Origin of the sequence: Enterococcus sp. DIV1368d, from assembly GCF_050542975.1 — a bacterium.
In the GTDB taxonomy this organism is placed as follows: domain Bacteria; phylum Bacillota; class Bacilli; order Lactobacillales; family Enterococcaceae; genus Enterococcus_D; species Enterococcus_D casseliflavus.
Window position 1 is genome coordinate 1,268,772 of record NZ_CP172939.1, and the last position, 57,671, is coordinate 1,326,442.

36 protein-coding genes and 2 pseudogenes (2 of these 38 cut by a window edge) are annotated in these 57,671 nt (G+C 42.5%); 33 read left to right on the forward strand and 5 right to left on the reverse strand.

Annotated features, from left to right (window positions below; genetic code table 11):
- The 9 genes and pseudogenes from IGJ44_RS05915 to IGJ44_RS05955 all read left to right on the forward strand — a co-directional run.
- Positions 1–442, forward strand: partial view of an O-antigen ligase family protein gene (locus tag IGJ44_RS05915; protein WP_430606334.1) — the 3' end only. Its footprint begins 707 nt before the window's first position; 442 of the gene's 1,149 nt are visible here — the last part of the coding sequence; its start codon lies beyond the left edge, outside the window; the stop codon is at positions 440–442.
- Positions 411–1,286: a glycosyltransferase gene (locus IGJ44_RS05920; protein WP_429969768.1), complete on the forward strand. Its 876-nt coding sequence runs from the start codon at positions 411–413 to the stop codon at positions 1,284–1,286. Before IGJ44_RS05915 ends, IGJ44_RS05920 begins: the two co-directional genes overlap by 32 nt.
- 25 nt (positions 1,287–1,311) lie before the next feature.
- Positions 1,312–2,166, forward strand: a complete 855-nt coding sequence (locus IGJ44_RS05925) for a glycosyltransferase (RefSeq protein ID WP_430606336.1) — start codon at positions 1,312–1,314, stop codon at positions 2,164–2,166.
- Entirely contained in the window at positions 2,156–3,427 is a 1,272-nt protein-coding gene (locus tag IGJ44_RS05930; protein WP_429969770.1) for a flippase, read from the forward strand. The genes IGJ44_RS05925 and IGJ44_RS05930 overlap by 11 nt, the downstream gene beginning before the upstream one ends.
- Complete coding sequence (gene rfbA, locus IGJ44_RS05935) at positions 3,424–4,293, forward strand: glucose-1-phosphate thymidylyltransferase RfbA (protein ID WP_430606338.1); 870 nt, start codon at positions 3,424–3,426, stop codon at positions 4,291–4,293. The genes IGJ44_RS05930 and rfbA overlap by 4 nt, the downstream gene beginning before the upstream one ends.
- A 2-nt stretch (positions 4,294–4,295) precedes the next feature.
- Complete coding sequence (gene rfbC / locus IGJ44_RS05940; protein ID WP_430606340.1) at positions 4,296–4,883, forward strand: dTDP-4-dehydrorhamnose 3,5-epimerase; 588 nt, start codon at positions 4,296–4,298, stop codon at positions 4,881–4,883.
- A 13-nt stretch (positions 4,884–4,896) separates the two neighbouring features.
- On the forward strand, positions 4,897–5,925 hold the full coding sequence (rfbB, locus tag IGJ44_RS05945) for a dTDP-glucose 4,6-dehydratase (protein WP_430606343.1): 1,029 nt from the start codon (positions 4,897–4,899) through the stop codon (positions 5,923–5,925).
- A gap of 50 nt (positions 5,926–5,975) precedes the next feature.
- A pseudogene (gene rfbD, locus IGJ44_RS05950) lies at positions 5,976–6,815 on the forward strand (dTDP-4-dehydrorhamnose reductase).
- A gap of 42 nt (positions 6,816–6,857) precedes the next feature.
- The gene (locus IGJ44_RS05955) at positions 6,858–8,024 is read left to right on the forward strand and encodes a nucleotide sugar dehydrogenase (RefSeq protein ID WP_430606344.1); all 1,167 of its coding nucleotides are present in this window, start codon (positions 6,858–6,860) and stop codon (positions 8,022–8,024) included.
- A gap of 112 nt (positions 8,025–8,136) precedes the next feature.
- Here the strand turns inward: IGJ44_RS05955 and IGJ44_RS05960 are convergent, their stop codons facing one another.
- Positions 8,137–8,751, reverse strand: coding sequence for a helix-turn-helix domain-containing protein (locus tag IGJ44_RS05960; RefSeq protein WP_218212755.1), 615 nt, complete (start codon positions 8,749–8,751; stop codon positions 8,137–8,139).
- Between the two features lie 637 nt (positions 8,752–9,388).
- On the opposite strand from IGJ44_RS05960, the gene IGJ44_RS05965 reads away from it, so the two are divergent.
- A complete protein-coding gene (locus IGJ44_RS05965) occupies positions 9,389–12,535 on the forward strand; it encodes a MucBP domain-containing protein (RefSeq protein WP_430606346.1) in 3,147 nt (1,048 codons plus the stop codon).
- Positions 12,536–12,613: 78 nt separating this feature from the next.
- On the opposite strand, the gene IGJ44_RS05970 is transcribed toward IGJ44_RS05965, so the two are convergent.
- Positions 12,614–13,288 (reverse strand): CPBP family intramembrane glutamic endopeptidase, encoded by a 675-nt coding sequence (locus tag IGJ44_RS05970; RefSeq protein ID WP_142973059.1) that lies wholly within the window; start codon positions 13,286–13,288, stop codon positions 12,614–12,616.
- A gap of 234 nt (positions 13,289–13,522) precedes the next feature.
- Between IGJ44_RS05970 and IGJ44_RS05975 the strand changes: the two genes are divergently transcribed.
- Positions 13,523–15,085 (forward strand): polysaccharide deacetylase family protein, encoded by a 1,563-nt coding sequence (locus IGJ44_RS05975; protein ID WP_430606350.1) that lies wholly within the window; start codon positions 13,523–13,525, stop codon positions 15,083–15,085.
- A gap of 68 nt (positions 15,086–15,153) precedes the next feature.
- Here the strand turns inward: IGJ44_RS05975 and IGJ44_RS05980 are convergent, their stop codons facing one another.
- On the reverse strand, positions 15,154–16,038 hold the full coding sequence (locus IGJ44_RS05980) for a helix-turn-helix domain-containing protein (protein WP_430606352.1): 885 nt from the start codon (positions 16,036–16,038) through the stop codon (positions 15,154–15,156).
- A 1,159-nt stretch (positions 16,039–17,197) separates the two neighbouring features.
- Between IGJ44_RS05980 and IGJ44_RS05985 the strand changes: the two genes are divergently transcribed.
- The 19 genes and pseudogenes from IGJ44_RS05985 to IGJ44_RS06075 all read left to right on the forward strand — a co-directional run bounded on the left by IGJ44_RS05985 (position 17,198) and on the right by IGJ44_RS06075 (position 52,947).
- Entirely contained in the window at positions 17,198–26,569 is a 9,372-nt protein-coding gene (locus IGJ44_RS05985) for an Ig-like domain-containing protein (RefSeq protein WP_430606354.1), read from the forward strand.
- A 102-nt stretch (positions 26,570–26,671) separates the two neighbouring features.
- Positions 26,672–28,141 carry an adhesive domain-containing protein gene (locus tag IGJ44_RS05990; RefSeq protein WP_430606356.1) on the forward strand — a complete coding sequence of 490 codons (1,470 nt, stop codon included), beginning with the start codon at positions 26,672–26,674 and terminating at the stop codon, positions 28,139–28,141.
- A 14-nt stretch (positions 28,142–28,155) separates the two neighbouring features.
- The gene (locus IGJ44_RS05995; protein ID WP_430606358.1) at positions 28,156–28,464 is read left to right on the forward strand and encodes a hypothetical protein; all 309 of its coding nucleotides are present in this window, start codon (positions 28,156–28,158) and stop codon (positions 28,462–28,464) included.
- Positions 28,461–29,108: a WxL domain-containing protein gene (locus IGJ44_RS06000; RefSeq protein ID WP_074535099.1), complete on the forward strand. Its 648-nt coding sequence runs from the start codon at positions 28,461–28,463 to the stop codon at positions 29,106–29,108. Before IGJ44_RS05995 ends, IGJ44_RS06000 begins: the two co-directional genes overlap by 4 nt.
- Before the next feature lie 97 nt (positions 29,109–29,205).
- Positions 29,206–30,249: a DUF916 and DUF3324 domain-containing protein gene (locus tag IGJ44_RS06005; protein ID WP_430606361.1), complete on the forward strand. Its 1,044-nt coding sequence runs from the start codon at positions 29,206–29,208 to the stop codon at positions 30,247–30,249.
- A 656-nt stretch (positions 30,250–30,905) separates the two neighbouring features.
- Positions 30,906–31,634 (forward strand): LytTR family DNA-binding domain-containing protein, encoded by a 729-nt coding sequence (locus tag IGJ44_RS06010; RefSeq protein ID WP_005235024.1) that lies wholly within the window; start codon positions 30,906–30,908, stop codon positions 31,632–31,634.
- Between the two features lie 28 nt (positions 31,635–31,662).
- Positions 31,663–37,593: a bacterial Ig-like domain-containing protein gene (locus IGJ44_RS06015; protein WP_430606365.1), complete on the forward strand. Its 5,931-nt coding sequence runs from the start codon at positions 31,663–31,665 to the stop codon at positions 37,591–37,593.
- 265 nt (positions 37,594–37,858) lie between these two features.
- The gene (gene kdpA / locus IGJ44_RS06020; protein ID WP_218213106.1) at positions 37,859–39,535 is read left to right on the forward strand and encodes a potassium-transporting ATPase subunit KdpA; all 1,677 of its coding nucleotides are present in this window, start codon (positions 37,859–37,861) and stop codon (positions 39,533–39,535) included.
- A gap of 12 nt (positions 39,536–39,547) precedes the next feature.
- Positions 39,548–41,578 (forward strand): potassium-transporting ATPase subunit KdpB, encoded by a 2,031-nt coding sequence (kdpB, locus tag IGJ44_RS06025; protein ID WP_430606367.1) that lies wholly within the window; start codon positions 39,548–39,550, stop codon positions 41,576–41,578.
- Positions 41,579–41,619: 41 nt separating this feature from the next.
- Positions 41,620–42,156: a potassium-transporting ATPase subunit C gene (locus IGJ44_RS06030; RefSeq protein ID WP_430606369.1), complete on the forward strand. Its 537-nt coding sequence runs from the start codon at positions 41,620–41,622 to the stop codon at positions 42,154–42,156.
- A gap of 12 nt (positions 42,157–42,168) precedes the next feature.
- Entirely contained in the window at positions 42,169–44,769 is a 2,601-nt protein-coding gene (locus IGJ44_RS06035) for a DUF4118 domain-containing protein (RefSeq protein WP_430606371.1), read from the forward strand.
- An 11-nt stretch (positions 44,770–44,780) separates the two neighbouring features.
- Positions 44,781–45,473, forward strand: a complete 693-nt coding sequence (locus IGJ44_RS06040) for a response regulator transcription factor (RefSeq protein ID WP_430606373.1) — start codon at positions 44,781–44,783, stop codon at positions 45,471–45,473.
- 219 nt (positions 45,474–45,692) lie between these two features.
- Positions 45,693–46,715, forward strand: coding sequence for a LacI family DNA-binding transcriptional regulator (locus IGJ44_RS06045; protein WP_430606374.1), 1,023 nt, complete (start codon positions 45,693–45,695; stop codon positions 46,713–46,715).
- A gap of 150 nt (positions 46,716–46,865) precedes the next feature.
- Positions 46,866–46,967 (forward strand): annotated as a pseudogene (locus IGJ44_RS06050) (carbohydrate ABC transporter permease); the annotation flags it as partial.
- A gap of 19 nt (positions 46,968–46,986) precedes the next feature.
- Positions 46,987–48,297, forward strand: coding sequence for an alpha-glucosidase/alpha-galactosidase (locus tag IGJ44_RS06055; protein ID WP_430606377.1), 1,311 nt, complete (start codon positions 46,987–46,989; stop codon positions 48,295–48,297).
- A 230-nt stretch (positions 48,298–48,527) separates the two neighbouring features.
- A complete protein-coding gene (locus IGJ44_RS06060; protein WP_430606380.1) occupies positions 48,528–49,367 on the forward strand; it encodes a PRD domain-containing protein in 840 nt (279 codons plus the stop codon).
- 95 nt (positions 49,368–49,462) lie between these two features.
- A complete protein-coding gene (locus tag IGJ44_RS06065; protein WP_430606382.1) occupies positions 49,463–51,349 on the forward strand; it encodes a beta-glucoside-specific PTS transporter subunit IIABC in 1,887 nt (628 codons plus the stop codon).
- A 13-nt stretch (positions 51,350–51,362) separates the two neighbouring features.
- The gene (locus tag IGJ44_RS06070) at positions 51,363–52,769 is read left to right on the forward strand and encodes a glycoside hydrolase family 1 protein (RefSeq protein ID WP_430606383.1); all 1,407 of its coding nucleotides are present in this window, start codon (positions 51,363–51,365) and stop codon (positions 52,767–52,769) included.
- Positions 52,762–52,947, forward strand: coding sequence for a hypothetical protein (locus IGJ44_RS06075; protein ID WP_430606385.1), 186 nt, complete (start codon positions 52,762–52,764; stop codon positions 52,945–52,947). The genes IGJ44_RS06070 and IGJ44_RS06075 overlap by 8 nt, the downstream gene beginning before the upstream one ends.
- Here IGJ44_RS06075 and IGJ44_RS06080 read toward each other — a convergent pair.
- Complete coding sequence (locus IGJ44_RS06080) at positions 52,928–53,359, reverse strand: GNAT family N-acetyltransferase (protein ID WP_430606387.1); 432 nt, start codon at positions 53,357–53,359, stop codon at positions 52,928–52,930. The two genes, IGJ44_RS06075 and IGJ44_RS06080, sit on opposite strands and share 20 nt — an antisense overlap.
- Positions 53,360–53,642: 283 nt before the next feature.
- Here IGJ44_RS06080 and IGJ44_RS06085 point away from each other — a divergent pair, with 283 nt between their 5' ends.
- Positions 53,643–54,983: a peptidoglycan DD-metalloendopeptidase family protein gene (locus IGJ44_RS06085; protein WP_430606389.1), complete on the forward strand. Its 1,341-nt coding sequence runs from the start codon at positions 53,643–53,645 to the stop codon at positions 54,981–54,983.
- 76 nt (positions 54,984–55,059) lie between these two features.
- On the opposite strand, the gene IGJ44_RS06090 is transcribed toward IGJ44_RS06085, so the two are convergent.
- On the reverse strand, positions 55,060–55,428 hold the full coding sequence (locus tag IGJ44_RS06090; RefSeq protein ID WP_077454582.1) for an iron chaperone: 369 nt from the start codon (positions 55,426–55,428) through the stop codon (positions 55,060–55,062).
- A gap of 418 nt (positions 55,429–55,846) precedes the next feature.
- Between IGJ44_RS06090 and IGJ44_RS06095 the strand changes: the two genes are divergently transcribed.
- Together IGJ44_RS06095 and celB are read left to right on the forward strand one after the other, a co-directional pair.
- Positions 55,847–56,359: a hypothetical protein gene (locus IGJ44_RS06095; protein WP_430606393.1), complete on the forward strand. Its 513-nt coding sequence runs from the start codon at positions 55,847–55,849 to the stop codon at positions 56,357–56,359.
- On the forward strand, positions 56,343–57,671 hold the 5' portion of the coding sequence (gene celB, locus IGJ44_RS06100; protein WP_010747912.1) for a PTS cellobiose transporter subunit IIC. It continues 27 nt past the right edge of the window; 1,329 of the gene's 1,356 nt are visible here — the first part of the coding sequence; its start codon is at positions 56,343–56,345; its stop codon lies beyond the right edge, outside the window. Before IGJ44_RS06095 ends, celB begins: the two co-directional genes overlap by 17 nt.

A 57,671-nucleotide genomic window follows, 5' to 3' on the forward strand; every position in this document is an offset into this window, starting at 1 on the left:
GGGGTTAATCAAAACATCAATTGGCAATGTATTTTTGAATGCAACAATTTCATCTCTTTCTGATGGATACATTTCAGGAAGAGATATACTCATCATTAATTCTTTACAAGATATCTCTCAAAATATATTTGGCATGGGATACTCTATTAAAAACGATCCACATAATTTTATTCTGATTTCTCTGAGAAGCTTTGGTATTTTTGCAGGTATTATTTCAATCATGCTATATTTGTTTCCTGTATTGAAATTGTTAAATTCAAAAGGATACAAAGGGTCAAAAACCATTCAAGCTTTCTTTTTTGCTTATTGTGTATTAATGATTCACACATTATTTGAAATATTTTTTTATTTAAATGTTTCAACTATATGGTGGGGAATAACCGTATTTTTTCTCGAAAAGGAGTTACATGATGAACATAGTGGTAATATTAAATTACAATGATGCATTTAATACATTAAAGATAGTCAACTCGCTAGTTGAATTTAATCGGATCGATAGAATTATCGTTGTTGATAATAATTCTTCAGACGATTCAGAAAAGCACCTTCAATCTTTAAATAAAAAGCCCAAAATTGATCTAATCTTTAATAAGACGAACAATGGATATTCAGCTGGAAATAATCTAGGACTTCGTTATGCTGCAAAGAAATACAAAGTTAAAAACTATATTATTAGCAATCCTGATATTATTATAAGTGAAGAAGATTTTAACTTACTTGTTGATGATATCAAAACTGATGGAGCAAAAGCAATCAGTGGATTGGTTGCAGATAATAAAAATAAAATCGTAAGGAATTTTGCTTGGAAGTTTCCTACATATTATCATTTATTCAGTGAAACAACTTTTTTTACAACCAAAGTTTCTGAGGTTATAAATAAAAGTAGATTTTATAATTTTGAAAACTATGATAATAAAATTATGAAAGTTGATGTTTTATCCGGATGTTTTTTCATTATTGACGGGGCGCTGTTTGAATCAGTAGGCTTTTTTGATGAAACAACTTTTCTTTATGGCGAAGAAAATCTATTGTTTAAAAAAATATCTTTAGTCACAGAGAAGGTATTTGTTGATACTAGAGTTAAGATTACTCATATTGGTGGAACTTCAACAAAGAAAAGTATTGGTAGTTTTATAAACAGACAAAAAATTTTATTGGAGTCTCAGAAAGTTTATATTTTAAAATGGCTTAAAGCTTCAAAATTAATAATGCCATGGTATATATGTTGTTTTAAAATTGGAACATTCGAAAAATATATTATTTCAAAAATTAGGAATAAGTTTTAAATGAACTTAGAAAGAGGAATCTTATATGAATCCCAGTGAAATTTTGGTTGTTATAATAGCATATTATCCAGATGAAAATATTGTTAAATTGACAGATTATTTTTTGAATAGAGATTTAAGAATCTTAGTTGTTAATAATTCTGAAGGTAAAAATGAGTTTTTAAAGAAAATTGAACCTAGGGTCACTTTACTATCTGACAATCGTAACAAAGGCATTGCAGAGCCGTTAAATATTGCATTAAAATTTGCTTCAGATAGTAACTATAAATTTATTTTAACTCTAGATCAAGACAGTTTTCCAAGTGAAAACTATTTGATTGAAATGGAAAAAACTATGTTAAAATTTTTAGAAGATAAAAAGACATATCCGGCAATAATAGGCCCAAAGTATGTTTATGATGATAAAAATATCGTTTCCAAAGATAGATCTACTCATTACTCTATAGTAGAGACCATTATGACATCAGGAAATATATTGAATGTTAACTTGTTTATGCAAAATAATATATGGTTTAATGAGAATTATTTTATTGATCATGTGGATCATGAGATTTGTTTTCAATTGCAATCCAAAGATTTAGTAGTTATTCAATCAGCACATGCGGTGCTTCATCATGAATTGGGATATATTTCAACAAGAAAAGTTTTTGGCAAGAATATTTCAGTTTATAATCATTCTCCATTTCGCCAGTATTATATTTATAGAAATTATATTTGGTTGTATAAAATGTATAATAAAAAATATAAAAACTGGTTTCATGATTCTAATAGAAGATTATTAAAACGTTTCATAAAAATTATTTTTTTTGAAGAAAAAAAAGTTTTAAAAATAAAGGCGATTGCCAAGGGCTTGAAAGATGGGATGTTAAATGAAGGTTAAATCAAATAAATTAGTTGAGAATTTTTTTTCTTTAGCTAGTGTACAAATCATGAACTATATTTTACCTCTTATAACTTTACCATTTCTTACAAGAACTTTAGGCGTTGAAACTTATGGATTAATTAGTTTTTCACAAGCAATTATTCAATATTTTATACTTATAACTGAATTTGGATTTAATTTAACCGGTGCACGTGATGTTTCTCAGAGTAGAGGGAATAGAATCAAACAGTCGGAGATCCTATGGTCTATAATGATATTAAAATCTATATTATTAATTGCTTGCTTTGGAATTCTGATGGTACTCGTCAACATTTTACCTAAACTACAGGGATATACAAATTTGTATTTATACACATTTGGCATGGTGTTAGGCAATGTTTTATTTCCATCATTTTATTTTCAAGGTATTGAAGAAATGAAATTTACAGCAATTTTGAATTTTGTATCCAAATTAGTATTTACTATTGGTATATTTATCTTAGTAAAAACACCGAATGATTATTTATTAGTTCCAATCTTAAACACATTAGGTTCAATATTGTCTGGTATTTTAAGTCTAACAATAATTATTATTTCAAAAAAAGCTACCATCATAATTCCAAAACGACAATTACTAGTTAAACAACTAAAAGAAGCATTTCCACTATTTTTGTCTAATGTTTTTACCAGTTTTTATACAACTAGTAGCGTAGTTATTTTAGGTTTTTTTGCTGGTAATGTTTCTGTTGGCTACTATTCTGCAGCAGATAAAATTATTAAAGCCGTAACAAATATAACATCACCATTAGTTCAAGCCGTTTATCCTAATGTAAGTTTACTACTAAAACAAAATAAAAATAATGCAGTATTATTTGTTAGGAAAATAACTAAGTATTCGACTATCATAGTGGGTATGATTTGTTTTTTACTCTGTGTAGCATCTCCATTCGCTTTTCCTTATTTTTTTGGAAATTCTTACAATCGTTCAATAAGTTTAATAATGATTATGTCTTTTATTCCTTTGATAATTTTGTGGGCTAAAATATTTGGAACTTTAGTTCTGGTAAACATGGGGTGGCAGAATAAATTATCAAAAGTCTACTTTCTGACAGGGATACTGAGTCTGATATCTACTTTTATTTTGGTTCCTCTATTCAATGAAATTGGTACTGCAGTTAATACAGTATTTATTGAATCTGTGGCTTCTCTGCTTATTATCAGATGTGTATATAAAGATGAAGAAACACGATACTTTTTAGGAGGTAGTGTAGGTAAATGAAAGGAATCATATTAGCAGGAGGATCAGGCACACGCTTGTATCCACTTACAAAAGCAACATCGAAACAATTGATGCCAATTTATGACAAGCCAATGATCTATTACCCTATGTCTACGCTGATGCTGGCTGGCATTAAAGAGATCTTGATCATCTCTACACCACAGGACACCCCGCGATTCGAAGAGCTCTTTGGCGATGGACGAGAATTAGGACTTCAGATAGAATATGCTGTTCAACCAACACCAGATGGACTTGCCCAAGCTTTCATCATTGGAGAAGAATTTATCGGAAATGAGAGTGTCTGCCTGATTTTAGGAGACAATATCTACTATGGCGGTGGCTTATCTAAGATGTTACAAAAAGCTGCTCAAAAAGAAGAAGGTGCCACGGTATTTGGTTATCATGTCAACGATCCAGAACGTTTTGGTGTGGTAGAATTTGATGAGTCGATGCAAGCTGTTTCGATTGAAGAAAAACCTGCTCTGCCAAAATCTAGCTATGCCGTGACAGGTTTATACTTCTATGATAATAAAGTTGTTGAGATTGCTAAAAAAATTGTCCCTTCTGAACGAGGAGAATTGGAAATCACCGATATCAATCAAAAGTATCTTGAAAAAGGAAAACTCTCAGTAGAAGTGATGGGACGAGGATTTGCTTGGTTAGATACAGGTACACATGAGTCCTTACTAGAAGCATCCACGTTCATTGAAACCATTGAAAAGCGACAAAATCTTAAAGTTGCTTGTTTAGAAGAAATTGCTTATCGAATGGGTTATATCAATCAGGAACAATTGATCGCATTAGCACAACCTTTGAAAAAAAATCAATATGGTCAATATTTACTGAATCTGGCAAGCGAGGCATAAACATGGGAAAACTAACTGTAACAAAAACAAAATTGACAGATGTCTTGATTATAGAGCCCGCTGTATTTGGTGATCATCGCGGATTCTTCACCGAAAGCTATTCCCAGGCCGATTTTCAAGAAGCAGGAATCACACAAAACTTCGTACAGGACAATCATTCTTTGTCTGTCGAAGCAGGTGTTTTGCGAGGACTTCATTTCCAAAAAGGAAATGCCGCGCAAACCAAATTGATTCGTGTGGTGACGGGTGCCGTTTTAGATGTAATCGTTGATATCAGAAAAGGAAGTCCAACCTATGGAGAATGGGAAGGGTTTATTTTATCTGAAAGTAATCAGAGACAATTGTTGGTCCCTAAAGGATTTGCTCATGGGTTCATGACATTGACTTCAAATGTAAACTTTTTGTACAAGTGTGATAATTATTATGATGCTGATGCTGATGCTGATGCAGGTATTGCATTTGATGATCCTGATTTGGCAATCAATTGGCCCATTGCAAAAGAAAAAGCGATTCTTTCGGAAAAAGACCAACATCACCCAACTTTAAAAGCATTCGAAGAACAAAACCCGTTTATTTATGGCGAGATATAAGGAGCGAGTGGACATGAAAAAATTCATTGTAACCGGAGGGGCAGGCTTCATTGGGTCTAATTTCGTCCATTATGTCGTTAATCATCACCCAGAGATCCATGTCACTGTTTTAGATAAACTAACTTATGCTGGAAACAAAGAAAATCTAGCGGGTCTTCCAAAGGATCGCGTAGAGTTAGTGGTTGGCGATATTGCTGATAGCACATTAGTCGATCAGTTGGTTCAGCAAACGGATGCGGTGGTTCATTATGCTGCAGAATCACACAATGATAACTCATTGAAAGATCCATTTCCTTTTGTTCAGACAAATCTTATTGGTACCTATACATTGATTGAAGCTTGTCGAAAATACGATGTGCGTTATCACCACGTATCAACCGATGAAGTTTACGGAGATCTGCCGTTACGAAAAGATCTTCCAGGACATGGAGAAGGACCAGGGGAGAAGTTTACCGACCAAACACCCTATAACCCATCTAGTCCCTATTCTTCCACAAAGGCTGGCTCTGATTTATTAGTCAAAGCTTGGGTTCGTTCGTTTGGTTTGCGGGCAACACTTTCTAACTGTTCCAATAATTATGGTCCGTACCAACATATTGAAAAATTTATTCCACGCCAAATTACGAATATTCTGAGTGGCATTCGACCAAAATTATATGGTGAAGGAAAAAATGTTCGCGATTGGATCCATACAAATGATCATTCTTCAGCGGTATGGACAATCTTAACAAAAGGTCGAATTGGCGAGACTTACTTGATTGGTGCTGATGGAGAAGCAGACAACAAATCAGTCATTGAAACGATTTTAACATTGATGGGAGAGCCAAAAGATGCTTATGATCATGTGACTGATCGCCCCGGTCATGACTTGCGGTATGCCATTGATGCCTCAAAATTAAAAGAAGAATTGGGTTGGCAGCCGATGTTCACGGATTTTGAAGAAGGTCTAGCTGATACGATCGACTGGTATCGAAACAATCCTTCTTGGTGGCAAGATGAAAAAGCACAAGTAGAGAAAAGTTACGCAGAACAAGGACAATAAGGAATCAAAAGCAGGAGAGATCCTGCTTTTTTGAAAGGAAGCGATCATTTATGTACTTATTCACAGGAGGAAATGGCCAATTAGGCAGTGAATTACGTCATCTATTTGATGAAAAAGGTATTAACTACGTGTCTACAGATGCGAAAGAGATGGATATCACAGATGAAACGGTCACGATGGAGAAAGTAAAAGAAATCCGCCCATCAGTTATCTTTCATTGCGCTGCGTATACCGCAGTTGATAAGGCAGAAGAAGAAGGCAAAGAATTAGATGAGTTAATCAATGTCACTGGCACAAGAAATGTGGTCCTGGCTACAAAAGCTATAGGTGCAAAACTTGTTTATATCAGTACTGACTATGTTTTTGATGGAGAAAAGCAAGTTGGTGAATACCAAGTCGATGATCAAGTAAATCCCCAAAATGAATACGGAAGAACCAAATTATTAGGGGAACAAGCAGTCCAATAAATATTGGATGATTACTATATTATTCGTACTTCTTGGGTCTTTGGACGGTACGGACACAATTTTGTCTATACCATGCAGCGATTAGCTAAGGAACATAAGACTTTAACAGTAGTAAATGATCAATATGGGCGCCCAACTTGGACACGAACATTAGCAGAATTTATGCTTTATGTTATCGAAAAGCAAGCACCGACGGGAATTTATCATCTTTCGAATGATAACAGCTGCTCATGGCATGAATTTGCGTGCGAAATACTAAAAGATTCAGATGTAGTTGTCAAGCCGATTCCTTCTGCCGAGTTCCCACAAAAGGCGAAGCGACCACAATATTCAGTGATGAATCTTTCAAAAGCAAAAGAGTTGGGATTTGAAATCCCAACATGGCAAGAAGCGTTAGGAATGATGGTGCAATCTAGTAAGTAATTAGAGATGTATTAAAAAAAAATTGTATTGGTGGAATAAAAAATGAACATTTCTGTTTTTGGATTAGGCTATGTCGGACTAGCAAACGCGTTATTATTATCTCAAACTGAACATGTTAAAGCGTATGATATTGTAAATGAAAAAGTTAATCTTTTACGTCAAAGGAAATCACCTTTAGAAGACAAAGAAATACACGAATTTTTGAAACGTGATGACTTGAATATTGAGTTCACGAACGATTTTGAAGAAGCTGTAAACTTTGCAGATTATCTAATTATTGCTACACCAACTGATTATGATGAAGTGAAGAACTATTTTAATACATCTACAGTTGAAGACGTTATAGAAAAAGCATTGGCAATACGCCCAGATGCAACCTTCATAATTAAATCGACTGTACCAGTTGGATATACGTTAGATGTAAAGGCAAGATTTAATACTGAGAATATTATCTTTTCTCCTGAATTTTTGAGAGAAGGCAAAGCTTTATATGACAATTTGTATCCTTCCAGAATTGTTGTAGGTGAGGTTTCTGATCGGGGAAAAGAAATTGCTGCTATGTTCAAAGATAGCTGTATTAAAGAAGAAGTGCCGGTTTTACTCACTCATTCTACTGAAGCAGAGGCAATAAAACTTTTTTCAAATACGTATCTTGCCCTAAGAGTAGCGTATTTCAATGAGTTAGACACTTATGCAGAGTCACGTGGTTTAGATAGTAGACAAATAATTGAAGGTGTAGGATTAGATCCACGTATAGGCTCACATTATAATAATCCTTCTTTTGGTTATGGTGGATATTGCTTACCGAAGGATACAAAGCAGTTAAGAGCAAACTATGAAGATGTCCCTAGTAATATTATTGGTGCTATTGTAGAAGCGAATACTACCCGAAAGGATTTTATTGCTGATCAAATTATTGCAAAAAAACCTAAAGTGGTTGGTATCTATCGTCTGACTATGAAGGCAAACTCAGATAATTTCAGATACTCTTCCATCCAGGGAATTATGAAACGTATTAAAGCAAAAGGTATAGAAGTTGTTGTCTATGAACCAACTTTAGATGCAGCTGAATTTTATCATTCAAGAGTAATAAAAGATTTTGATGATTTTAAAGATTTGTCTGATGTAATAGTTACCAATCGTTTTGAAGAAATTTTGAAGGATGTTGAGAATAAGGTATATACAAGAGATATCTTTGGAGACAACTAACTTCGTTTTGTTAAATAAAATTATTATTCTTAAATCCTAATGCAGTTGAGAACAATCAAATCAATTATTTTTATCAACTGCATTCTTGATTTTAAATTTGAAATTGGAGTCCTTACATCTCAAACTTCCGCCAATCAAACAAATAAATCACCCCAATTGCTTTAAACGTCAAATAGATAAAATGACCATAATTATGGCCAATCAGATGTAACGCATCAGCGGAAGCTCTTTTATTCGACCAAAGAGTAAAACCTAATATTATGGCTAAGATCAACAGACCTTTTCCTAATGCAAAGACAATTGTTTTTGCAGGGAGGGGTCTTTTTTTTGTGAGGAAAAAGCCGAATAAAAGGACAAAGTTAACTAGTAACAAAAAATGTGAAGCAGCTGTCCATAGGGTTATTGTTCCTGTAGGTGTGAAGAAGTCGGTGAAAACGCAAGCGACGACTGCAGTCAAATTTAGCAAGTATAGAGGAAGGCGGAAGGTTGGTTTCTTTTCTTCACTCTTTATTTCTGGTTCTTCTGCTAATTGTTCTGGTTTTAGTAGTGACTCTAAATCGATTTGATAGAGATCACTTAATTTGATCAAGGTGTCGATGTCTGGGGTACTTCGATTGTTTTCCCAATTTGAGATCGTTTGTCTAGTAACAAATAATTTTTCGGAAACTTCTTGTTGGGTGAGCCCTAATTTCAAGCGACTCTCTTTTATTTTTTCAGCTATAGTCATTTCAATGCTCCTTCTGACCTATCCTATCATAAAGCGGTTCAAAGAAACAATTGTAAAGCTCGATTTAACGAAAAAATGCACAAGTTCTTTTCTTTGTTCTTAAAAGATTAAATTTAAATGAGCTTATGTCAGATATTCCTAAAAAATTTCCTGAAAGTGTTCGGTTTTTTTCAGTGAATCCTTCACCTGTAATAAGTAACAATTGTCATATATGAAGTAATAAATGTTCAAAGATAGCACATATTGAGAGTAGAAGATAGACTTGATCGAATCATTCAAAAATAGAATGCCACGATCAAGTAAAAAATAGTCTCCTTTTTTGAAAATGAAATCATTGATAAAACAAGGATGCAAAGAAGATTTGCGCTGATTTGCACTGGATTTGCTTGAAGGCAAGGGCGCTTGAATTATAAAATTCTGAAGAGGTGATGCAGTGCGATGACAAGTGAATTAAGTATAAATACGCTCAATGGTATTTCATGTGTCCGCATAAAAAATTTTTGAGAGGAGTGGATGATACGCTAAATAAAAAATTGTTTGTAAATTAAAAATTAATAAATTATAATGATTTTTAGGCGTAAAAAAAGTTTGGATAAAAAGGTTTTAATTTTGAAAAAGAAGGTTAAGGTGAAAGTTTGTGAAAAAGAAGTTTAAATATGTTCTATCTTTAGTAATCTTATTAAGTGCTGCGGTGGTAACGCCAGCATTTCAGGTAGTGGCGGAAAGCCAAGTGTTTTCAGAATCTCCGCAGGTGGATCAGGAAGAAGTGAAAACTGTACAATCTGATGATACGAATGCTTCTGCGGATGCTGGACAAGCTACCTCTCAAGTAGAAAATCCTACGCTAACAACAGCGACCTCAGCGCGCGTGGATGCTGAGAACGAACAAACACAAGCAAGTAGTGACAGTAAAGAAGCCATCAGCGGATCAGAAAATAAAGAAGAACCTGCTGCAAGCCCTGTAAATAATGTCCCTTCTTCTGTTGATCCGTCGTCTGCAAGAGCTGCCAATGCGCAACTGACGGTTCAAGTTTTAGATAGTAATTCAAACCAGCCAATCCAAGGCGCTTATTTCACATTGACCTCCTCGACATCTGGTGAAGTGACGTTGTTAGTCACGGACAGTTCAGGAAAGGTAACGATTCAGGTTCCTTCAGGGGGCTACTTTATTAAGCAAGTGGGTACAACGAATCAAAGATTGAACTACGCATTTACATCGATTGGAAATTCTATCACTTTGCAAGCAGGAGAAACGAAAACATTGGCACTTTATGAGCGTCTAATTGTGGGCGAGTATGCTTTTAGAGATAGTCCAGATACGATTCATATTCCTGTAAACAGTACCTTCGAATTCTCAACTCAGGCATTAGAGATTGAAGCGTTTAAGTTAAATTTTAGCGGCAACATAGAAAAAAGTATTTCTGACTCGCAGATCTTTCCGTACTACACAAATGTTGATCCAAGTAAACCGGGGACTTACGTAGCAATTTTTATGGCTAGACAAGCCTCCTATAGTGTATATACAACCCATGTAGTCAATGTCATTGTTGATCCGGAGCAGGTGGGAGAGGTAACTGTCAGATATCTTGATAATCAAGGGCAAGAAATCCATGAAACGAAGACTTTATCTGGTACCATAGGTGCTTCATATGATGCTAATACGAATGAGTATAAGTTATCAATTGACGGTTACACCCTAGACGAAAGCCAATTACCAGAAAACAGTAAAGGCGTATTTAGTGAAACAGCACAAGCCATCATCTACATTTACACAAAAAATCCTGTACAAGCAGCGGATGTCACGATTGAGTATGTAGATTTAGAAGGAAAAGAAATACACTCCTCTCAAACGATTAGCGGGAATGTGGATGACTCTTTCGACGTTAGCACAGATCAATATAAACTATCGATCGATGGCTATACACTAGACGAAAGCCAATTGCCAGAAAATAGTAAAGGTGTATTTGGCGAAACGGCGCAAACCGTCACCTATATCTACACAGAAAATCCGATACCAGCAGCGGATGTCACGATTGAGTATGTAGATTTAGAAGGCAACGAAATCCACGCTAGCCAAACGATTAGCGGGAATGTGGGTGACTCTTTCGATGCAAGCGCAGATCAGTATAAACTATCGATCGATGGCTATACACTAGACGAAAGTCAATTGCCAAAAAACAGTAAAGGTGTGTTTAGTGAAACAGCACAAACCATCACTTACATCTATACAAAAAATCCGATACCAGCAGCGGATGTCACGATCGAGTATGTAGATAGAGAAGGCAACGAAGTCCACGCTAGCCAAACGATCAGTGGAAACGTAGGCGACTCTTACGATGCCAGCACAGAAAAATACCAACTAACAATCGAAGACTACACTTTAGACGAAAGCCGGTTGCCAGAAAATCTTAAAGGTGTATTTGGCGAAACGGCGCAAACCGTCACCTATATCTACACAGAAAATCCGATACCAGCAGCGGATGTCACAGTGGAGTACGTGGATACAGAAGGCAACGAAATTCACGCTTCTCAAACGATTAATGGAAACGTAGGCGACTCTTACGATGCTAGTACAGAAAAATATCAACTAGCAATCGAAGATTACACATTGGATGAAAGCCAATTGCCAGAAAATCTTAAAGGTGTCTTTAGTGAAACAGCACAAACCGTCACCTATGTGTATACAAAGAATCCGATACCAGCAGCGGATGTAACGGTCGAGTATGTGGACACAGAAGGCAACGAAATTCACGCTTCACAAACGATTAGCGGGAATGTAGGCGACTCTTTCGATGTAAGCACAGATCAATATAAACTATCGATCGATGGCTATACACTAGATGAAAGCCAATTGCCAGAAAATCTTAAAGGTGTCTTTAGTGAAACAGCGCAAACCATCATCTATGTGTATACAAAGAATCCGATACCAGCAGCGGATGTAACGGTCGAGTATGTGGGTACAGAAGGCAACGAAATTCACGCTGCTGAAAAAATTAGCGGTAATGTAGGTGATACATACGATGCCAGCACAGATCAATATAAACTATCGATCGATGGATACACTTTAGACGAAAGACAATTACCAGAAAATCATAAAGGTGTGTTTAGTGAAACAGCGCAAACAGTCACCTACATTTACACAAAAAATCCTGTACCAGCAGCGGATGTAACTGTTGAATATGTGGATACAGAAGGCAAAGAAATACACTCCTCTCAAACGATTAGCGGGAATGTGGGCGACTCTTTCGATGCAAGTACAGATCAATATAAACTATCGATCGAAGGCTACACTCTAGACGAAAGCCAATTACCAGAAAACAGTAAGGGTGTATTTGGCGAAACAGCGCAAACAGTCACCTACATCTACAAAAAAAATCCGATACCCGCAGCGGATATAACGGTCGAATACGTAGATACAGAAGACAACGAAATTCATCCTTCACAAACGATCAGTGGAAACGTGGGCGAGTCTTACGATGCCGGCACAAAAAAATATCAGCTAACAATCGAAGGCTACATAGTAGACGAAAGTCGACTGCCGCAAAATGCCAAAGGTACATTCGGTAAGGAAGAGGCAACTGTGACGTATGTTTATACAAAAGAAAACGCAGCAACCGTCATTATTTCTGATAAAAAAGAACCAACGGCGACTGTTGTTTCGAAAAAAAGCGCTTCTGCACAAAGATTGCCGCAGACCGATGAACAGGGGACGTTGTTCCCGTTTGTTGTTGGTTTGTTCTTTATCGCCACGGCAAGCTGGCTTTATTTCAGAAAGCGTAAATAGCGATTAAGTAAGCCCTTGGGGAAAGGCGTTACTAACTATCAAAAAGGACAGCTAGGCTTCAGCTGTCCTTTTTGTTGCTTATTTACCTAAAAATGAAATGAATCCCAGAGAGTCATAAAGAAAATGGCAGATCCAGCTGACCCATACGCTATTGGATTTTTTCCAAACGTAGTTGAGTGCCAATCTGGCAGGCATCAAGGTGATCAATAATTGGGCTGGATGAAAGCCGTACGCTGGGATGTGCCATAAAGCGAATAGCACACTGCAAATGATGGATGACCAGGCAAATGAAAGGCCTCTTTTCTGCAACGCCAACAAGAGGTTGGTACTCAGCAATTCTTCTCCCATCAGCATAAAGGGAACTTGCAAAAAGACCATTTGGACAGTGATGGTTTCGCTGATCGAGTTGGTTGTTGGTTGTCCAAAAATAGCGGCATAAATAAAGGAAAAGAACACGCCAGTCAAAATGACGAAAGGGACACCCCACAATAAAACGGTGAACCGAAAATGTTTGAACTGCTCCAAAAAGGTCGTTCGTAAGAGAAAATACCCTGCACTAAATGCGAAGACCAGATTCCAGATGGTACCGACGATCGATAACACGGAATCGTTTAGTGGGGTATAAGGAAGTAATTGATAGGTTAATCCTATGATTAAGGTAAGAACGAATAAATAAACTGCTGATTTGTGTTTCATTTTGAACACATCCTTCATAGTAATTGCCACATGCTGAATTATAAACAGAAAAAACATCAAAGTACAAAAAGATATCTCTCATTATTTTTAAACAAAAAGAAAAAGCAGTGAACACGATATCATACTTGGCAGAATTGGTTTTCTTAAAAGCAGAATAAAGGATTTCTAAGAGCAATTCTCAAAATTTGTGAACAAAAAGAGAAGTTTATAAGAATCACTGTAACACTGTTGAAATATTATTACGCTTATGTTACATTTTGTTTACGTTATTATGTTTGAGGGAGAATGTTTATGAAGAAATCAAGCAATGATTCAAATAATTCACAACATAGAGAAGCGACTTCTGAAAAACAAGCACCTATTTCGAGGGTCGAATCACATCAAAAGCAAACAACGGGAACGACAAGACGCACGCCAACTGCCAATCGTCAAGTTTCTAAAAAGAAGCCAACCCATCGCAAATATCTCTTCTCATTGATGACGCTGCTGACAATTGTCATTATCGCCACTGGGGGCTATATCGCTTTTACTTTGAAGCAGCAAGAAGCATTGGCACGCGAAAAATATGAAGCTGCCGCGCAAAAGCTATTAGCATCGATCCAAGAAGAACAAGCCAAAGAGGGAATTCCCGCAAAACTTGAAACATTGTCTGATGGCGACAAAAAAGAATTGATTTTCCGCCCAAAAGAAGAAAATGCCATCCCTGTAAAGGATGCAAGTAAGAAATTATCGACCATGGCGAACCAGCTATGCAAAAAACACGCCGACAAAGAGACCGTTACGATCGCCCGGATTCAAGCACAAGCAGTTGCATCAAAAGTGTCAACCTATTCCTTAAAAGCGGACAGCTATGTTTGGAATCGGGAGACTGGGCGGTTTGAAGATGCGGATAGCGTGGTTGCCGATCCAATTTTTATTTCCGAGAAAACTGGCAATGAACTATCCTTGAAGGAATTAGTACCCGATGAAGGCAGCTTGTTAGGGATCCAGCAAGTCATTCAACAAAAGCTTTTGGATCAAGCCAAAGAACCGGCTAAAATCCTTGATGCGGTTCTGGGGATGGACCGAATTACCTATGACTCGAAATTTACTTATGATCCTGAAAAAATAACGCTCCAGTTGCCGCAAAATCAAACAGGCGTATCCGAGATCACTTTGGCTTACAAAGAGATTGCGCTGTTTATTGATCCAGAGCTTGTCAATGCAGATCAATTGAAAGAGCAACAAGCGATGTTAGACGAAAACAAAAAATATGTTGCGTTGACTTTCGATGATGGACCAAACGATACCTCGACATTGGATCTCTTAAAAATCTTGAAAGACAATGATGTGAAGGCAACGTTCTTTGAATTAGGCCAAATGGTGGATCGATATCCTGAAGTCGCGAAAAAAGTCCATGAGGAAGGGCATGAAATTGCCAGTCACTCCTATTCACATCCCCAATTAAACACGCTATCGCCAGAGGAGGTCAAAGCGGAAATAACCAAAACGGACAAAGCAATCTATCAGGCGACAGGGGTCTTACCGAAGAATTTGCGCCCGCCATATGGGGCGATTGATCAACAAAGCGCCCAAGCGGCAGGAAAATCGATCATTCAATGGAGTGTTGATACCGAGGATTGGAAGCTGAAAGACCCGAACAAAATTTTGAAAGTCGTTCAAAACAACGTCTATGATGGGTCGATTATTTTACTTCATGATATTCATCCAAAGTCCGTTCAAGCCGTACCAGGTATTATTCAAACGCTGAAAGCGCAAGGCTATGAATTTGTGACGGTGGATCAATTGCTCAATGGCAACCAAAAACCAATGTATCAATACTTTGGTGCGACAGACGAACGCAGTGTTAGCTAATAGCTGAAAAAGGAAGGGATGGCAATCATCACTTCCTTTTTTTAACGAACACTGCAGTTGCCGTTTTATCACTCGGAGGAGGCAAATGCTCGGAGGTAGTCATCATCCAGCAGCAAAGCAAAATCATCGGCAAGGGCACCTTGATCCAATTCTCGCATGATAGCTAGCATCTTTTGCGTGATCGTTTCACCAGCTTTATGATCACCGGTTCGTAAGAGTAACACGCCTTGGAAAAATTTGCAGACGGTTTGGTGGAAAAATTCTTTGTAGTCTGTCGCCAAAAGTTTCAATTGGACGACGAGAACTTCCGTCGCATCGTATTGCTGGTGTTTTAGTGTATATTCGATCAAATTGATCAGTAGCGCGCAATAAATTTCCCGACCTTTTTCCATATCGATGTAGTACTCGAGCATCTTGGATACTTTTTTGAAAAAGAGGAAATTATGGTCGTTGTCCAAAAGATCGATGGTGTTGCCAAATAGTTGGATTTCTTGTAACGTCCAGCTCTCAACATCAACGAGATAAGAGATAATCGTTTGACGATCACATTCCAAAACAGCACGTTTCCGATAGACGCCATGTTCTGCCAAGCATTGCAGCATGCGAATCCGTGAGCGAACCTCTGCAATACGGACCTTGTTCAGTCGGCTAGAGGTTTGCTGCAGCTCCTGTAATAGAATTTGTAACTGGTTGATATCGTGCTTGTTTGAATATTGCGTGTACCGATGGTTGTAGCTGTTTTGCTCATCCAGCCGATAGCCATTCGCGATATAGAGAAATTCATCGATATCCATTGATAGATTTTCTAAGATTTGCAACAGCAGGTTGGCAGCAATATGATGCTTGCCTTTTTCAAATTCGATGGCATAAGACTTTGAAATAATCGTGCCATAGACTTCTTTTTGGGTGAAGCCTTTTTTCAATCGGATTTGTCTGATCGTTTCGCCATACATAAGAAAGCCTCCGCTCTCGTTGAATTAATGAGATCTTGTATCCCCATTATAGTAAAATAAGTCCAGTGTAGGAATTAAAAAGATCTTATATTTCAGACCGCTTCTGATTTGCTGGAAGGATGTTTCGCGGTAATGTGCACCCAGAGAGGGCGTGAAATAATAAGAAAGCGTGAGAACGATTCGTTCTCACGCTTTTTTTTCAGACAAAACTAAGACATATCAATACAAGAATCATTACTAACCAATCCATCTTCTCATGCTCCTTATGTGGTATTAGAAGAAGACGATTGGGCAGCTGCGTTTCCTTCTTACCAGCAAGTATAAACAAAAAGAAGCGAATGAATGCTTATGTCCAAAATATAAGACCAAATAGCTGCTGAAGAATTTCGTTGAAAGAAAAAGTAAATGGCGATTGAAGAAATTTCATTTCATGATTGCTCACGCTCGATTTTAATAGGAGATTTTCATTCCTTTTTTCACAGAACGTTCTGGGAGCTTTTCGAGCCCATTTTTTTCGTCGGTAAGAGTTATTTTAGACAATATCGTGAAAAACGCCTGAATTATTTTTGTTTTTTTATTTTCTTAGGTAAAAAACGGGGATGAAGACAAGAAAAAACAACATCATCGTTTTTCTCTCTTCTTGAGTATAAAGAAACAAATGTAATCGTATTCATTGTATTGATTAATTATAAGGAGTAAGGTGCTTTTTTTGATAAAAAATGATAACTTTTTATCGTTATGCACCTGTTTATAAGATAAATATAAATAATCTGTGCTTGTTTATAAAATAAATGTTTTATGTTTTGTAACGTTAATTTCAGTGTTTTTTTAATTATTTATCGTGTTTATAATTTGTTGGAAAGAAATAAATTTGCTAGAATTTTGTTAAACAGTGTGTTCGATTAGTTATTTTATCTCTCGGTTTTCACAAGCGCATTCTAATGTGCTGTGAAACTATTTGAACAAAAATCACTGGGTTTTTCAGAAAGCAGGCGAAAAAATCTTCGCTGAGCTATCGGTAACTTTTGTTTTCTCTCTATGCCTTTGGGTGTTGGGTTGAAATAGATTTTCATCTGGTTTTAAAGGGGGCAGGAAACATTCCAGAGATCATCAGTTTTATCTTTTGTCGGTTAAATTATTTCGAACAGGAGGAGAATGAATGAAAGGCATAAATTACAAAAAGCTCATGGATTCAAAGAAAAACACACGCGTTCGAACAAAGAAAAATATTATTGCGAATTTAACTGTCAGTGGGATGTTGTTGACGAGTACGGTGGTCGTGCCAGCAAGTTTATTATGGGCACCAACGACGGTTGAAGCTGCTTTGGTTTCAGCTGAACTTTTCTCAGATATCACAGCGTCTAATAACTCAGGCACGAGTGCGTCTGCACCTTATGCAACGCCTGGTGCAACGAACCAAGTCAATTTCTCGATTTCTGGATCGAATGCAGTAACGGTTGATGTCTTGAACGGGGATAAAGTCGCAATTGTTGGGGTTCCTCAAGGACTTACTGGTTTGGTTCAACCGGCAGGAAATGCATCGATTTCCACCAATGTGACACTACAACTGGGGAATTTCCCAGCCTTGCAAACATTGATCGGAACAGTCACACCAGCAGTCAATACCTTGATCAGCACGGTGGATGGAATCGTCAATCAAAATTTAGCTGACGCATTGGATATTCCTCCTACGATTGGCGACATTCTTCCTGTACCGAATCCGTTGTATGAGGCGGCTTCTCTCGTCAATGTTAGTCGTATCATTTCCGTCAACTTAGCTGAAATTACGACCCAGTTAGACTTACTAAATCAACTCGGACAATTTGGCCAAGCGAATTTTGAAGTTCCAGCTGGATTAACCGAAAACGAACGTGCCCTGATTGCCAATGTGGATGATGGTTTATTTATCGTTGTCAATCAGCGTATCAATCAAATTCTTGATAATTTACAAGCGGCACAGATTCAAGTCAGTATTCTAGATGGTGCCAGCGGAATCCCAGGAATTGGTACCTTGATCAGCGGGATCAATACACTGGTACAAACGACGGTCAATACCGCCAAAGCGACTTTAAATGGCACTGTTGAAACTGCTCAAAATGTCTTGAATGCTACGACCAATCTAGCAGATCAGGTCGCTTCTGCTTCTGTTTTAGGCCAAACCAATGTGGTCATTCCAACGAATGTTACCAGTCCGACCTATGCACAATTGGTTGAAAATGGTGTGGCGAATCCATCTAATCCTTACGAAGCTCGCTTTGAAGCAACAATGTCTCAGCTTGACCTCATCACGATTGATTTATTTACGGATGCTGACGGCAATAACTCGATTTGGTTTGCGCCAGATACACCAGAAGATCAAACCGATACACCAACAATCAATCCATTGACAGCAGGGGAAACGACGATCAGCGGAACAGCTGAGCCAGGCGCAGCCATCACATTGGCGATCAACGGCGGTGCACCTATTACAACAACCGCAGATGGTGACGGCAATTGGACGGCGGATGTCCCTGAATTGGTGGAAGGCGATACAGTCACAGCAGTAGCGGAAGCTGAGGGGGAATCGGCGAGTGAGCCTGCAACGGCAACGGTAGCAGCACCAGTGGTTAATGCACCAACGGCTTCGATTTCAGGAAATAGTACCGATGGGTATCCTGTGACGGGGACAGCCGCAGCAAATGCAGCCATTGAAATCACCAATGCCGAAGGTGAAGTCGTTGGCTCTGGGACGGCAAATGAGAACGGCAACTACAGTATCACGTTGAACCCAGCAGATGTAGCAGAAAATGAAAACTTGAATGTTGCCGCAATCGTCACTGCCGGTGGGCAAACTTACCGTAGTGGCAATACGCCAATCGTCGTTCCAGCAGACGATGCGGAGCAACAAACGGGAACACCAACGATTCAACCGGTGACTGCCGGGGATACAAGCGTCAGCGGAACTGCTGAGCCTGGTGCCTCGATTACTGTGACCATCAACGGTGCAGATCCGATCGTGACGGAAGCCGATGAAGAGGGCAATTGGCGTGTTGATGTGGACGAAGTGTCAGAGGGCGATACGGTTTCAGCTATCGCCGAACTAGCAGGACAAACGCCAAGCCAACCGGCTAGCACCACCGTGTCCGCCTTAACAGTCAACGCACCAACGGCTTCGATCACAGGAAATAGTCAAGAGGGCTATCCAGTGACTGGAACAGCAGCACCAAATGCGGCCATTGAGATCACCAATGCGGATGGCGAAATTGTCGGAACAGGTACCGCCAATGAGAATGGTGTTTATACAGTCACGTTAGATCCAGCGGATGTTGACGCGGAAGAAACCCTGAATGTGACAGCGGTTGTGACCGCTGGCGGCGAAACCTATCGAAGCAACCCAACACCTGTTGTGGTGCCTGCAGATATCCTGCAGACGGAAACACCAACGATCGATCCAGTCAGTGCTGGAGATACGACCGTTAGTGGGACAGCGGAACCGGGGGCAACGGTAACGATCACGCTTCCTGAAGGCGATCCAATCACGGCTGAAGCCGATGATGAAGGCAACTGGGAAGCAACGGTTCCTGAATTATCAGAAGGCGATTCCGTGACCGTCGTAGCTGAGTCTGAAGGCAAAGATCCGAGTGCCCCAATCACCGTGAGTGTAAACGGTTTAACCGTGGCGGCACCAACGGCTACGATCACCGGAAATAGCACAGATGGGTATCCAGTAACGGGAACAGCGATTGCCAATGCAGCAATTGAAATTTTGAATGAAGCAGGAGAGGTCGTTGGTAGCGGAACAGCTGATGAGGATGGTAACTTCACGATCACCCTTGATCCTCAAGAGGTGACAGCTGACGACAACTTACGAGTGGAAGCGATCGTGACGGCTGGTGGTGAAGATTATCGCAGTACAGGCACACCGCTTGTAGTTCCTGCAGATGATGAAGAAAATTTAACTGAAACACCAACAATCGACCCAGTAACAGCTGGGGATACGACCGTCAGCGGAACGGCTGAACCAGGGGCAACTGTGACGATTACGCTGCCTGAAGGCGATCCGATCACGGCAGAAGCCGATGACGAAGGCAATTGGGAAGCGACGGTACCAGAATTAACGGAAGGTGATACGGTAACAGTCGTTGCCGAAGTAGAAGGCAAAGAGCCAAGTGCACCGATTACCGTGACCGTTGATGGTGTGACTGTCAGTGCACCGAGCGCTTCCATCACAGGCAATAGTACGGATGGCTATCCGGTCAGTGGAACAACCACGCCGAATGCGGCCATTGAGATTTTGAATGAAGCAGGAGATGTCGTTGGTAGCACGACGGCGGATGACGCGGGTGCTTATACCGTGACCTTAGATCCAGCCGATGTGGCGCCAGAAGAAGCCTTGCAGGTGGTGGCAGTTGTGACAGCGGGCGGTCAAGACTACCGCAGTAATGCCACGCCAATCACGGTACCAGCAGACATTGAACAAACAGAGACACCAACGATCGATCCGGTCACAGCAGGTGATACCACGATTAGCGGAACGGCAGAACCAGGTTCGACGGTTACTGTTACGATCACCGGTCAAGAACCAGTAACGGCTGAAACGGATGACGAAGGAAACTGGCTTGCGGAAGTGCCAGCAGTCTCTGGTGGCGATACAGTCACAGTCGTTGCGGAAGCCGAAGGCAAAGAGCCAAGCGCGCCAGTCAGCGTTGGAGTCAATGGAGTCACCGTTGCAGCACCAACAGCGATCATCAGCGGCAATAGTACCGATGGCTATCCAATCACGGGGACTGCTCCAGCGAACGCAGCGATTGAAGTGTTGAATGAGTCAGGCGATGTGATCGGTACTGGGACAGCCGATGGGGATGGAAACTATACGGTAACCATCGCACCATCCGATGCAGCACCAGAAGAAACCTTGTCTGTCGTTGCGATTGTTACAGCAGGCGGAGATCAGTACCGCAGTCCTGCCACACCGGTGACGGTACCAGCAGATGAGCTTGAACAAACAGCATCACCAACCATTGACCCAATCAATGCCGGGGATACGACGATCAGTGGGACCGCAGAACCAGGCGCTACGGTGACGGTAACGATCCCAGGTGAAGAACCTGTTACTGGTGAAGCCGATGACGAGGGGAACTGGACAGTTGAAGTTCCTGAAGTTTCTGAAGGAGAAACCGTCACAGTGGTCGCACAAGCACCAGACAAAGACCCAAGTGCACCGATCAGTGTTGGAGTCAATGGGTTGACGATCGCTACACCAACCGCGACGATCAGCGGCAATAGTACCGCAGGTTATCCAGTAACGGGAACGGCACCAGCCAATGCAGCCATCGAAATCTTGAATGCCGATGACGAGGTCATAGGTACTGGCACCGCCAATGACGAAGGCCAATATACAATCACGTTAACGAGTAATGACGCGTCTCCAGCTGAAGCCTTACGGGTGGTGGCGGTAGTCACAGCCGGTGGTCAAGAGTACCGCAGTGCGGCTGCACCAATCACAGTACCTTTGGATCAAACTGCAGTCCCAACGATTGAATCGGTGACAGCCGGCGACACGACCATCAGTGGTACGGCTGAACCTGGTGCGACAGTCTCGGTCACGATTGGTGACGCAGAGCCAGTCACTGCCGAAGCGGATGACGAAGGCAATTGGACGGCAACTGTGCCCGAGGTTTCTCAAGGAGAAATTGTTTCTGTGGTAGCGACCCTTGATGGGGAAACACCAAGTGATGCAGCTACGGTCGTCGTAAATCCACTCACTGTGGCGACACCGACAGCAGCGATCAGCGGCAATAGTTCGGATGGGTATCCAGTAACCGGAACGGCCACGCCAAATGCAGCGATTGAGATCTTAAATGCAGCCGGTGAGGTTGTTGGTAGCGGTGAAGCAAATGAGGAAGGTGCTTACAGCATCACATTGAGCAGCGACGATGTTGATCCTTCAGAAGCACTTCAGGTGGTGGCAGTGGTAACCGCTGGCGGCGATGAGTACCGCAGTACGCCGCTCTCCATCGTGGTACCAGCAGACCAAACGACCACCCCAACGATCGATCCAGTGCAAGCAGGTGATACATCCGTCGGAGGAACTGCCGAACCTGGTTCAACGGTGACGGTAACGATTCCTGGAGAAGATCCAGTGACTGCCGAAACGGATGAGGAAGGCAATTGGACAGTCACCGTACCAGAACTTTCAGAAGGCGACACGGTCACAGTGGTTGCTGAAGCTGAAGGCAAAGACCCAAGTGCACCAATCAGTGTTGGTGTCGGTGCCTTGAACGTGGCTGCACCAACCGCAACGATCACGGGCAACAGTACTGACGGCTATCCAGTCACAGGAACAGCACCAGCCAACGCAACCATTGAAATCTTAAATGCTGCCAATGAAGTGGTAGGCAGTGGTACTGCCAATGGAGACGGTGAGTATACGATCACCTTGACAGAAGGTGTTTCACCAGCAGAAACCTTGCGAGTGGTGGCTATCGTATCAGCCGGCGGTCAAGACTATCGCAGTTCGGCAACTACTATCGTGGTGCCAGAAGATAACGCAGAAGACCAAACAGCGGCACCGACTGTCGCACCAGTGATTGCTGGGGCTACAACCGTTAGCGGAACGGCTGAACCTGGGGCAGATGTAACGGTTGAACTACCAAACGGCGATACTGTTACAGTGGCAGCGAATGACGAAGGTGAGTGGACGGCAACTGTGCCGACGGTTTCTCTGGATGATGTCTTGACAGTTACTGCCTTGGCAGACGGCAAAACAGAAAGTTTACCAGTAACAGTGACGGTGCAAGGGCTGATCGTGGCAGCACCAACGGCAACGATTTCTGGCAATAGTGCAGATGGCTATCCAGTAACTGGTACAGCACCAGCTAATGCGTCAATCGAAATCTTAAATGCTGATGATCAAGTGATTGGCACAGGGACGGCCAATGAGAATGGTGTTTACACCGTTACCTTGACCAGTGAAGAGGCATCAGCAGGAGAAACGGTCCGTGTCATTGCCATCGTTTCAGCAGGTGGGGATGACTTCCGTAGTCAACCAACGGCTGTCGTGGTACCTGCGGATCAAACGGCGACACCAACGATCAATCCAGCAGTTGCCGGCGCAACAGAAATCAGCGGGACAGCCGAACCAGGAGCAATAGTCAACGTGACGGTCGGTGAGCAAGACCCAATCTCAGCCGAAGTTGACGAAGAGGGCAATTGGCAAGTTGATGTGCCAGAGCTTTCCGAAGGGACGATTGTTACGGCAGTAGCAGAAGTAGAAAATGAAACACCAAGTACACCAGCAACGATCACAGTCGGTGCATTAACGGTGGCGGCTCCTAGTGCGTCCATCAGTGGCAATGCAGCCGAAGGTTATCCAGTGACCGGAACAGGACCAGTGAATGCGACCATCGAAATCTTGAACGAAGCTGGCGAGACAGTTGGAACGGGTACGACCAATGATGCAGGGCTTTACACGATCGATTTGACCAGTGAAAATGTCTCTCCTGAAGAAAACTTGACGGTAGTTGCGGTGGTCACAGCTGGTGGTACAGATTATCGTAGTCCAGCGACACCAATCATGGTGCCAGCTGAACCGGGTGAAAATCAAACAACGGCACCAACGGTTGATCCAATCAAAGCAGGCGATGAAACAGTTAGCGGAACGGCAGAACCAGGCTCAACTGTGACTGTGACACTACCTGACGGCACAGAAGAAACCGCCGAAACAGATGATGAGGGCAACTGGAGTGTCGATGTGCCTGAATTGTCTGAAGGGGATACCATCACAGTCGTCGCAGACAGTGACGGCAAAGACCCAAGTGATCCAATCACTGTCATCGTTGAAGGAGTGACTGTCGCAGCACCAACAGCTTCCATCAGCGGCAACAGCACGGATGGCTACCCAGTGACTGGTACAGCACCAGCCAATACAGCGATCGAGATCTTGAACGCAGACAATGAAGTCGTTGGAACAGGCACTGCCGATGGAGACGGCAACTATACAGTGGACTTAACTGCTGAAACTGTCAATCCAGAAGAAACCTTAAATGTCGTTGCCATCGTAACAGCTGGTGGGAAAGAGTATCGCAGTAATCCAACAGCGGTCATCGTACCAGCAGATACGGTAGTGGATCAGACAGCTGCACCAACGATCAATCCAATCACGGCAGGAGATACCAGCATCAGTGGGACCGCAGAACCAGGTTCAACCGTGACGATCACTGTACCAGATGCGGAACCAATCACGGCTGAAACGGATGACGAAGGCAATTGGACAGCAGAAGTACCAGAAGTTTCTGAAGGCGATGCAGTCACTGTTGTGGCTCAATCACCTGACAAAGAGCCAAGCGCTCCAGTAACAGTTGGTGTGGGGGCGTTGACGGTCACTGCTCCTAGTGCAACCATCACAGGCAATAGCACGGATGGCTATCCAGTAAGTGGAACGGCACCAGCCAATGCCACCATACAAATCTTGAATAGCGATGGACAAATCGTCGGTTCAGGAACCGCAGACGCGGAAGGAAACTACAGTATCACTCTTGAACCAACAGCTGTTGCACCAGCGGAAAGCCTAACAGTCGTCGCAGTTCTGACAGCTGGCGGCAAAGAATACCGCAGTAATGCGACACCAATCGTGGTACCTTTGGATCAAGAAGAGCAACAAACTGCAACACCAACGATCGATCCAGTCAAAGCTGGCGATACTACGATCAGCGGGACTGCCGAACCAGGTTCGACGGTGACGGTAACGATTGGTGAAAATGAACCGATCACAACTGAAACGAACGAAGAGGGCAATTGGACAGTCGAGGTACCTGAAGTTGCGGAGGGTGATACCGTCACTGTTGTGGCCCAATCACCTGAAAAAGATCCTAGTGCGCCAATCACAGTGAGTGTGGATGGCATCACGGTTTCAGCACCGACCGCGTCCATCACTGGCAATCCAGAGGATGGTTACCCAGTGACGGGGATGGCAGCACCAAATGCGGCGATTGAAATCTTGAATGAAGCGGGAGACGTCGTTGGATCAGGCACTACCGATGAAAATGGCAACTACACGATCACGATCTCTGGTGAAGCTGTTTCTCCTGAAGAATCACTGAACGTCGTTGCGATCATCACCGCTGGCGGCAAAGACTATCGGAGTAATGCGACACCAATCGTAGTGCCCGTTGAGAATACGATCGATCAAACCGCTACACCAATCATCGAACCAGTCACAGCTGGTGACACGACCATCACTGGTACTGCTGTAGCGGGAGCGATGGTCACCGTGACGGTAACGGGCGAAGAAGCGGTTGAAACCGAAGCAGATGAAGCAGGAAATTGGTCAGTGGACGTTGCGGAAGTTTCTCGGGATGAAATCGTAACAGCAGTGGCGCAAAGTGAAGGAGAAACCGCCAGTGAACCAGCAACGACCGTTGTTAATGGCATCACGGTCAACGCACCTTCAGCATCCATTACTGGGAATTCCCAAGAAGGCTATCCAGTAACTGGGAACGGGCCTGCCAATGCAGCGATTGAAATTTTGAATGAAGCGGGGGATGTCGTTGGAACAGGCACGACCGATGAAAATGGTGACTACACGATCACATTGACTAGTGAGGATGTCGCACCAGAAGAAAACTTATCGGTTGTGGCGATCGTCACTGCTGGTGGGGATGACTACCGCAGTAATGCGACGCCAATCGTCGTACCTGTCGATGATGAAAGCATCAAGACAGATACACCAACCATTTACCCAGTCACGGCTGGTGATACAACGATCAGCGGAACGAGTGAGCCAGGTGCTACGATCACCGTTACCATCAGCGATCCGTTAACAAGTAGATTCCTGACCATCTTCGCGGCTGAAGGACCAATCACAACGATCGCCGATCAAAATGGCGACTGGCGTGTTGAGCTATCCGCGGAAGCGACGGAAGGTGAAACCGTTACGGTTCTTGCTTTAGCAGATGGCGAAACCCTAAGTGATCCGACGACGACCGTAGTCGATGCTTTGACGGTTGATGCACCGGTTGCTACGATCACTGGCAATCCTACCGATGGCTATCCAGTCTTCGGGAATGGACCAGCCAATGCGACAATCGAAATCTTGAATGAAGCGGGTGACGTTGTCGGAACAGGAACGACCAATGGGAATGGTGCCTTCAGCATCACATTAGACCCAGAGGATGTTTCACCAGAAGAAACCCTTAACGTTGTGGCGATCGTTACAGCAGGTGGCAGAGAATACCGCAGTGCAGCAACACCAATCGTGGTACCAACGGGTGACGACGGCACGGACGGCAGCGATGGAACGGATGGCACCAATGGTTCTGATGGTACGAATGGTACCGACGGAAGCAACGGCGCTTGGGGCAACTGGGGCAATTGGGGGAACAATAACTGGAACAGCAACAATCACAACCAAAGCTGGTGGGGAAGTAAATTCTTACCGAAAACGGGCTCAGAAGGAACCTGGTACGCTTCAGTGATTGGAGCAGCAGTCTTCGTTGTCGGAGGAATCGGTTTGTTCTTCAAAGCGAGAAAGAAAAAAGACCAGCAAAAATAGCATGACTTTACCAGCGGAGTGGACATCCTCCGCTGGTATCTCTAGTGAATCAAAATTTTGAAGCATTGATCATCGTTTCGTAAAGAAAGGGTTAGAAATGGTATGGAAAACAGAAGGAGGGAAAAACGTTTTTACAAATGGACGATCGCTCAGTTGATTTTCTTGTTGACCAGCATCAGTTTCGTCAATTTGTATCTATTAACAACGACCAAAGAAGCCGAGGCGGCAGTGAACGTATTAGATGTGGAAATTTTAAGCAATTTAACAAGTGCCAATACAAGTGGTACTTCAGCAAGTGCTCCTTGGCCAGGCAGTGTGACAAATCGACCAGTGACTTTTTCGATCAAAGGGAACGGTGGCTTGAACGCTTCTGTCAATGTCAACGGTGAGGATAAATTTGCTTTGTTGGCGATCCCTACAGAGTTGAGAAATAGCATCAATGCTAATGGATCAGCAGCTATCAAAACGTCGACCACAGTCAATATTGCCAATGTCCCGCTTTTGAATGCGATCTTAACAGCGCTTGATTCCTTGACCAGCTCCTTAAATCTCAATCTCGGGATCGTGCAAATCGATTTAACGGCTGTCAATCAGCAAATTTCCTTGCTAAAAACTGTTGGTAATTTAGGCAATGTAGAAATAAGCAGTCCGTTGCAGTTCACCACCCAAAGAGAAGCGTTGTATGCCAATATGAGTTCGAACCTCGGTGTCGTATTAGGAACCAATGTCCCGCAAATTTTACGGAATTTAAGCACGACGATTCAAAACACCCAGATCCGAGTGATCGGCATCGATATTGGCGGTGTTGTTCGTGCATTGCTGCAAGGGTTGCTGAATACCCTGCTTAGCACCGTAACGTCAGCGTTGAACAATTTGGCAACCGTCCAAGAACAAATGGCGGATGCAGCCGTTTTAGGAGCAACGGATGTTCAAATTCCTACGCTACTTTCGGGTCCAGGACAGTTGTCCGCAAATTGGACCGCCAATTTTTCGGCTTCTGTGTTGAAGGCAAAGCCGACGGACATCAATCTCTTGAACTTTAGTGCGCTAAATATCAGCAGTCGCCAAACCATGATTTATTTCATGGTCGAAGCACTGACGATGGATCGGACGAATCTGCCGACTCAGCTGAATTTTGGCCGACATGCCATTCAAACGAAAAAGAGTGAGACATGGCGGGCAACCGCCAACGGCGACCAAAGCGCAGCAGCTACAACTGGGATTTTACGGATCAATGATACCCGCAATCGTCAGAAAAAATGGCAAGTCAAGGTCAGACAATCCACCAATTGGGTCAATGGCACGCGAACATTGCCAGCTGCCGAATTAAGGGTTCAGCTTGGAACTGTCAATTCGACATTTACAGACGGTCGAGTGGTTTTACCTGATAATGCAACGATTGCCCTGCAGCAAAATGTCGAAAAAAATGTGGTGACGTTGGAAAATGCGGCATCGACTGGTGGACTGACTGTTAATTTTTCCCAGTTCAATTTATTTGTACCTGAGAAAACACCTAAATTTCAAGGTCAGTATCGCGCCACAGTCGTGTGGACCGTTTCTGATACACCTTGAAAAGGAAGAGCAGAATGAAAAAAAATTCCCTTGTGCTGCTTCTGATTTTGATGATCGGCAGTTTCTACAGTATCGTTCCATCAGCAGTAGCCAATACGACGACCGGCAACATTGAGTTTTATGAAGGACCAACGGAAACAGCTAGCAGTGATTCCATTGATGAAGAAATTGAACCACCGACCAGTCAAGAAACGATCACTAACGCAGAAGAACCGCTGCCACAGCTTGCGGAAACCAATCACTTTTGGCTGCCCGTAATAGGCGGATTCTTCACTAGTCTGACATTGATCATTTGCATCAAAAAAAGGAGGATGGCAAAATGATTTCAAAGAAAACGATAATAGGCGCATTGGGGGTATTGACTGCCCTTAGCATTGGTGCGACAGTGCAAGCAGATGACACGACCGGTGTCGTAGAATATACCTCTGGGGGCATCGTGTTTGACCCTGACAAAGGCGGGAGTGATCCCAATACGCAGCTACCAACGAATTTAGATTTTGGTGCCCATGAAATCCAAACAGAAAATGCCGAAACGTGGGTGGCTACTACGGATGGGACTGGACTACCTGGGGATGGGTCAACACTGCAAAGAGGGGCAGTTGCGGTCAGCGATAACCGAGGACAGGCGAACTCTTCTTGGGCGATCAAAGTACGGCAAGCAACCCAATTTACGGCAGGAGACAGCACGTTGGACGGTGCGGTATTAACGGTAGATACGGGGACGTTGACCAATAACTTGAGTTCGCCGCCAACCGGAACCAGTGATATTGCCAATGGCGAGCTTGATTTTGCGGCGATCAACAATGAGTATGCGTTCTTGACCGCCAATGCTGGCGAAGGGATTGGTGAAACGTCGATGCCTTTAGAACAATTTACCCTTTCGATCCCAGCCAATACGGAAAAACAATCAGCAACCTACCAAACGACCCTCGTTTGGACGATCAGCAGTGCGCCGACGACCCCATAGGGTAACAGTATGCAGAAAAAAAGCAGCTTGCCTGAGCGGCTGCTTTTTATGCTAGCTGATTTTTCTTTCCTATTTTGTGTAGAAAGGATCTGACAGGATGCATCAGAAGAAAGTTCGAGGCAAAGGATTTCAGTATTGGGTAGTAAGTATTCTAACGGTCTTATTTTTCATTGGTACGAGCATTACGGGGGCAGCAGATTCACTTGATACTTTCGATGTTCAAATCAAATTGCCAGAGTCACAGCAAGACAAAGAGCTGATGTACTATGATTTGTTGCTGGAGCCCAAGGCAGAAGAAAAACTAGCAGTCATGGTTTCCAATAAAAGCGAGCAACCAATCAATCTACAGCTATCGTTTAATCGAGCGGTCACGAACATGACTGGCGTCGTTGAGTACTCTGGGGCAAATGAGGAAGCAACGCCTTCTGCTCCGTACGCGATCGAAGAACTCGTTACTTTGAGTGATGAAACACTTTCATTAGCCCCTAATGAACAAAAAGAAATCACCTTGACAGTTCGGATGCCATCTAAATCATTTGATGGGATTTTGGCAGGGGGACTATACGTACAGCAAACCGGCAGTGAAGAATTTCAAGGGAATGTTCAAAACCTATTAGCAAGAGAAGTGGCGGTATTGCTCCGAAATAAAGAGTCAGACATCCCGCCAGCGGTCCGAATTGAAGAAGCCCATTTGGAAGAGATCAACCGCCGCAATGTCATCATCGTAGCGGTGGAAAATGCAGCAGCCGATTATCTCAGTAAAGCCACGCTTGCTTATGAAGTGTTCCATGAAGGAAAAGCAACAGCCATCAAAGGGGAAAAAGAAATCCAATTAGCGCCCAATGCATTAATGAATTACGCACTTCCGCTGGATGGAAAGGAACTGTTATCAGGAGAGTATGAAATAAAAGCGACCCTTAAAGCAGCCGATCAAGAATGGCAGGGAGAGCCGACCTTCCAAGTTGCAAGGCAAGAAGCGCAAGAAAGAAATGAGCAAGATGTCAGTATTGAAGAAACCGCTTCGCCGATCCTTCTCTATCTATCGATTGGTGGTGTTTTATGTTTGATCATCGCTTATCTGATTTGGCATAATCGAAAACTAAAACGAGCATTAAAAAAAACAGATGATAAAACTCCATGAGCACTTGTAAGAAATTCCTTATTAATATAGAAGGAAAAAAAGAAAACAATCAAAATTCACGGGATGCATGTAAATCAAAAGCATAATAAAAGCAGCAAACAGGCCATTTATTGTTCGAAATAAATGGTTTTTTGTCGTGTCCATGAAGATTCGATATGGTAAATTAAGTAGAAAATTTTTTGATTGCATCTTACAGCAGCGAACGATCACTTTTATTTTGATGGAAAATCTTCAGAGGAAACAGTTGATTACCCTTAACCGGACTGCCCAAAGAGAAGGGTAGCTTTTTTTTGCGAAAAAACGAAGAATAAATAACGATTAATATTTAATTTGAACGAAGGTTTTTTTTTTTAAAATCATTAGAAAGGTTGGGCAGTAGTCGGTAAGTTTTGGAATTGTTAATTAGTTAAACTACTTAAAAAAACATAAGTTTTTATTGTTGTTTGCGCTTTCTGTCTTATAAATGTGTTAAGAAAGCAGTACGACGGGAACTCCTTTACTATAATAGGTTTAGACCAATTATAAAGTCTTTTCTTACTTTGTTTTTAATTTAAACTACCTTTTTTGCATAAACGTTTCGCTAATTCGTTTGAAAGTGCAAGCAGGCATTTTTAATTAAGAATACAATTAGAAATGATGTGAAAAGGAGAATTAAGATGTCTGCAAATTTGAGCAATTTCGCTGTTTATATAGTAGATGACAACTTTTTTAATGGAAATTTGATGAAAAAAATGATCACTGAAAGTCATGTTCCTTATTCTATGGTGGAGATCATTTCACCGGAAGAACTAGATTCTTTTCTTGAAGGGTATCTAACAGATGTGAACGATTTATTTTTATTTTCCATTGAAATGATGGGCTTTGATCGAAGTTTTCAATTAGCAGGGCGATTGAGGGAGCAGTGCAAAAAGTGTCAAATTGCTTTTTATGGTGCCTATGCGTCCAAAATCGAAATCAAGAAACTGAATCTTATCTGTCCTTTAGGAATCATCGATACAGAAGAAAAGGATGTGGCAATGCAGTTAAGAAATTTGTTAACAGAAGCAATTGAAGTGAAACGATCATTGCTGGGAAAAAAACACTTATTAAAAATTGTTAGTAAACGAGAGTTGATGATCGTTGATGCAGAAGCAATCAACTACATAACAACGATCAAAGGTGAGCGAAACCGAATCGTATTCCATCAAAAGAAATCAGTTGAGTGCATTGAAACTTCGTTAAAGGTCATCAAACAGCTAGATTTGCCTGAGTATTATAAAGTATTCAAATCGTACATTATTAATGCGCGACAAATCAAAATGATTGATCGAACAAACAATGTTCTTTGCTTTTTTAATGGGGAAGAATTAGAAGTTGGAAAAAAAATCCGTAAAGCAATCAGTTAAAACTACATATATTTAATGGAGGAAAAAAATGAAAAAGAGAAATAAACGAATTCGTCATGGCATTGTTGTTACCGCTTTAGGTCTGTCCCAAGTGATCACTCCGGTCATGGCGCTTGCGGAAACCACGGAACAGGAACAGACCATTCGTACTTTAGATAACTCAAATCATCTGCTGGAATCAACCAGCGGCGTTGCCAATGAAACAAACACAAGCGACGCGCAAACAACTGAGACTACTCAAACGGATCGTTCTTCAGAAGAAAGCGGCGAAGCAACCTCCAAGACGGATGCAGAAACAACGAGTCAAAGTGAAACGCCTGCTACAACTTCATCAACGCATACAGCAGATACTACAGATTCGACGCAAACAAGTTCTTCAGAAACTGAATCGAAAGAGGCCAAAGAAACCGAAAAAAGTTCCCGTGTTAGCACCCGCATCAATGGACAAGAGCTTTTAGAAAAAGGCACATTGCTGACGATTGCTGGTGATGAGTTCAGTCAAACGGAAGAAACGCGGATTTTAAACAATAGTCCGGTGAAACTGAAATTAGACTTTGAAATCAATGACGAAGACTATTTAGCCGGCACCACTGCTGTTTTTGACTTGCCGCAAGGCCTTGGCTTTAGTGATGTGCAAGGAACCAATGAAGCGATCAATGCATCGTGGGCTGTAGATAGTGCAGCTCATCAACTGATGATCACGTTTAATCAATCGGTTCATGATGCCTCTTTTTCAATCGAGTTGACTAGTTATCTATATTCAGAAGATAAGCCTCAGCTAACGATTGAGATCGGCGATCAAAACCAGACAAGCTATGCGATTGATTTGTATGAAGAGGTCGATCCGATTCAATATGTGTCAGAAAAAAATGTCTTTGGGATGGAAGGAATGGTCTACTACAATACCGATCGGACATTATCTGGAACGGAAACTCTTGCACTGAATTTGGTTGATACGCCGGGGGCTTCCTTCAAAAAGATTGAGACCCAACCGTTAAAAGTTTTCAGCTATGAGGTGGATATCAAAGGAAAGATCAAACCAGAAACACAGACAGCATTAGTCGAAGGGACGGACTATACGATCACTTCAAATAGTCTTTACAATACTGCAGTTGAAATCAAACAGATGGACAAACAAAAGGCTTATGGGGTTTCTTATCAATTCACCATGAGTTTGACCGAGCTGACGGAATATACGCCTTCTTTTTCAAAAGGGTATCCAACGACCGGATTTGGTTCGGTACAGCTAAAACAAACAACTGCCCAAAATAGAGGGTTTTCCTTTATCGCAAAAACCAGCAAAGATGAAAAAGAAGTCGATTCTAGGTATTATATGGGGGTTGCTTCTGCCAGTTTTATGAATGGCCTTTCTAAAGGAAACTACTATGTATCAATTCATCAAATGCCGACGGAGATGAAAGCTGGTCAACAAATCATCCTTTCGAGTCAAAACGGACAGCCGATCACGGCGAAACAGTTAACAGCAAGAGACGCCTTCTATCAAAATGTGACTTTTGCGGATTATTTTTCTGTCGAAAATAGTGGGGACAAACTGATTGTGACTGCTACAAAAGACAGCAATCTCACTCTTGGTTCCACGAACATAACCGTACCCTTTGATCAGAAAGATATCATTCTCAATGTCTCGACACCGTTGATCGCCAATAGAGAATTCAAAATCGTTGAAGACAACTATGTCGAACCAATCAGTGTTCTTAATCCCAACAATGCTGAAACGGCTTGGGGAAATTATGATCAAAATGGTGCTTACATGAGTGATACTTCCATCAACATCGAAGGCAGTAACTCACAACCAATCGAAAATTTACAAATGTTTATTGAACACCCAGAGTATCTTTCTTTGAGAAAGGTACCAAAAGTCAGTTTTTACTACACATTAGGAAAAGATTATACGATTGAAGAAGTAGCAGGCGGAACGATGGTCACCTTTACGTCGCCCATTACCTATTCCGTTCAATTTGATATTGGCTTCAATTACGTGCCAGACAGTTTAGCACCGACAAAATCGATTCCTAACGATACAATTCCAATCACGATTTCCGCAACGGGACTTGACACGGTTCATACCTCCGTCTATACCGGAAGAAAACTGTATTCTGAACGCACGCTCCAAAGTAGTAAAAATCAGTTTTTAGTCAACGCGCGTCAAGATACCATCAGTGATTTGACCGTTGAAACTCATGTACCGAAAAATACCGATGTCGTGTTTTCGATCATCGATGTTTCCAATGAACAAGTCAGTGGCATTTATCCGCAGTATTGGGATCGCGGTTATTATGATAACCAAGCCATGAAGGAAAGCGATCCGAATTATCCAACGATCACCCATGATGAAGAAACCAACTATTATACCTTTGATTTTGGGACGACCAATCGGCGCTACATTATTGCTTATCAATACGCCAATGGATGGCAGGAAATGAGTACGATTTATGTACCTGGTTATGCAAAAGAACCGTTATCAAATAATCAGCAAGGCTCAACTACCGTTTCCGTTTCCAATACAGCGACAGATATTATTGGCATTACGCAAAATACCGTTAACAATACGAAAAACATGACGCAGGTCAAGGTCACGACAAAAAATACCGATGATGGCTCGAAAAAAGTAGCAAATCCAACGATCCTTCTAAAATCGTTAGGGAACACCAATGGCGAAATCGATTTAGGATCGATCACTGTTTCGAATGTGCCAGATGACAGCTATGAAGTCAAAGAAGTTGATGGGAACGTACAGCTTGTCTTTTCAAACTATGTTCTAACGAAAAATATCGAAATCAGTTACAACGTCCTTTCACAAAACGCCGGCCAAATCTCAGCCTCAGCCACGATCGTTTCTGATACGATCGATACCTTGTCGGAAGCCAAACGGACGGCTACCTCGACGGTGGCCAATCTGCAATTTTCGGCAGGCGATTCCAGCGGGATCATCTACAAAACCAATGCGACGCTTGATGTTTATAATACCGAAGAACCAACTGAGAAGATTGCGGGGGTTACTTTGACGCTTTGGAATCAATTGACTGGAGATATCGTTTCTGTCGTAACGGATGAAAATGGAGAATATCAGTTAACGGATATTTATACGGGGAACTATACGCTTTATGTTTCCTACGTCCCAGAAGGTTACGTCATACCACAGGAACTTCAACTTGGTAAAGAGGTGCAAGTGAATCGGACGGGCAATCATCTTTCTGTCGGTATCACACCAGAAGAAGACTTGTCGACGATCGACGCCAAAGATAGCACGATCTACGTGGGAGATGAATGGCATGCTGAAGACAACTTTGTTTCAGCGACAGACAAACACGGCAATGCGTTGACTTTCTCGGAAATCACAGTCAATGGCGAGGTCGACACGACAAACGTTGGCACCTATGAGGTCAAATACATCAACGGTAGTGTTAGCCAAACAGCGACGATCACCGTGGTTGCCAACCAAGAAACGGTAGCAGCCAAAGACAGCACGTTATATGTAGGCGATGCATGGACAGCAGCTGATAATTTTCTATCGGCAACGGATAAAGACGGCAACGCAGTGACAATCGCAGAAGTGACCATCAACGGCGAAGTTGATACGGACATACCAGGAGAATACCAAGTCATTTATCGCAATGGCAAAGCCGAAGCGACAGCGACGATTACCGTGTTAGCTGATCAAACATCAATCAAGGTAAAAGATAGCACCTTATACGTCGGGGACGACTGGCATGCGGTTGATAACTTTGTTTCGGCAACGGACAAAACAGGAGCGAATGTACCATTTTCAGGAGTGACAGTTAGTGGAGCCGTGGATACTTCCAAAGAAGGTCAATATCCAGTGGTTTATCAAAACGGCAATCAAAAAGCAACAGCGACGATCACCGTGGTTGCCAATCAAGAAACAGTCGTTGCCAAGGATAGTACACTTTATGTTGGAGATTCATGGGAACTTGCGGATAATTTTGTTTCAGCAACGGATAAGAAGGGGCAACCGTTAAGCTTGGCAGAGCTCACCACCAGTGGTGACGTGGATACGAAAGTACCAGGAGAATACCAAGTCATTTATCGCAATGGTAAAGCCGAAGCGACTGCCACGATTACCGTATTAGCTGATCAAACATCAGTTAAAGCCAAAGATAGCACCTTGTATGTTGGTGACGATTGGCATGCGGTTGATAACTTTGTTTCGGCAACGGACAAAGCAGGAGCGAATGTACCATTTTCAAATGTAACCGTTAGTGGCTCAGTTGATACGAGTAAAGAAGGTCAGTACAAAGTTACTTATAGCAATGGTAAAACGGAAGCTATTGCCACGATTACGGTTGTTGCCAACCAAGAAACAGTAGTTGCTAAAGACAGTACGATTTATGAAGGCGATGACTGGCAAGCCGCCGACAACTTTGTGTCGGCAAAAGACAAAGACGGCAACACAGTAAAACTGGCTGATATCACAACAGTAGGTACAGTCGATAGCGCCACACCAGGGAAATACGAAGTGATTTATCGCAACGGCAAAACTGAAGCGAAAGCCACGATCACCGTGTTAGCTGATCAAACATCAGTTAAAGCCAAAGATAGCACCTTGTATGTTGGTGACGACTGGCAAGCAATCGACAACTTTGTCTCAGCCACAGACAAAACGGGAGCGAATGTTCCATTTTCAAGTGTAGTTGTTAGTGGAACAGTGGATACCTCCAAAGAAGCCGAGTATCCAGTGGTTTACCAAAATGGCAAGGTAAAAGTAACGGCGACGATTACGGTTGTTGCCAACCAAGAAACAGTAGTTGCTAAAGATAGTATGATTTATGAGGGCGAGAACTGGCAAGTCGCCGATAACTTTGTGTCGGCAACAGATAAAGACGGCAACGCAGTAAAACTGGCTGATATCACAACAGTAGGTACAGTCGATAGCGCCACACCAGGGAAATATGAAGTGGTTTATCGTAATGGTAAAGCTGAGGCGAAAGCGACGATCACCGTCTTGGTTGATCAAACATCAGTTAAAGCCAAAGATAGTAACTTGTATGTTGGTGACGACTGGCAAGCAATCGACAACTTTGTCTCAGCCACAGACAAAACAGGAGCAACGGTTGAATTATCAGGAGTGATCGTTACTGGTACCGTCGATACCAAGCAAGAAGGCACATACGAAGTCACTTATACGAATGGAAAAGTCAGCGAAATAGCGACAATCACTGTGGTTGCTCACGAAGAAACGGTCGTAGCAAAAGATAGTACGATCTATGAAGGAGAGAAATGGCAAGCCGTCGATAATTTTGTCTCGGCAACAGATAAAAGCGGACAAGCAGTCGATTATGATCAAGTATTGATTAGCGGTACAGTCAATACTGATGTGCCTGGAAAATACCAAGTCATTTATCGAAATGGCAAAGCCGAAGCAACTGCCACGATCACCGTGTTGGCAGATCAAACGTCTGTGACTGTGAAAGATAGCGTGATTTATGTCGGTGATAACTGGACAGCAGCCGACAATTTTGTCTCCGCTACAGATCGTGACGGTAAGTCACTCGCATTGGAGCAACTGCTGGTGGGCGGTTCGGTGGATACGAAGAAAACGGGCACCTATCAAGTCACTTATTCAATCGTCACTGATGAAGCAGCAACTCCTAACTTTTTCGCACGTTTATTTGGTACTCGCTCACAAGAAGAAGTCACCGCCACAGCGACGATCAAAGTCATTGAAAAAGCAGAAGAACCAGAGGAGAACGATAAGCAGCCAGAGAAAGATGATTCTAATAAAGGGCAAGAAAAACCAACGGATGCAGGACAGCCTGGTAAACAAAGCAAAGCGACCGCAAAGGACAAACGGGTGTTACCAAAGACCGGTACAGCCATCACTCAAGGCTATTCGATTGCAGGAGTGAGCCTTGTTGCACTAGCGGGGATCGTCTTCTTTCGTAAGAAACACACGAACAAAAGCAGAAAAACGAAATAAGTCTCAATGACTCTAACAGCGGATATCGTGAAGGATATCCGCTGTTTTTGTTTTTTAAAATACCTGCTGTATTGCGGTTTTCTTGTCCGATAAGCAGCCGTATAAAGAAGATATAAAGATGCTAGCAGAAGATTTACACTATTTTTATTTCTTTTTGCGTATGCTTACGTCATGAAGGAGTGAAGAATATGAATCTTGTTTTAGGAATAATCGGAGTGATCGTAATGATCTATCTCTTTTGGTACTTGTTTGAGGGGGGAGAACGATGAGTAGCTATTTTGTGCAAGGCTTTTTATTTTTACTGATCTTACTAGCAGCAGCGGTTCCTATGGGCTGGTATATCAAAGAAATCATGCAAGGAAAAACACCGCGGTTTGTCCGCTTTATCCAACCCATTGAACGGTTGACCTATCGAGTGATTGGTTCGGTCAGCAAAAAAGAAATGACCGCCAAAACTTATCTATTTTCCGTCTTGGCCGTCAGCGTCTTTTCCATCATCGGCTTGACCGGATTATTGATGGTCCAGCACTGGTTACCGCAAGGGGCAGCCGTTGAGAACATGTCCTTTGACTTAGCATTGAACACAGCCGTCAGTTTTGTGACGAACACGAACTGGCAAGCTTACGCTGGGGAAGAAGCACTGACCAATCTTTCCCAAGCATTAGGATTAACAGTGCAAAATTTCTTATCTGCGGCAGTAGGATTAGCCGTACTGTGTGCCTTGATTCGTGGGCTGCAGCAAAAACAAAAACGTACGGTAGGGAATTTTTGGCAAGACATCACCCGTTCCTTGCTCTATATCCTTTTGCCACTTTCATTGATTTTAGCGATCTTGCTCCTGTCTCAAGGCGTTGTCCAAACGTTGAGCAGCGGCGTGGAAGTCAATGGATTTGAGGGGGAATCCTTTTGGATGGCGCTCGGACCAGTAGCGAGTCAAATCGCCATCAAGCAATTAGGGACCAACGGCGGCGGTTTCTTTGGTGCCAACTCTGCCCATCCATTTGAAAATCCAACGATGTTCAGTAATTTTTTAGAAAACTTAGCGATTTTGTTGCTGCCAGCTGCTTTGATTTTTGCCTTTGGCTTTTGGATCAAAGAGTGGAAACAAGGACGTACGATCTTGATCACCGCAACCGTCTTTTTGATCCTAGCTTTTATTGGCGTAGTGATCAGTGAAGCTTATGGACCGCAATTCAGTCAAGTGCTTGGGAATGCCAATCTAGAAGGCAAAGAAGTACGTTTCGGTGTCGGTTGGTCGAGTCTCTGGGCAGTGAGTACCACCGCTGCTTCCAGTGGATCAGTCAATGCCATGCTGGATAGTTTCACACCACTCGGGGGTGCGATCCCGATGTTCTTGATGCAGCTAGGGGAAATCATCTTTGGCGGTGTCGGTAGCGGACTTTATGGCATGATCGCTTTTCTATTATTGACGGTCTTTATCGCTGGTTTATTAGTCGGACGAACACCCGAATATATCGGCAAAAAAATCGAAGCTTTTGACATTAAAATGACGAGTATCGTTATTTTGACGCCATTGCTACTGACGCTTTTCGGGGCTATGTTGATGACCTTGCATCCTGATATCATGAGCTGGCTAACCAACCAAGGCGCCCATGGCTTTAGCGAACTGCTGTATGCTGCAACTTCCTTTAGCAACAACAACGGGAGTGCCTTTGGCGGCTTGACCGCAGATACTGTTTTCCTAAATAGTTTGGGTAGTATCTTGATGTTCGTTTCACGTTTCGTTCCCATCGCAGCCATCTTGTATCTGGCAGAAAACATGGGGGCCAAAAAGAAAACCGTTCGTAATGAAGGAACCTTGTCAACCACGAGTCCAGTCTTTGTCACGATGCTGATCATTGTGATCATCGTGATCGGTGCACTGAGCTTTTTACCAGCGATGGCTTTAGGTCCAATCGCAGACTTCTTTACAACGAAATAGGAGAGAGAAAAAATGAAAAAAATCTATCAATGGGCGATCGGCGAATCCTTTAAGAAATTGGATCCTCGCCAACAAATCAAAAACCCCGTAATGTTTGTGGTTTATTTAGGGGCGATCTTGACAACAATTTTATGTTTTCAAGAACAAACGGTCCCGTTGTGGTTTAGCATCAGTGTGACCGTCTTCTTATGGTTGACCTTGTTGTTTGCCAATTTTGCCGAAGCAGTGGCAGAAGGGCGCGGCAAAGCACAAGCGGATAGTTTGAAGCAAGCTAAAAAAGAAATCATGACCTACAAAGTCATGTCCCTCGAAGATGTAGCGAAAGGGGCTTTTAACGAAGTCCGTTCCTCCGATTTGAAAAAAGGCGACTTGGTGTATGTTCCATCTGGCGAACAAATTCCTGCCGATGGGGATGTCGTGGAAGGTGCTGCTTCGGTGGACGAAAGTGCCATCACAGGAGAATCAGCACCTGTCATTCGTGAGTCTGGCGGTGACCGCAGTGCAGTCACCGGAGGAACGTTAGTCGTTTCTGATTACTTGGTCATCAAAGTGACCGCTGAAAATGGTCATTCTTTTTTGGATAAGATGATTGCGATGGTGGAAGGGACGCAACGGAAAAAAACACCCAATGAGATTGGCTTACAGCTGTTCTTAGTGACACTGACCATCATCTTCTTAGCTGTTTCCATCACATTGATTCCTTTTACCGATTTTAGCAGTCAGTTATCTGGTCGGGGAACGGCGATTTCCAGTGTGATCGTGATCGCATTACTGATTTGTCTCGCACCGACCACGATCGGCGCCTTGATTTCCTCGATTGGGATTGCTGGAATGAGTCGTTTGACCAAAGAAAACGTCATCGCCATGAGTGGACGCGCGATTGAAGCTGCAGGAGATGTGGATGTTTTGCTACTGGATAAAACAGGAACCATTACTCTGGGAAACCGCCGTGCCAGTGAGTTCTTGCCAGTACCAGGGATCACCGCCAAAGAGTTGGCAGATGCAGCGCAGTTGGCATCTTTTGCCGATGAAACGGCGGAAGGACGCAGTATCGTGATTTTGGCCAAAGAAGCCTTCAATATTCGTGAACGGGTATTTCAGCAAGCCGATGTTCATTGGATCGATTTTAGTGCCAAAACACGGATGTCTGGGATCGACTATCGTGGTGATGAGATCCGTAAAGGAGCTGCCGATACGATCAAGCAATATGTGACGGCAAAAGGGCAGACCTATCCCGCTGCATGTGATGAGATCGTAGAAAAAGTCGCTAAAGCTGGTGGAACCCCATTGGTCGTAGTGAAAAATGGCCAGGTACTCGGAGTCGTTTATTTAAAAGACATCGTGAAAAACGGCGTCAAAGAAAAATTTGCCGACATGCGCAAGATGGGCATCAAGACGATCATGATCACCGGAGACAATCCCTTGACGGCAGCTGCTATTGCCGCCGAAGCGGGCGTCGATGATTTCTTAGCCGAAGCAACACCAGAAAACAAAATGAACCTGATTCGTGAATATCAGGAAAAAGGGCATTTGGTGGCGATGACGGGGGATGGGACCAACGATGCACCCGCACTCGCCCAAGCCGATGTGGCAATGGCGATGAATACCGGTACGCAAGCAGCCAAAGAAGCAGGGAATATGATCGACCTTGATTCCAGCCCAACCAAATTACTGCAAGTGGTGCAGATCGGTAAACAGCTGCTGATGACCCGTGGGGCATTGACGACCTTTAGTATCGCGAATGATATCGCCAAATATTTCGCAGTGATCCCTGTCCTGTTTTATGCGATTTATCCAGAACTTGCAGCGCTGAATATCATGAATCTTGGTAGTCCCTTAACGGCGATTTTGTCCGCAGTCATTTACAATGCAGTCGTGATCATCGCCTTGATCCCTCTGGCGTTAAAAGGGGTCAAATACCAAGAAAAACCAGCCAGCCAAATGCTGCGGCACAATCTTGTCGTCTACGGCCTAGGCGGCATCATCGCACCATTCATTTGCATCAAGCTAGTAGATTTGCTTTTGTCAGCTGTTCTGCTATAAGAAAAATCCATCAGAGTCAAGGAGTCATTTAGGAGGAAAACATGATGAAGAACACCCTCTTTGCCAGTATCAAATTTTTACTAGTTAGTACCGTGCTATTTGGCGGTCTCTATACATTTTTGGTCACCGGTGTCGGACAAGTCTTTTTTGCCCATCAAGCCAACGGCAGTCAAATCGTGGAAGACGGAGCGGTCAAAGGGTCTGAGCTACTTGCGCAACCCTTTGACCAAGCAGGTTACTTCCAAGGCCGTGATCAAACTGTTTCACAATTGTCGCCCTATGATACGACCCAAAAAAAGACTGTAGCTGAGCGGACAGCGGCGTTACTTGCAGAAAACCCAACCCAAACCAGTGTGCCGATCGATCTCGTGACCGCTTCGGGTAGTGGCGTTGATCCTGATATCAGTGTCGAAGCGGCACTTTTTCAACTGCCGCGGATCGCTGACACAAGAGGCATCGATGAACAAACAATTCATGATATAATAAACAGGAATAAAGTAGCTGATTTGTTCTCCACGAGAGAATATGTCAATATCATGGCCTTGAATCAGCAGCTCGATCAATTACCCGAAGGATAGGGGGAAGCATCTATGAGTGAAAATAACCAGCAGACGATCCCAGAAGAGATGCTGCTGCAAGCGGGCTTTGGACCTAAACGTGGCAAGCTACGGGTATTTTTCGGTTTTGCTGCCGGTGTTGGAAAAACCTATACGATGTTAACAGAAGCCCATGAGTGTTTACTCATGGGCAAAAATGTGGTGATCGGCTATATCGAACCCCACAAACGTCCCGATACCAATCGATTGCTTGAAGGGTTACCACAAGTACCATTAAAGCAATACCAACACAAGCAATTGACCCTTTATGAGCCAGATATCGATCGACTGATCCAACTAAAACCAGATATCGTCTTGATCGATGAGTTGGCACATACCAATCCCATTGGTGCCCGAAACAAAAAACGTTACCAAGATGTCGATGAACTATTGAATGCAGGAATCACCGTCTACACGACCATCAATGTCCAGCATATCGAAAGTCTGAATGATATCGTGGAAAAGGTCACGGAAGTGGAAGTCAGAGAAACAGTCCCTGACACCTTTTTCCAGCACGCCAGCTTGCGGGTGGTGGATGTTGAACCAGACGAACTGATCGATCGATTGGAACAAGGAAAAATCTATGCTGATGAAAATGCCAAACGAGCGCTAAAAAATTTTTTTACGCCAGAAAAACTTGATCATCTGCGGGGATTAGCGATCCAAAAAGCTTCCAATCATATCAATCAAATGAACGGCGGTCGAAAACGAGTCCAAAGCAAGCTTTTGACCATCATTGATGATCGCTTGCCGAAAATGGCAGAGAAATGCATTCGTTGGACCGCCCGCTTAGCCCAAGGAGTGGGGGCGGAATGGACGGTTATCCAAGTTCGATCGTTAGATGATACACCTACCGAGGTGCCATTGGCAGAGCGTTTGGGAGCAGAAGTCATCAACATCGAAGCGGATGACAGTTTTGAAACCATCGTAGAGTATGCCAAAATGACGGGTGCCAGTGACATTATCATGGGGAAACAGGTTTCTCAGAAGTGGTTCCAAAAATTGTTTGTCGAGGATTTAGAAGACCGCTTGATTCGGCGCCTTGATGACATTGAGATCCATTTGATTCCTTTTAAAGAAAAAATGCAGCGACCACGGCTAACGTTTTCGCAGTTATTTGAAGGTGGCGGTCGAGATTTCACCTTGACCTTTGGGCTGATCATGCTCGCCACCTTAGTGACAGAAGGCATGCAATATCTGCATTTCGGTGAGCAGAACTTGATGCTGGTCTACATCTTTTTTGTTCTCTTAGTGGCCCGTTACACGAGTGGCTATCTTTGGAGTGCCATGGCATCGATCATTAGTGTCCTTTCTTACAATTGGTTCTTTGTCGAACCCTTGTATTCCTTGACGGTCTATAAAGCAGGCTATCCAATCACATTAGTGATTATGCTGATCGTTGCCTTAATGATCAGTAATTTGATGGTTCGATTGAAGACTCAGGCAGAAAATGCCAAGGAAAAAGAGCATCAAATGGAGATATTGTATGAGTTGAACAAACAATACATGGAAACGCGGAATGAGCAAGACATTTATGAAAGTACGACCACCTATTTGGCACGCTTACTCCAGCGAGAAGTGGCGTTATATGACAGAGAAGGTCACTTGAGAAGTCTGCATTCTTCAAGAGAAACATTGTCTCAACTGACTGGCAAGGATGAGAAAGCCGTCGCTTTTTGGGTCGTGAAAAATCAAAAAGAAGCCGGTCGCGGCACAGATACTCTGATTGGTGCCAATGGATTTTACTTGCCGATCGTTTTAAACGGCAAACCACTAGGCGCCCTTGGGGTAGAACGCAACGAGGAGCATCAGTTGGCCAATAGTCAATTGAATTACTTGCGCCTTGTGATCACCCAAATTGCGACCGTGTTGGAGCAAGTCTCATTGGCGAGTGAGAAAGAACAGATCCAATTAGAAAACGAACGGGAAAAAGTCCGCAGCAATCTACTGCGTGCGGTTTCTCATGACTTGCGGACGCCACTGACGACGATTTCTGGCATTGCCGAAACATTGAGCGAAACCGAAGGCGTGATCAAAAAGGAAACGAAACAAAAGCTGCTAGGAGATATCCAAAGTGAATCTCAGTGGTTGATCCGCATGGTCGAAAACTTACTGTCGGTAACCCGCATCAATTTGACTAACATGGCGGTCAAGCGCAGTGAAGAACCAATCGAAGAAATTATCGAAGCGGTTTTAACGCACCTAAAAAAAGTCTATCCGCAACAAAAAATCATCGTGAAGATGCCCGATCAGCTGATTTTTGTCAAAGTCGATCCAATCTTGATCGAACAAGCCTTGTTTAATTTGATTGAAAATGGCGTACGCCATGGAACCGCCGATACACCGATTTTCTTGCGAGTTTTTCAGGAGCAAGAAGTGGTCATTGAAATCGAGAACCAAGGGGAGATCCCCCTAGGGCAATACCAAAAAATCCAAGCGAATTTGACTAATGACACCGAAGTGCCGGTGGATTCCAAAAATGGACTAGGCATCGGACTGAGTATCGTTAAAACCATCATCCATGCCCATGAAGGCAAATTAGCAATCGAAACGAAAGCCGGCAGTACCATCTTTCGTATTTATTTAAAGCAGTAAGGAGGAAGAGCATGCAGCGAAATTTTTTATTGATTGAAGATGATTCGAATATCGTTGATTTTATGGAGGTCGTCTTGCAAAGAGAACACTACAACTTTACGTCAGTTGGCACGGGCATGGAGGCATTGATGCTCTTGCAGGAAGAAACTATCGACTTCATCTTGCTGGATCTGGGCTTACCGGACATTGACGGCATGGAGCTGTTGAAAATCATTCGTAAGCGCATGAACACACCGATCATCGTGATCTCTGCTCGTAAAGATGAACAAGACAAAGTGCAAGCATTAGACCTCGGTGCCGATGATTATGTAACGAAGCCCTTCAGTACCAATGAATTATTTGCCCGCATTCGCACGGCATTGCGGCACAAGGAGACAACTGCCTTTAGCAGCAGCCCGATTCTTGTAAACAAGGAGTTAACGATCGATTTTGAGAAAAAAATCCTGTACAAGTATCAAAATGAGATCCATTTGACCAAAAACGAATACCGCATCATAGCAGTTATGTTCAAGAATTTAGGCAAAGTCGTCACTTACGATACCCTGACCAGCGAAGTCTGGGGACCTTTTGCAGCGGATGCACAAACCTTGCGAGTCAATATCTCAAACATTCGCAAAAAAATCGAAACCAATACGCTGCAGCCAGAATATTTGATCACCGAAATCGGCGTCGGGTATCGCTTGCGGGAGTATCCAGCAGAGTAGCGGTCGTCATAGGAAATAAGGAGGAAAAACGTGCAGCGGTTCTTTGGTCGCTGCACGTTTCTATTTGTTGTTAATTGCGAAGAGACGTTGAACTGATTGCTTCTCCATAGATGATTTGAAACTGTAGGTAAACAAGTAGGTAGGTTGTTAACTAAAATTTCTTTTCATTCTGATCATTTTGTGTTTATATCATAGTATAAAGTAAAAAAGGAGAGTATTATGGCAGGAATTAGAGACGTCGCAAAACGAGCGGGTGTATCGATCGCAACTGTATCGAGGGTGCTCAATGAAGATCCAACGTTATCTGTCACGCAAGAAACAAAAAATAAGATCAACGAAGCCGTGGAATATTTTCACTATAGTAAGAAGAAAGTACCTGTGAAAAAGGCAATGAATATTGCAGTGGTATCCACTGTTTCGGAAGAAGCTGAATTAGAAGATCCCTATTTTCGGGCGATTCGTCGTGGCATTCAAGCACAAGCAGAACAAAATAAGTTTCGCATAAAAAAAACGTATTATATGTCTGAACGCGCAGTTGCCATTGAGGAGCTAAGGGAGTATCAGGGAATCCTTGTCATTGGTCAAGTCTTGCCAACTTTTTTAGCAAAGATCGCAGCAGTCAATCCTCATATCGTCGTGATCGATGATCCTTCTTTGTCTTCAGAATGGGATGCGGTATATACGGATTTCTCTATAGCAGCAACCGAGCACTTAGAGCGTTTGTATAAAAAAGGGCATCGAAATATCGCTTTTATTGGGGGATATCGGGTACGTTTGGATGCATCCAGTGAGAAACATCAATCGCCAGATGATATGCGGATGAACACTTATGTGTATTGGATGAAAGAAAAAGGATTGGAAGAATACATCAATGTTTACCTAGAAGGATGGAACACATTAGACGGTATCAAAGCCACTGAGCAATTGCTTGAACAATGCAAAGAGAGCCTTCCTTCAGCTATTATGGTCGCCAATGATTCGATTGCAGTTGGTACATATCGCTCCTTGCAAAAACGTGGGTATCGGATACCAGAAGATATCTCAGTAGTCAGTTTCAACAATATTGAAGTTGCAGAATTTTTGACCCCATCTTTAAGTACCGTTGCCATCGATATGGAAGAAATGGGAAAAATTGCTTTACGGATGGTAGAAGAGCGGATCAAAGGCATTCGTCAAGTACCTGTTAAAATCATGGTGGCCAGTAAGATGATCGTCAGAGAAAGTGAAAAAGAAAGAGATTAATGCTGAGAGTAAACATTGTAAAGTGTTTACTCTTTTTATTTTAGTTAAAATTTATTGACAATCTGATTAGTAAACAGTATATTTGTTTTGTAAAAAGAAAACGGATACATAAAAAACAGTGGATGAATTGTTTCAAGAAAGTGGTTCTAAATGGCAGGCTCGCTACTAGCGATTTGGCCCATGGTTGCTGTCTTTATCATTTTTCAACGTAAATTTATTGAAGGAATTGCCACTACTGGCGGTAAATTATAAAAGAATGGAGCAATAGAAAATGACAAAAATCACCTTTATCGGAGCAGGAAGCACTATTTTCGCTAAAAATGTTCTAGGAGATGCAATGTTGACCCCGAGCTTAGCAGATTCCCACATCGCCCTTTACGACATCGATGAGAAACGACTTCGTGAATCCGAGGCAATGTTAAAGACGATCAATAAAAATGCCAATCAAAACCGAGCAGAAATACAGGTCTATCATGATCGCAAAGAAGCACTAAGAGATGCCGACTTTGTAGTAAACGCCATTCAAGTTGGTGGCTACAAACCTTCCACCGTCATTGACTTTGAGATACCGAAGAAATATGGCTTACGCCAAACAATAGGTGACACGATGGGCATTGGCGGAATATTTCGGACGTTGCGTACGTTACCAGTCATGTTGGAATTTGCTCGAGAAATGGAGGAAGTTTGTCCAAATGCATGGTTGCTGAATTATACGAACCCGATGGCGATGCTGACGATGGGGGTATTGAAAGCAACATCCATCAAAACGGTTGGGCTTTGTCATAGTGTGCAAGTATGTGTTCCAGAATTATTCGAGCATTTAGGGATCAAAGAACAATATGATCTGGCTGACTTCCAGTGGAAAATTGCTGGGATCAATCATATGGCATTTTTATTGGAAATTACCAAAGATGGGGAAGATTTCTATCCAACGATCCGTCAGTTGGCTGAAGAGAAAGAAAATCCCCACCATGATTCAGTCCGCTTTGAATTGATGAAACGTTTTGGCTATTATATTACAGAATCTAGTGAGCACAATGCCGAGTATCACCCTTATTTCATTAAATCAAAATACCCAGAATTGATCGACGAACTGGGGATTCCGTTGGATGAATATTTAACCCGTTGCGAAAATCAGATTCGCGATTGGGAAACGATGCGGGAGGATATCGTCGATAATGGCGATTTGACCCATAAGAGAAGTCGGGAATACGCCTCTTATATCATGGATGCCATCAAGACTGGCAATCCAACCGTTATTGCTGGAAACGTATTGAATAAAGGCTTGATCACCAATTTACCAGAGGATGTCTGTGTGGAAGTTCCATGTTTGGTGGATAAGAACGGCATCCAACCAACCTACGTCGGCGCTTTACCAACGCAGCTTGCAGCATTGAACCGAACCAACATCAATGTGCAAGAATTGACTGTCGAAGCAGCGTTGACCCTTGAGAAAAACAAGATTTATCAAGCAGCTTACCTCGATCCTCATTTATCATCAGAACTATCATTGGCAGACATTACCCAATTAGTCGATGATTTGATCGAAGCCCATGGGGATTATTTACCAGATTATCACTGATAAAAAGTGGACGCGCAGTTTTCTTTACGAATACTGATAGCGCCAACATTTCTTTGGTTTTTTTGAAAAGATATGGCAAAAGAGTTGTTGACAACCAAATTGGTCAAAGCTATAATCGGACTTAGGATTGCTACTGAAAAGGCGACACCGACAAAATATACACTAGCTTATTTATGCTCGGAGTGTATATTTTTGTCGGTTTTTTTGTCTGTTTGAAGGGGGGAGAAAAGATGAAACCAATCACGATCTACAATAACAATGCCGTCCTCGTGGTGGATAATGGCACAGAATGTGTAGTGATTGGCAACGGTGTTGGTTTCGGTGTAAAAGGCAGTGGGGTGATTGATCAAACGAAAATTGATAAAAAATATGTCTTAGATGCAGAATTTACCCAAAACAAATTTGGGTCGCTGATGGCAGGAATGGATGAACGGCATGTGATTCTGACCGCCAAAATTATTGAAGAAGCAGAAAAGGATCTTGCGCGAACATTTGATTCCAGCATCTATCTATTTCTTGGTGATCACATTAATTACGCAATTGAGCGTAATCTTAAAGGAGAAGCGATCACCAATGACTTAATGTGGGAAATCAAAAAATATTACCCACGAGAATTTGCAGCAGCAAAGCGATCGTTGCAGTTTATTGAACGATCAGAGAAGATTCGTTTTATTGAAGATGAAGCTGGCTTTATAGCCCTGCATTTTGTAAACGCTAGCTCAAGTTCACGCTTTAAAAATGAGACGATTTTTACGACAAAAGTAATTGCAGAGATTGTTCAGATCGTGGAGTATGATTATGGGATGAAGTTGGATGAGACGTCCATGAACTATGACCGATTTTTGACCCATATACGCTATTTTGTAAGCCGAATTTTTTCAGAAAGTAAAGAAGTAAAAGATGAAACTGATTTATTGCAACATGTAAAGCAATTATATCCGAAAGCTTACCAAACTGGCTTGAAAATCAAGAAGCATATTGCTGGTCAATATAAAGTGAAAATTACAGATTCAGAATTGTTATATTTTGTCATTCATATTAATCGAGTGACCACAAGAGAACTAGATTAAATGTTTTGTTACCGAATGGGCAAGACCAAATAAAGATTGAGCCAAATATAGGCTTAGTTTTTATTTGGTCTGTTTTATTTATAAGGAGGAAAAAAATGACTAAGTATCAAGAGCTTGCACAGAATATCGTTGAAAATATTGGAGGAACGTCAAATATTGAGTCTGTAACGAATTGCATGACACGGTTACGATTCGTATTAAAAGATAATTCAAAAGTCAAAGAAGATCATCTTAAAGCAACACCAGGTGTTCAAGGAACAGCATTAAAAGGCGGACAATATCAGGTTATTATTGGAACAGATGTATCAAATGTTACGGAAGAAATCAACAAAATGGGGAACTTTGGAAGTGATTCTTCAGAACCAACATCACCGAAAGAAGAAAAAGTCATCAATCGAGTTTTAGGAGCGATCACCTCAATTTTCCAACCGATTATTCCAGCAATCTGTGGGGCAGGAATGTTAAAAGCTGTTTTAGCTTTACTTGTTTTCTTTGAGGTATTAAACGCAGAAGCTCAAACGTATCAGCTTTTAAGTTTACTAGCCGATTCAGCATTTTATTTTCTTCCAGTAATGTTAGCCGTAACAAGTGCACAATACTTTAAAGCGAATCCATTTTATGCAGCGGTTTTAGGCGCAATGCTGATTCACCCAGCTTTTACTGCTATGGTTGCAGCTGGTGAACCTATTTCATTTGCAGGTCTTTCTGTCAGAGCTGTATCCTATGGTTCGGCAGTTGTACCGCCAATTTTGATTGTATGGGCAATGGCGCACATTGAACGTTTAGCAAAAAAAATATCGCCAAATCCTGTGAAGATTTTTCTGGTCCCTTTATTGGTTTTCTTGGTTACGGCTCCCTTAGCTTGGATCATTATCGGTCCACTAGGAGCATTAGTTGGTGATGTGTTATTAGTAGTCTTTGAATTCTTCAATGAACAAGCACGCTGGGTTTTACCAGTCCTGATGGGGGCATTTACCCCATTTTTCGTCATGACAGGGATGCATTACAGTTTTATGCCTGTTCAACTAGCACAATATGCCACATTGGGCTATGGAACGTTATTAGGACCGGGAATGCTAGCATCAAATATTGCTCAGTCTGGTGCTTCACTGGCAGTAGCATTAAAAACCAAAGATAAAGAGATGAAGCAAACGGCTTTTTCAGCTAGTACCACAGCGTTATTTGGAATCACGGAACCTGCTTTGTATGGGGTGACGATGAAACTAAAAACGCCTTTATGGGTCGTGGTAGCCTCTGGAGGAGTAGCTGGTTTATGGGCAGGTTTGACCAACATGCGAACTTATGCATCAGCAACTGCAGGGGTTTTGGCGTTACCTGTCTATTTAACGGATGATCTGTCAAATATCGTTAACGCAGTGATTTGCATTGTTATTGCATTCGCAATGTCTTTTGCACTTACTTTGTTTTTTGTGAATGCAGAAGGAAAGAAAAAAGCAGAAGTGTCTTCACAAAGTCAAACGTCAAATGCGAATCAGGTTGCTGAACCAATTCGATCATTACGGACACCTTTAGAGATCAGCAGTCCTTTGGCAGGGGATAGGTTGGCGACTCATGAAATTCCCGACAGTGTATTTGCCAATGAGATCATGGGGAGAACAGTGGCTATTCAACCAAAAAATGGTCAAGTAGTTGCACCATTTGATGGTGAAGTAGTGACGATTTTTCCCACCAATCACGCAATTGGGATCAAAAATAAGCAAGGAGTTGAGCTGTTGATCCATATTGGTATCGATACGGTCGAACTTGATGGCAAAGGTTATACTGCAGCAATCAAAGTAGGAGATACCTTTAAAAAAGGCGATTTGCTAGTAACCTTTGATCCAGAATATATTGTTAGTCAAGGATATTCTACAGTGACACCGATCGTAGTGACAAACACAGCAGATTTTACAGATGTTATTGTCCATTCTGAGGATGGAACCATCAAACAGGGTGATGTTTTAGTATCGATTTTTGAATAAAGAGGGGACAAATATGGCAAAATTTCCAGAAACTTTTTTATGGGGTGGTGCGATTGCCGCCAATCAAGCGGAAGGTGCCTATAACGAAGATGGCAAAGGACTTTCCATTCAAGATTTCTTATCAAATGGAGTCACAAGGCCACTAGATCCTGAGCTAAATCCGCAAAACTTAAAATTAGAAGGCATTGATTTTTATCATCGTTATCGAGAAGATATTCAAATGTTCGCCGAGATGGGCTTTCAAGTTTTACGTTTCTCGATTGCTTGGACAAGAATTTTCCCTAATGGCAATGAGGAAAAGCCAAACGAAGCTGGATTGCAGTTTTATGAAGAGGTGATTGATTGCTGCTTATCTCATGGGATCGAACCGCTAATTACACTTTCTCATTATGAAACACCTTATTTCCTTACAAAAAGTTACGATGGTTGGCGTAATCGGGCATTGGTAGACTACTTTGATCGTTTTTGTCGGACTGTGTTTACTCGTTACCAAGGGAAAGTGAAATATTGGTTAACTTTCAATGAAATCAATGCGCTTTGGAATTTTCCCTTAATGGGAGCAGGAGTGATGACAGAAAAAGATTGCTTATCTAAGCAAGATCTCTTTCAAATAGCACATCACGAGCTTGTTGCCAGTGCCCAAGCAGTCAAAACCGCCCATGAAATTGATCCACAGATGCAGGTAGGGAATATGGTGTTAGGGATCTATAATTATCCGATGACTTCAAACCCGAAAGACACATTGGCTGTTTTGGAGGCGGATAAAAACTTAAACTATTTTATGGATGTTCAAGCTCGTGGATATTATCCTGATTGGATCAAAAGAGAATGGCAGAGGTATAATGCAACTATCGAGATGGAACCTGACGATCTCGAATTATTGAAAAATACCGTTGATTTTATATCGTTTAGTTATTATATGTCCCGATGTGTTTCTGCTACGCCTGAAAAGTACCAACAGGGAAAAGGAAATATGACAAACGTTCTAAAAAATCCCTACCTTGATGAAACGGAGTGGGGATGGGAGATTGATCCAGACGGATTACGTATTCTCTTGAACCGTTTTTCGCATCTCTATCAGTTGCCACTTTTTATCGTTGAAAATGGTTTAGGTGCTGTTGATCAGTTAATTGAAATTGACGGAGAATTAACCGTTGTTGATGATTATCGCATCAATTATTTAAATGATCATCTATCAGCCGTTGCTAAAGCCATCGGTGATGGTGTCAATGTATTGGGCTATACCATGTGGGGGTGTATTGATTTAGTAAGTGCTTCGACCGCAGAGATGAAAAAGCGTTATGGGTTCATTTATGTAGACCGAAACGATGATGGAACTGGTTCACTTAAACGGTATCGAAAAAAATCCTTTAATTGGTATCGCGAAGTGATTGTCACCAATGGGGGAACCATTGGTTGAAATACCGCTAGTAAATAAAGAAAGCATTGCCGATCCAGCAAATGGAAGGCAATGCTTTTTGTCGTTTATTGTATCCATTGATTCGACGGGTAAGCCGATCAGCGGTTATGGTCGTACGATTGATCAAAAGGGGAAAAAGAAGGTGAAAAAAAGCAGCATCAACGATGCCACTCCATGATGTTTTCGATTTCATTGGTATCAGAGTCCAGTTGTTCAGAAACGATCGTAAAGCCATGTTTGAGATAAAACGCAATAGCAGCTGTATTTTTTTGGTAGACGTTCAGAGTCAGCTTCTCGTGTTCTGCTTGTACTTTTTGTAAAAGCTGCTTGCCAATGCCGTGGGCACGATAGTCTTTCAAAACGAAAATACCAGCGATATACTCATCCAACATCCCGATGAAGCCGACAGGCTGATCATCCACCGAATAGGTGTAGATAAGGGCATCGGCAAAGGCTTTTTTCACAAAGTCATAGTTATCTTGCCAATGGGCAGCTGAAATAAAGTCATGGGCATCCAAATTGCTTTGCAGCCAAATCTGGGCGATTGTTTCTAATTCAGAATCGGTAAATTTGGTCACTTGTTGTATCATGAGAACCTCCGTTTTTTATCCAGTATAGCATAGGTCCACTGCTGATTACTGCAAATCACGGCTTTTTCGTAAGCAATTGGTCAGGAGATCAGTCAATTAATAAGTAACGAAGGTTAAAAGGCGAAGAAAAGCAATCTTTTTCGTTGAAATATTCTAACAATTTTGTTTCAGCTAGATGTCAATTTCTTGCAGCCAGATGTTATTTGTGTGAAAACAGCCCCAAGAGTGAAATCTTTCGGTATGCTAAAGAAAGCGATAAGACACATTTAGTTAAGGAGAAAAAATGAAAAAGACACTTTTGGTTGCAAGTTCACTTGTTTTGCTGACGCTGCCTGTCGTGACGGTATCCGCAGACAGCTTTGATCAGAAGATCCAGCAGCAAAATGAAAAAATCAATGACATAAAAAATGAATCCACCTCATTAGAATCGCTGAAACGTTCTACAGAGGCAGAGATTCAATCGATTGAAGGAGAAATCCAAGCAATTTTACAAAAGAAAACGGCGACGGAAGAAGAAGTCAATGCCTTGGCACAAGAAATCCAAGTCCTTGAAGAGAAAATCATCAAGCGCACAGAAGTACTGGCGAATCAAGCGCGTGACATTCAAACGTCGGAACCTTCCAATCGTTTGTTCCAAAAAATCGTTGATGCGGAGTCCATCGGAGAAGCTATTCAACGGGCGATCGCTTCAGTAACGATCATGAATGCCAGCAATAGCATTGTCGAACAACAGCAAGAAGATATCGCAACGAGCCAGAAATTGGAAAAAGAGTTGCAGGAACAATTGGTTGCGATCGAAGAGCAGTCAAACGCATTGCAAGGAAAACAAGCGGAATTAGCTGATGTCAAATTGAATCAAGAAGTTGCACTAGCCGACCTTGCCTTGTCGTTGAACACCGAAGAAGAGAAAAAAGACCAATTGGAAGCAGACAAAGCAGAAGCACAACGGCAAAAAGAAGCAGCGTTGAAGCAACTGGCTGAGCAAGAAGCACAAGAAGCAAAAGCGCGCAAAGAAGCAGAAGAAGCAGCAAAACGTCAGCAAGCAGCAGAAGCCAAGTCAGCTGAAACCGCCGAAAGTCCTGCCGTTCAACAAGCAGCAGTGGCAGCAGCCCAGCCGAAGACGGAAGCCGCAGTGGCGCCAGAAACATCGGTGTCGTCAGAAAAAACTGCAGCTACGCCTGCACCTGCGCAGCAAGCAGCTGAGCCAAAGGAACAAGCAAGCACAGGTGGATGGCAAATGCCAGTCGATTCGGTTCATATTTCGAGTCGTTTTGGGTATCGAACAGATCCAACAGGTGCATCAGGAAATCAACATAATGGCATCGACTTTACTGGGGGGACAGGAACGCCGATCTATGCGATCCAAGCAGGCGAAGTCGTTGAAGCGGGCTATGGTCCGTCAACTGGTAACTATGTGATCATCAAACATGCCAATGGCGTTTACAGCTACTACATGCACTTTAGTACGCTGCCAGCTGTTTCGGTCGGACAAAGCGTCTCAGCTAGACAATATGTTGGCGGTATGGGAACGACTGGGAATTCAACTGGCGTCCATCTACATTTAGGGATGTCAACAAGCTTATGGTCAGGATTCTTTGATCCGGCGCCAGAATTAGGCTTATAATAGTCAGAAAAACCGCAGAAGCGAACAGGCTTCTGCGGTTTTTTGGTTGCTCTTCTTTTACAAAGTCTCGATTGGCTCAGCGCCAAAAGCGGGTCATCTCCGCTTTGTCTTTCAGGTTGAAGGCGATCATGTCCTCAATCAATCCTTGATCGATCGGCTCAGTCCACTTGATGCGAAAAATGTTATCCGTATGGCTGTAGCCAGCTTTTTCGATGGCATCGGCAAACTGTTCAAGACACTTGGTTTCAGGGGAGACAGAAAAATGCGGTTTTGAAACGCTGAAACCGATAATAAAGGTCTCATGGGCGGTGAACATCGGCTGATTCCACTTGATGACTGGAACGAGGTCAGGAAATTTCTTGGTAATAGCGGCAAATAAGGCACGCAGTTTTTCTTGCTTTACTGGATCTTCAATGCTGGTTAAGTAAGTTTCTAATACATCCATTGGGAGGATCTCCTTTCGTTTTAAGGAACGAGTACAGGGAATGTCGATTGCTAAAAATAACGTGCGTTTGAAATCAAACATTTTGTTACTTAGAGTGTACTGTAAAGTTAGCAAGTTGACAAACCTGTTGCCTTGTGTGGGGGATAAAGCCTTCAAAAACAAATATTTTTTGCAAAAACGAATGCTAAAAATAACTTTTTCTCTACTTAGACAAAAACCAAACGTTAGGAACCTTCCATTATTATCCTGGACGGTTCCTTGAGATCAGCTTAACTTTTCAGAAACATCAAATGAAAAAGCAGATTATTTTCAGAGAACATTTTCAAAAAGAAATCGTTTGCATTCAACAAGAATTCTGCTAGAATATAACTTGTTCGAACAAGTTGTCGAGCGAAAGCAAAAGAAAGGAGGAGGACTTGTGACCAAAAGGAAACCGGTAACCCAAGCAGCCAAGAAAGAATATGCAAACAAAAGTATGCGGTTTAATCGTTTTTTACTTTTTCGTTATATGACTGCGATCTTTTTCTTTGTTAATCTTTATTGGACCATATTGAGTCTGTCTCAATGGACATGGGCTGGTTTGATTCCCATTGCCTTATTGATCGTTGATGGACTTATACTTATTGAACAAACTCAAAAATATTGGCAGCAATCGAATCGTTTACTGGTGACAAAAATCGGATATTGGCTGCAATTTGGCGTCAATCTGATTGCAATTCTATTTATTTTGATCGGACAGCAAGCAACGTTGATTCCTTTTATGAATCAATCGGGTAGAGGGATCTTACTTGCCTTGTTTTCTGTCGGCATGATGGCGTGTTTGTTCATCCAGCGTAAAGCGTGGTTGATCGAGCATGACCGCGACAAATATTTCACGTTTTTGACTACATTTGAAACTCAAGGAGGAACAGTCAATGGATTCAGAAAATAACAAAATGTTTGCCTTCTTGGACCGCTACTTAATGGGTCCAATGGGGAAAATCTCACAATTACGGATTGTTCGTGGGGTCATGGCAGCCGGGATGGCGTCGATTCCTTTCACTATTGTAGGATCTATGTTCTTGATCGTCAGCGTTTTACCACAAAGCTTCCCTGCATTAGAGGGCATTTGGAGTGCGTCATTCGATAAGATCCAAAATCTTTACATGTTAGGTAATACCGCAACGATGGGGATTTTAGCACTTTACTTCTGTGTCGTGTTTGGTTACGAGTACACCAAAATCCAAGCACAAGAAGAAAAAATCGTTCTTAGCCCAGTCAATGGCGCGTTGCTTTCAATGATGGCGTTCTTTATGTGCTTGCCACAATTAGTTTTTGAAGGCGGTATGGCAACATTAGTCAATGTCATTTCTGATGACCAAAAAATCATCGATGGTTGGGAAATGGCTGGCGGGGTGACTCGTTTAGGAACAACTGGGATCTTTACAGCGATCATCATGGCGATTATTGCCGTAAAAATCTACGCATTCTGTGTGAAACGCAATATTGTCATCAAAATGCCTGACACAGTGCCAACAGGAGTATCTTCATCTTTTACAGCATTGATCCCAACGGCACTGACTTCATTAGCTGTAATCGTCATCAATGGTGCATTAGTCGCAATGGGCACAGATATTTTCAAAGTCATTGCGATTCCTTTTAGTTTCGTGACGCAATTGACCAGTACTTGGATCGGACTGCTTGTTATCTACTTCTTCATGCATGCACTATGGATCGTCGGTATTCATGGAGCAACAATCGTGACCTCATTCTTGACGCCCATCGTGTTGTCAAATATGGTGGAAAACCAAAATGGTGCCAACATTGCCTTTGCGGGTGAGTTTAACAATAGTTTCGTTACGATCGGTGGTTCAGGAGCGACGTTAGGAATGGTGATTTTCATCGCCTTCTTTGCAAAATCAGCGCAGTTAAGTGCTTTAGGAAAAGCAGCGATCGTGCCATCCTTCTTCAATATCAATGAACCGATTTTGTTCGGGATGCCAGTGGTATACAACCCGTACACAGCGATCCCATTCTTCTTAGCACCGATGGTTTCAATGTCCGTTGCTTATTTTGGCATCAACTTAGGCTTTGTTAACCCACCGATTGCCCAAGTAGCGTGGCCAACCCCAATTGGCTTATCCGGCTTTATTGGTTCAGGTGGTGACTGGCGTGCCTTTGTCTTAGCAATCATCTGTGCAGTCGTTGCTTTCTTGATTTGGTTCCCATTCATCAAAATGTATGATGGCAAACTATACAAGGAC

What these genes read in the sequence shown, in the direction of transcription:
- IGJ44_RS05920 (WP_429969768.1), top strand. Translation starts at nt 411, where the DNA reads ATGAACATAGTGGTAATATTAAATTACAATGATGCATTTAATACATTA.
- IGJ44_RS05925 (WP_430606336.1), top strand. Translation starts at nt 1,312, where the DNA reads ATGAATCCCAGTGAAATTTTGGTTGTTATAATAGCATATTATCCAGAT.
- IGJ44_RS05930 (WP_429969770.1), top strand. Translation starts at nt 2,156, where the DNA reads ATGAAGGTTAAATCAAATAAATTAGTTGAGAATTTTTTTTCTTTAGCT.
- rfbA (WP_430606338.1), top strand. Translation starts at nt 3,424, where the DNA reads ATGAAAGGAATCATATTAGCAGGAGGATCAGGCACACGCTTGTATCCA.
- rfbC (WP_430606340.1), top strand. Translation starts at nt 4,296, where the DNA reads ATGGGAAAACTAACTGTAACAAAAACAAAATTGACAGATGTCTTGATT.
- rfbB (WP_430606343.1), top strand. Translation starts at nt 4,897, where the DNA reads ATGAAAAAATTCATTGTAACCGGAGGGGCAGGCTTCATTGGGTCTAAT.
- IGJ44_RS05955 (WP_430606344.1), top strand. Translation starts at nt 6,858, where the DNA reads ATGAACATTTCTGTTTTTGGATTAGGCTATGTCGGACTAGCAAACGCG.
- IGJ44_RS05960 (WP_218212755.1), bottom strand. Translation starts at nt 8,751, where the DNA reads ATGACTATAGCTGAAAAAATAAAAGAGAGTCGCTTGAAATTAGGGCTC.
- IGJ44_RS05970 (WP_142973059.1), bottom strand. Translation starts at nt 13,288, where the DNA reads ATGTTTTTTCTGTTTATAATTCAGCATGTGGCAATTACTATGAAGGAT.
- IGJ44_RS05975 (WP_430606350.1), top strand. Translation starts at nt 13,523, where the DNA reads ATGAAGAAATCAAGCAATGATTCAAATAATTCACAACATAGAGAAGCG.
- IGJ44_RS05980 (WP_430606352.1), bottom strand. Translation starts at nt 16,038, where the DNA reads ATGTATGGCGAAACGATCAGACAAATCCGATTGAAAAAAGGCTTCACC.
- IGJ44_RS05985 (WP_430606354.1), top strand. Translation starts at nt 17,198, where the DNA reads ATGAAAGGCATAAATTACAAAAAGCTCATGGATTCAAAGAAAAACACA.
- IGJ44_RS05990 (WP_430606356.1), top strand. Translation starts at nt 26,672, where the DNA reads ATGGAAAACAGAAGGAGGGAAAAACGTTTTTACAAATGGACGATCGCT.
- IGJ44_RS05995 (WP_430606358.1), top strand. Translation starts at nt 28,156, where the DNA reads ATGAAAAAAAATTCCCTTGTGCTGCTTCTGATTTTGATGATCGGCAGT.
- IGJ44_RS06000 (WP_074535099.1), top strand. Translation starts at nt 28,461, where the DNA reads ATGATTTCAAAGAAAACGATAATAGGCGCATTGGGGGTATTGACTGCC.
- IGJ44_RS06005 (WP_430606361.1), top strand. Translation starts at nt 29,206, where the DNA reads ATGCATCAGAAGAAAGTTCGAGGCAAAGGATTTCAGTATTGGGTAGTA.
- IGJ44_RS06010 (WP_005235024.1), top strand. Translation starts at nt 30,906, where the DNA reads ATGTCTGCAAATTTGAGCAATTTCGCTGTTTATATAGTAGATGACAAC.
- IGJ44_RS06015 (WP_430606365.1), top strand. Translation starts at nt 31,663, where the DNA reads ATGAAAAAGAGAAATAAACGAATTCGTCATGGCATTGTTGTTACCGCT.
- kdpA (WP_218213106.1), top strand. Translation starts at nt 37,859, where the DNA reads ATGAGTAGCTATTTTGTGCAAGGCTTTTTATTTTTACTGATCTTACTA.
- kdpB (WP_430606367.1), top strand. Translation starts at nt 39,548, where the DNA reads ATGAAAAAAATCTATCAATGGGCGATCGGCGAATCCTTTAAGAAATTG.
- IGJ44_RS06030 (WP_430606369.1), top strand. Translation starts at nt 41,620, where the DNA reads ATGATGAAGAACACCCTCTTTGCCAGTATCAAATTTTTACTAGTTAGT.
- IGJ44_RS06035 (WP_430606371.1), top strand. Translation starts at nt 42,169, where the DNA reads ATGAGTGAAAATAACCAGCAGACGATCCCAGAAGAGATGCTGCTGCAA.
- IGJ44_RS06040 (WP_430606373.1), top strand. Translation starts at nt 44,781, where the DNA reads ATGCAGCGAAATTTTTTATTGATTGAAGATGATTCGAATATCGTTGAT.
- IGJ44_RS06045 (WP_430606374.1), top strand. Translation starts at nt 45,693, where the DNA reads ATGGCAGGAATTAGAGACGTCGCAAAACGAGCGGGTGTATCGATCGCA.
- IGJ44_RS06055 (WP_430606377.1), top strand. Translation starts at nt 46,987, where the DNA reads ATGACAAAAATCACCTTTATCGGAGCAGGAAGCACTATTTTCGCTAAA.
- IGJ44_RS06060 (WP_430606380.1), top strand. Translation starts at nt 48,528, where the DNA reads ATGAAACCAATCACGATCTACAATAACAATGCCGTCCTCGTGGTGGAT.
- IGJ44_RS06065 (WP_430606382.1), top strand. Translation starts at nt 49,463, where the DNA reads ATGACTAAGTATCAAGAGCTTGCACAGAATATCGTTGAAAATATTGGA.
- IGJ44_RS06070 (WP_430606383.1), top strand. Translation starts at nt 51,363, where the DNA reads ATGGCAAAATTTCCAGAAACTTTTTTATGGGGTGGTGCGATTGCCGCC.
- IGJ44_RS06080 (WP_430606387.1), bottom strand. Translation starts at nt 53,359, where the DNA reads ATGATACAACAAGTGACCAAATTTACCGATTCTGAATTAGAAACAATC.
- IGJ44_RS06085 (WP_430606389.1), top strand. Translation starts at nt 53,643, where the DNA reads ATGAAAAAGACACTTTTGGTTGCAAGTTCACTTGTTTTGCTGACGCTG.
- IGJ44_RS06090 (WP_077454582.1), bottom strand. Translation starts at nt 55,428, where the DNA reads ATGGATGTATTAGAAACTTACTTAACCAGCATTGAAGATCCAGTAAAG.